Raw genomic sequence first — 57,671 nt, 5'->3', positions numbered from 1 at the left:
CTCGAGCACCAGGTGCTTCTGCGTCGCCAGCGCCCGCTCCATCTCGATCGCGTCGTGGACGAGCGCGCCCGCCGCGTGCCTCCGCTTCTCCACCGACAGCCGACCCGCCTCGATGGCGGCGACGTCGAGCAGATCACCGATGATCCGGAGCATCCGCTGCGCAGCGAGGAGAATGACCTCGGCCTTCCTCCTGTCGTGCGCTCCTTCCTCGTCGGCCGGCAATGTCCGCATGAGGAGAGCCGCGGCCGTCAAGATGGCGCTCAACGGATTCTTGAGATCGTGAGAGACGATGGCGAGGAAATCGTCCCGCGTGCGAATGGCGCGCTGCGCGTGCTGGTACAGGCGCGCATTCTCCACGGCCGTGGCGGCCCGGCGCGCCACCTCCTCGGCCACCACCAGATCGGCGGCGGAGTAGCGGCGGCTCGGCTCCGCCGTCACGAACGTGAGCGTGCCGATCGTCCGCCCGCGGGCCACGAGCGGCACCACCATCACCGCTCCCGAGCCTCCTGCGCGGAGGGACCCTCGATGGCCCGGATCGTGGGCGGCGGCCCCCACGGCAGACTCGGTGATTTCAGGGATGAGGAGCGGCTCGCCGGTCCGCATCACCTTCGCCTGCGGGGTCTCCCTGCCCGGTCGTTGGGCGAAATCCTCCATCCGCTCGGTCAGCCGTTGCTTCGCGGGATCGGCAGACGTCGGCGCGAGGCGCTCGACACGGCCGTTCTCGTCGACCAGGTCGACGAAGTAGAGATCGGCCAGGGCGTGCACCGACAGGCGCGCCACCGAGGAGACCGTCTCCGCGTAGTCGAGCGAGGAGGCGAGGACCGCGCTGACCTCCGCGAACAATCGCTGCACCTGCTCGGCTCGCTTCACCTCCATGATATCCCGGAAGACGAGCACCGCCCCCGAGATCTGCCCTGCTCGCTGCAGAGGGGCGAACGTGCAGCTGACGTGCAAGGCCGCTCGGTCCCGGCGTGAAACCACGTCCTCGTCGCTCCGGACCGGCTCGCCCGTGTGGATCGCCCGCAGCGCGGGGTGATCCTCGTCAGGTACGGACGTCCCATCCGCGCGTCGAAACCGGACGACCTCCTGGACGCGCCGCCTCACGACCTCCTCCGTCGTCCAGCCGAGCAAGCGCTCGGCCGCGGGGTTGAAGAAGGTGATCCGCCCTTCGCGATCCATCGCGATCACGCCCTCGCCGATGCTGCCGGTCACCGCCCGCGTGAACTCGAGCTGCTCACGGACCCTCGCCTCGACCTCCTTCGCGGGGGTGACGTCCATCGAGACACCTTGAAGCCGAGGCGCGCCGGCGCTGTCCTTCACCAGGTGCATGCCGGTGTGGAGCCAGAGCACGCGGCCGTCCGCCGTCCGACAGCGGTGGTCGCAGCGCTGGTCCCGCTCGGCGGCCAGCGTCCTCCGGAGCGCCTGCTCGAGCTCGCCGCGATCGTCCGGCTCGGCGCAACGGCTCCAGAAGTCGGGCTCCGCGAGCCACCGCGCGCGCGGATAGCCGAGGAGCTCCTCGGCCCGCGCGCTCACGTAGAGGACCTGGAGCGTGCGCGCGTCGGCCTCCCAGACGAACGCTCGATCGAGGTTGTCCACCAGCGCCTCGTAGCGCTGCCGCAGCGCCTCGGCGAGGGCCCGCTGCTCGTCGGCTTCGGCCTGCCTCCGCTGGGCCGCTGCTCGCGCCGCCTCCGCGGCCGCCTGCTTGGCGTCGATGATCGCCTGGCGATCGAGCGCGATCGCGAGCTGGTTGACCACCGCGTTCATGAACACGAGATCCGGCTCCTCCAGACGGGCGGCGCCCTCGATCTGGAGAACGCCGAAGATCGGCCCGCGGTCGATGACGAGAGGGAGGACGAGGAAGCTCCCGCGCTCCTCTGCCTCGGCCCGCGGAGCCCCGGCAGGCTGTCCGGAGGGCGCGTTCGTCGCGGCCGGCTCGCCGTCCAGATCGGCCGGCCGCGCGGCCTCCGAGCCGGTGAGGTAAGCGTACGAGGTCGCGGCATGGGACCTGGCTGCCTGGAGTCGATCGGCGCCGACACCTTCGGCGCTCCAGACGATGGTCTTGACCCCGGGGCGACCCGGGACCTCCAGGAGGACGAGCGCGGTGCGGAGGGGGAGCGCCCGCGCGAGGGTCGCGAGGACCGACGGCACGGTCCGCTCGGCGCCCTCGAAGCGCGTGAGCTGCTTGCTGATCTCGTAGAGGTACAGGACGCGAGGGTACGCGCGCTCGAGGCCTCCGGCGGCCGGAGCCTCGCCGCCGCGCCGCGCCGGCTCCTGCTCCCCGCGCGCGTCGTCGCTCCTCGCCTCTTCCCGGTGTGCTCTCGGCGGCTCCTTCGTCCGGCGGCCAGCGCTCATCCCCGCCCCCTATTTCTTCGCTCGCCTCCGGCGCTCGATGTTGTTCGCCGCCAGAGGGGCACCCAGGTCAGCGCGCCGCCCGATCCGGGCGCCACCCTTCCCCACGGTGAAGTGGTAGGCGCCGAAATCGTGCTCGCTGCCGCGCGTCTTCACGACCATGAGGGTCGGCCTGATCTCGCCCGGCAGGAGCGTGTACCGGAGCACGACGAGGTTGTCGGCCACCGGAGAGAACCTGCGGTCGGTGACGGTCTCGCTGGAGTACATCGCGCTCGATTCGAGCGTGAGCAGGGTGGTCACGCCGAGCGCCTTGAACCGCGTGATCAGCGCGTAGAGGAGCTGCCGCAGCTCGTCCTCCGCGATGCCCTCGGCCGCGAGGTGGCTCACGCTGTCGAGGACGAATCGACGCGTCTTCTGCGTGCGGATCTTGTCGGTCAGGAGCGAGAGGAGCTGGCTCGGGCGGACGCGCTCCCGCGAGAGATAGATGACCTCGGCGAGCCCCTTCTCGATCGCCTCTTGGAGCGGCAGCCCCAGCGCCTCCGCGGTCCTGATGATCTGCGCGGGCCCCTCCTCGAGGGCGACGTAGAGCCCCGGCTCTTCGCGGCGGCAGCCTTCGAGGAGGAACTGCATCGACAGGGTGCTCTTCCCGATGCCCGCGCTCCCGGAGAGGAGCGTGACGCTGCGCTCGAGCAGCCCTCCGCCGAGCAGCCCGTCGAGCCCGGGCACGCCGGAGGGCAGGCGCCGCGCCGTGTCCAGGGGGGGCGGCGGCTCGCCGAACGCCGCCTCCGCGTTGTAACGGGGATAGACGATGAGCCCGCCCGGGCCGATGTGGACGCTGTGCCGGCCCCTGAGGTGGGCGGTGTTCCTGAGCTTGTAGATCTCGATGTAGCGCTGGCGCTCGAGCCCTTCCTCCGTCGAGGAGAGGAGGATGACCCCGTCGACCACGGTCTCCTCGACGCCGAAGCGGCTGATCTGGTTGGTGCCGTAGGGGATGTCGGTGGCGAGGAAGCCGACCGCCTGCGCGTTGTGGATGACGCTGGCGAGCTGGAAGACCTTCTCTCGGTCTACCTGCGGGTCCCTGACCTTGTGCAGGAAGACCGAGACCGAATCGACGACCACGCGCCGCGCCTTCATGCCGAGGATCCGCTCGCTGAGCATGAGCAGGTGCCCCTCCACCAGGATGTCGGGCTGCGGGATGAAGACGATCTCGACCATCCCGCGCTCGATCTCGGCGTCGAGGTCCCAGCCGAGGCCACGGGCGGTGGCGCGCAGCCGCGCCTCGCTCTCCTCGAAGGAGAAGAAGATCCCCTTCTCGCCGGCCTTCGCGCCGCGGTAGATGAACTCGAGCGAGAGCACCGTCTTGCCGGTCCCCGCCACGCCGGCGATGAGGAGGGTGGAGCCACGCGGGATCCCGTCTCCGAGGAGCTCGTCGAGCCTCGAGATGCCCGTCCTCAGGCGCGGCTCCTTGCCCTCGACGGCCGCCCGGTGGATGGTGAGGCGGGGCGCGAACACGTCGATGCCGGCCCGCGTGATGGCGAACGAGTGCTCCTCGCGGCTGTGGTCGGTGCCGCGCATCTTGACGATCTGGATGACCCGCCGCTGCTCGCCGGACTCCTGGCGCTGGTTGATCATGATCAGCCCGTCGACGATCGAGAACAGGGGGTTGGTCTCGATGTCGCTCTGCCCGAACTCTCCGAGGAAGAAGGTGGTGGTCTCCCACGCCATGAGGTGGATCGCGAGCTCGTAGCCGAACTTCCGGAGCTCTTCCTTGGACTTGGCGAGGTCGTCGAAGACCTTGAAGCTGTCGATGACGACCACGGATGGCTTGACCTTCTTGACGTGATCCATGACGAGCCTGGAGGCGCCGTCGAGGCCCTTCGTCCGGAGGATGGCGCCGAGGTCGACGAACTGGATTCCCCCGTCGATCTTCCCGGCGTCGAAGAAGTCGAACTGATTCAGGTAGCGCAGCGTCTTCGCGGTCGGCTCCGAGAGCGTGCTGAAGTAGAGGACCCGGGTCCTGGCCGAGGCGTTGTGGAAGCAGATCTGCTGGGTGAGGATCGTCTTGCCCGCGCCCGGCGGGCCGGCGACGACGACGATCGAGCCCTTCGGCAGCCCCCCCCCGAACAGCGCATCCAGGTTTCGCACCCCCGTCTCGATGCGCGCGATGGCCGTCTTCTTCGTCATGGCTCCACTTCCTCGCCGTCCTCGCCCTCGGAGATCCCGGGCGCGCTCTCCGACGCTCTCTCGATCCCGCCCGCCTCCTCCTGCGCGACCTTCGAGAGCTCCGCGTGGAGCGCCGGCGTGAGGATCTCCGCCGTCAGGTTTCCGAGGACCGTGAGGAACTCCACCAGGATGAACCGGAGCCCCTCCTCGATCTGGTCGCGACGCACGCCCCCGGCGCGCTCCTGGAGCTCCACGCAGCAGATCCCGGCCGACTCCATCCTGAGCGACGAGAGGACCGGGGATCGCTCGGAGGCATAGTAGAGAACGCGATCCACGATGGCGCCGAGCGTGACCTCCCCGAGGGTGACGTGGGCGCGCCACCACAGGGCGTTGAACGCTCGTTCGAAGAGCTGGATGAGGCGGTCGAGCGGCGCGCCCCGAGCTGCCCGCTCCATCCAGGCGTCCACGCAGGCGCTGTGCTCGTTCGCGTCACGCATGGGCGCTACGTCGCCTCGACGGTCGCCGGGCGCCGGAGGGGTACGCTCATGCCGGGGCCGCATCGCGCGCTCGAGGAGGTCGTCGCGCGCGGGCAGCGTCGCCATGGCGCTCGCGCTTCAGGTCGGACGGTCGCGGCGTCCGCGCTCGGGACGCTCGCCCGATCCGTCGATGGTGCGAGTTGTGCCGACCCTTCAGCTCGGCGCGGTCGCGGGCTCGAGTCCGCGCTCGATCGCCGGGCGACTCCCCGCCGAGCGCGTGGAGCGCGTCGTCCGCGGTGCGCTGCGCCGCACACAACGAGATGCCCGCCGACCTCCGCGCGGCGCGGAGATCGTCGACCAGCTCCCGCACGCGATGGATGTCCTGCGCGCTTCCGGCGGAGGCGCGGAGCGCGATGATGGATTCGAGCCCCTCGAGGACGTGACGGACGACGCGGCGCGCGGAGGTCGCCGCGTCAGCCGCCTCGCGCAGCATCGCCCGCGCATCCTGTGCAATTCTCTCGAGGTCTCGCATCTCGGTCATCTCGTGCGGTTCGCGGGGGTGAGGGCCGCTCGGTCCATCGCGATGCCGCTGCGGGAGGGCTCGGGGAGCGCCTGTTCGCGCTCCACGCCCGCTCGCGGCTCGACCTTGCGCGGCCTGACACCACGGGGTTCAGGCTGGCACAGCGGCCGCCCCACGTCTCTCGTTATCGCCCGGTGGCGGCGCCTCGTCCCGATTCGGGCACGGGAGACGGTCGAGCGCTGCATGGAACTCCTCTTCTTCTTGCCCCGTCCTCTGGGACGAGGGGCGCTGCCGCGGCGGTCGAGCGCGAGGTTGGCCCCCGAGGAGCGCGGCGGGCTGGCCTTGCTGACCGTTCGACGGCGGCGTTGATGAGCAGCCGCACCTGGGCGGCCGCCTGTGCGCTTGGCGCGTCGCGCGGAGCGGCACGTCCAATGAAGGCGCCAGCGACACCGGCAATGAGCGCGAACACAATGCAGCCACGAATTGCAATCGCGCCTCTCGCCACGATGCGCACAGCCTGGGGGCGCAGGCTGGCAAATCGCATCATGTCGATTCGGCCACTCCTGGGGAATGATGCCCATATCGACGGAGTCACCCAGCGCGTCGGATCTGGCGCAGGGCATACCTGTATTCCCTCAGCCTCCAGATCCGCCCCCCGCGGCGCGCGTGGAAACAGCGTTCGCTCTCACAACAGAGCAAGCCCGCCAGCGTATGTCTTCCGATGCGGCGAGACTCGTCTCAAGTAGAGCGCGATGTCAACAAGTAACCATGAAGTTTAATTCTGTCCGTGCGCCAGCAGGGCGGCCCGGCCAGGGCATCGAACGCAGCACCGAGGTGGGATGACAAAGCGGCCGACTGCGGCAAGGACACGCCGAGCCAGGGAGGAGGCAGGGCGGCCGCCCTCCCGGGATCACTCGAATGCGCCCAGCATGGCGTACGCCAGCGCTGCAAAACCCACACCGGACGCGAAGCTCGCTTCGCGGCGTCCCCCCGAGCTCCCCATCTCATCCGTGCAATCTGGACAGACGCGGCACTTCGTGCGAACTCTTGATGAAGAACATGTCGGTCACGTGTCGCAGCCATGTTCGCGTCCTTTCTGCTGGCGAGGTCCACTGGCAAGAGTGGACCCCCTCCCGGAACGGCGGCGCGGACCAGCGCCCCGTGGTCCTGGTACACGGCCTGTCCGACAGCTGTCGGACCTGGAACCGCCTCGCCCCCGCGCTCGCGGCGGCAGGGCGCCGGGTCGTCGCGCTCGACCTGCCCGGCCATGGCGACTCGGCTCGGCCCGACGCGCCCTATACGGTCGCGTGGTATGCGGGCGTGGTCGCTGAATGGATCCGTGCCCTCCGGCTCGGCGATTTCGATCTGGTGGGGCACTCGTTCGGCGGCAGCATTGCAATGTGCGTGGCCACCGAGCGGCCAGGGCGCATCCACCGCGTCGGGCTGGTCGCCGCGGGCGGCATCGGGACGGAGGTCGCGCTGCCGCTGCGCCTCGCCGCCGTGACCGGGCTGATCGAGCTGGCCGCGCCGGTGCTCATGGGCGTCGGCACGCACGCGGGGGTGCTGGTGCTCGGCGGCGATTTCAACGCGGAAGAGCGCAGGCACCTCGCCCGGATGAACGCGCGGCCCGGCACGGCGCGCGCCCTGTCGCGCACGCTCCGCCACGCGATCGATCTGCGCGGCCAGCGCCATCACCTCATGGACATCGCTCATCGGCTCCCCGAGATACCGCCGCTCGCCGTCTACTGGGGCGAGCGCGATCAGGTGATCCCGGCGCGCCACGCGGCGGACATCGACCGCTACATCGAAGGCGCGGCCGTGCGGCGCTTCGCCAGGGCGGGGCACTACCCGCACCGGGAAGCGGTGAGCGATCTCGCCCCCGATCTCCTCCGGTTCCTCGACGAGCCGCGGCCCGCGCCGCGCCTGCGCACCGGGGCGCGCGCCCCGCGCGCATCCGCCGCGGCGGCTCGCGCGCCGCAGGCCAGCCCCCGGTGGCAGCCCTGGCCGGACGCCGCGGTCAGGCGCTGGGCGCGGAGCTCGCTGTCTCCGCTGATGCGGCAGACACCGCAGCGGGACACCGGCGACTCGGCATCTCCCGCCGACCTCGGGAGCCGGCCGCCGCCCGTTCCCTGTTAACCAAGACTCGCTCCGCGTTATCCGACATCCGAACGTGGTCGTGGTCGTGAACGTGGTCGTGGTCGTTCACGGCTTACCGTTGACGACCACGACCACGACCACGTTCACGACCACGACCACGTTCACGTTGGTGACCGATGGTGGCGCGCGCTTCGTGCCCTGGGCGCGATTGTCGGCCGCGCGCCCCCTTCCCTGTTGACGCCGCGTCCCCCGGTGCGGTTCTCTCGGGCGCCGGTGCAACTCGAATGTGAGACCTGCGGCGCCTCGCTGCGCGTCGAAGCGGACCAGCGTACCGCGGTGTGCCCCTACTGCGCCTCGCCGTCGGTGGTGGAGCGGCCGCCCTCCCATGATCGGCCGTCGCCGCACTTCGTCGTGGGGTTCACCACGACCCGGGAGAGCGCGCAGGGCGCGGTCAAGGCGTGGCTGGGAAAGCGGAGCTTCTTCGTGCAGTCCAGCGTCAAGACGGCGACGATCGACGCGATCCGCGGCGTCTACACGCCCGCCTACCTGTACTCGGCGATGGCGCAGACGCGCTACGCGGCGCAGATCGGCGAGGACTACCAGGAAACCGAGACGTACACGACGACCGACGACAAGGGGAACAGCGTCACCCGGACGCGCGTCGTCACGAGAACCGAGCACCGGCACCTCGAAGGCCAGCACGCGACCTACGTCATGGACGTGCTCGTCGTGGCGTCTCGCGCCGTCCCGAACGCCGAGCTCGAGGCGATCGAGCCGTTCGACCTCCGCACGATGCGGCGCTACACGCCCGCGGTGCTCAGCGGCTGGATCGCCGAGGAGCCGACGATGACCCAGGCCGAGTGCTACGGCCTCGCGCGGCGGGAGGCGCTGGAGAAGATCGGCCGCGACCTCTCGGGCTTCATGCCCGGAGACAGCCACCACGGCCTGACGCACGAGACGCGCCTCGACCGCGAGACGCTCGAGCTGCTCTATGTGCCGCTCTGGGTGCTCGCCCTGCGGCACGACCCGCAGAAGCCGCCCTTCCGCGTCCTCATCAACGGCCAGACCGGCGCGATCCACGGCAAGGCCCCCCTCTCCTGGATCAAGATCGCCCTCGCCGTCGTGCTCGTGATCGCGCTGATCGCGGCGCCGTTCCTCCTCGCCGCGGCGCGCGACCGGGGCCGCGATCCGGCCGAACGGCGCGGCGCCGCGCGGCCGCCCGCCCCCGCCGCCGCCCCCGCGCCGACCGAGCGCGTCCGCCCCGGGAGCAGCCCCACACCGACCGGAGGGACGCGATGAGCGCGAGCATGGACGTCGCCTCGGCCACCACGAGCGCCACGGGGCCGTGCTGCGCGCGCTGCCAGGGGCCGCTGGAGCCGGGGGACCTGCGCTGCGCCGTCTGCGGCCTCGCCGCGCCGCAGGGCCGCGCCCCGGCCCCGCAGGCGGTGCAGGTGCTGCGGTGCACCGAGTGCGGCGCCGCGGTCTCGTACTCGGCCGAGGCGCAGGCGCCGAAGTGCCGCTTCTGCGGCGCCGTCACGCGGATCGAGCAGCCGGTCGACCCGATCGATCAGGCCGACTGGCTGCTCCCGTTCGGGGTGCCCCCCGATCAGGCCGATCAGGCGCTGCGGCGGTGGATGTCGACGCTCGGCTTCTTCCGGCCGTCGGATCTCTCGCGCGCGGCGACCGTGGAGGGGCTGCGCCCGATCTGGTGGGCGGGCTGGCTCGTCAGCGCGGACGCCGTGGTGAGCTGGACGGCGGACTCGAACGCCGGCGCCCGGCTGAGCAGCTGGGCCCCGCACGCCGGACAGACGCAGCTGCCGTTCCGCAACCTGCTCCTGTCCGCCTCCCGCGGGCTCTCGCTCGACGAGGCCCGGGAGCTCGCGCCGTACTTCCGGCTCGACCGGGCGGTGCCTGCCGCGCACCGGACAGAGCAGCAGCTCGGCCCGCCCGACGCGGTGCTGGAGCAGTTCGACGCGCAGCGCTCGGCGGCGCGCAAGATCGTCAGCGAGCGGATCGCCGCCAGCGCGGAGGACGCCCTGACGCGAGGCGTGATCCCGGGGTCCACGTTCCGCAACGTGCACGTGGCGGTGCTCCTGCACGCGCTCGAGACGCGCCGGCTGGCGCTGCCGTCGTACGTGCTCGCCTACCGCTACAAGGGGCGCAGCTACCGCGCCGTCGTTCACGGTCAGGACGCGAGCCACGTCACAGGCACGGCGCCCATCGCGTGGGGCAAGGTGGCGCTGGTGGTCGCCGGCGCGCTCGCGCTCCTCGTGCTCGTGATCGGGGCGCTCGTGCTCGCCCGCGCAGCGTAGCTTCGCCCGCCCTCGGTCCTCTCCCCTCCCCGCTCCCCCAGCTCCAGCGCTGCGCGGGCGCAGCGGGCCGCGCCAGCCGCTGTGGCGGAATGCCTCGAACGCACGCTCGGTGCGGCACGGCAGAGCCATGATCCGCGCCCTCCACCCCGCGCCCGGCCATGGTCCGGATCTCGCACTGAGGCCCGAGCTCGATGGAGGAAACCATGGAAACTGGATCGCGGGAGAAGCTGCTGGAGATCCTCAAGAAGTTCCGGACTGCCATGCTCGTCACGCACGCCAGCCAGGGGGCGCTGCGGGCGCGTCCGATGGCGCTCATGAAGGTCGACAGCGACACCGGGGACGTCTGGTTCATGACGAGCATCGACTCGGGCAAGGTCGATGAGATCGAGTCGCAGCCGGAGGTGAATGTGACCCTCCAGGAGGGGCGCCGCTTCCTGTCGCTGTCGGGCCGCGCCTCGATCGTGCGGAGTCGGACGAAGATCGAGGCGCTGTGGTCGGAGGAGGCGAAGGTGTTCTTCCCGCAGGGCAAGGACGATCCCTCCCTCGCGCTCATCCACGTGAGCCCGCGCGAGGGCGAGTACTGGGACAACGAAGGCGCGGCCGGGCTCAGGTTCCTCGTCGAGGCGGTCAAGGCGTACGTCACCGGGACGACGCCGAAGACCGACGCCGCCCAGCACGGCTCGGTGCCGCTGAACGGCGGGCAAGTCGGCGATGCCCGGGTGTCGGCGCGATAGCGATCCACGCCGTCGCGCCGCGGCTCGGGGCGGGACGGAGCGTGGCGCATCCCTTGCTCTTACTCGAGGAGGCTGCGCCGCGCTCCGCTCCACCGGAGCGGAGGTGACGCGAGAGCCCGTCAGCAGCGAGGTTGGGCATGGGGATCTTCACGATGTCTCGTCGAGCTCAGATGATCGTGGTCGCGGCGGCGGCGGTCGTCGTCATCGTGGGGCTGCGCTACGCGGAGCCGTTCCTCGTGCCGGTGCTGTTCGGCGTCGCGCTCGCGGCGATCTCGTCGCCCATCGCGACCTGGGTGACCCGCCGCGGGCTGCCCGCGGCCCTAGGGGCGCTGGCCGCGCTCGTGGTCGATCTGGCGATCCTGGTCTTCGTCGGGGCGGTGGTCACCATCGCCGGGGTGGAGCTGGAGGAGAAGGTGCCGGTCTACCTGGTCCGGATGTCCTCGATGACCGAAGCGCTCGCCGTGACGCTCACGGAGCGCGGCTTCCCGGTGAACCCGGAGTTCCTCTCGCGCACGCTGCACACGGCGTCCCTGGTCCCCCTCCTCGGCGGGGCCGCGGTCACGGTCGCCAGCGCGGCGTCGAGCCTCGGGGTGGTGCTCCTCGTCGTGTTCTTCGCGCTCTGCGAGGGCGCCGGCGCGGGCGCGAAGGTGCGGCGGCTGCTCTCGACCCCTGCGCGCGGCCTCGAGCACGTCGATCGCATCGTGCGGGAGGTGAAGAAATATCTCGTGGTGAAGACGCTGACGAGCCTGCTCGTCGCCGTCCTCGCCTATGTGCTCCTGGTCCTCCTGGGCGTGGACCTGGCGCTCCTCCTGGCGTCGAGCCTGTTCGTCCTGCACTTCATCCCCAACATCGGCGCGGCGGTCGCGACGATCCCGGCCGTGCTCGCCGCGCTGGCCAGCCAGGGCCCCGGCACCGCGGCCCTCGTGGCCATCGGGTACCTGCTGATCAACCTGCTGGTGGGCAACGTGCTCGAGCCGCGCGTGCTGGGGCGGACCCTGGGCCTGTCGCCGCTCGCCGTCCTGATCGGCATGCTCTTCTGGGGCTGGCTCTGGGGGCCGGCGGGTGCGCTGCTGTCGGTGCCCATCATGATGGTCGCGAAGATCACGCTGGAGAACGTGGAGGGGCTGTCTTGGATCGCGCGCATCATGGAGCCCGCGCCCGAGGAGCCCGAAGCGGCGCCCGTCAGCGGCGAGCCGGCGCCGAGCTCACTGCTGCGACCGAGCGTCGCGGGAGCGCGGAGATCCGGGTAGCGATAGGCGATCTCGTGCACCAGGTCTTCTCCCGAAGATCTGCCCATGTCCACGAGCCTCATCTCGAGCACGAAGCCGCATCAGCGATCGGAGAGCGAGCAGGCGCTGCCCGCGAGCGCCGATTTCCGCGCCATTTTCGAGGGGATCCCGGGAAATTACGTCGTGTTCCGTCCGGATTTCACGGTCGTTGCCGTGAGCGATGCCTATCTCCGGGCTGCGAACATCCGGCGCGAGGAGTTCCTGGGTCGCCACATCTTCGATGTCTTCCCGGACAATCCGGACGATCCGCACGCGACCGGCACGAGGAACCTGCGCGCCTCGATCGAGCGAGTGATCCAGATGCGCGCTCCGGACAGCATGGCCGTGCAGAAATACGACATCCCGCGCCCTGAAGAGGAGGGAGGCGGCTTCGAGGAACGGTACTGGAGCGCCTTGAACTCGCCCCTCCTGGGGCCGGATGGCACGGTCGCGTACATCATCCACCGCGTCGAGGACGTGACCGAGTTCGTCCAGCTGAAGCAGCGCGGGCTCGAGCAGTCCCGGCGCACGGAGGAGCTGAAGACGCGGGCGGAGCGGGTCGAGGCCGAGGTCTTCCTCCGGGCGCAGGAGATCCAGCGCGCGAACGAGCAGCTCCGCATGGCGAACGAGCAGCTCAGCCGGCTCGACGAGCTCAAGACCAGGTTCTTCTCGAACGTGAGCCACGAGTTCCGGACGCCGCTCACGCTCATGCTCTGCCCGATCGACGAGCTCCTGACCAGCGCGCCCGGCGGCCTCACGGACAGGCAGCGCGAGCTCGTCGAGCTCGCGCGCCGCAATGCGCGGCGGCTCCTCAAGCTCGTGAACACCCTGCTCGACTTCGCCCGGATCGAGGCCGCCCGGATGCAGGTCTCCTACGAGGCGCTCGACCTCTCGGCGCTGACCGCCGAGGTGGCGAGCGCGTTCCGCGCGGCCGCGGAGCGGGCGGGGCTCCGGCTCGTCGTGGACTGCCCGCCGCTCCCGGAGCGCGTCTACGTCGATCGCGAGATGTGGGAGAAGATCGTCCTCAACCTGGTCTCGAACGCGTTCAAGTTCACGTTCGAGGGCGAGATCGCGATCGCGCTCCGGTGGGGCGGCGACCACGTGCTCCTCGAGGTCCGCGATACGGGGACGGGGATCCCCGCCGACGAGCTCCCCCGGATCTTCGAGCGCTTCCACCGGATCCAGGGGGCGCGCGGGCGGAGCCACGAGGGCTCCGGCATCGGCCTCGCGCTCGTGCGGGAGCTTGTCCGGTTCCACATGGGCGACGTCCAGGCGACGAGCGAGGTCGGTCGTGGCAGCACGTTCACCGTCCGCATCCCCGCCGGATCCGCGCACGTGCCTGCGGAGCGCATCGGCGCCGAGCGGGAGCTCGGCATGACGGCCGTGACGGTCCAGGCGTTCGTGGAGGAAGCGTCGCAGTGGGTCTCCGGGCCCGCGCCGTCGGCGGAGCTGCCGCTCGGGTCACCGGCAAGCGCGGGAGACGAGCGCCCGGCGGAGGGCCCGGCCGGCCACGTCCTGCTCGTCGAGGACAACCCGGACATGCGGAGCTACCTCCGGGACGTCCTTGCGACGCGGTGGACCGTCGAGGCCGTCGAGAACGGCGAGGCGGCGCTCTGCGCCGCGCGCGCGCGCGCGCCCGATCTCGTGCTCACCGACGTCATGATGCCCGGGCTCGACGGGTTCGGCCTCCTCCAGGCGCTGCGCGCCGATCCGACGACACGGCTCGTCCCCGTGGTGCTCCTCTCGGCCCGATCCGGGGAAGCGTCGCGCGTGCACGGCGCCGAGGCGGGCGCGGACGATTACCTCGTGAAGCCGTTCTCGGTCCGCGAGCTGCTCGCGCGGGTCGGCGGTCGCATCGAGATCGCCAGGCTGCGCCGCCAGGTCGCCGAGGACGTCGAGCGCCTCCGCGAGAGCGAGCAGCGCTTCCGCTCCCTCGCCGACTGCGCCCCCATGATGATCTGGATGTGCGGGCCCTCCGGAGGGTGCGAGTACGTCAACACGACGTGGCTGCGCTTCACGGGGCGCTCCCTCGACGAGGAGCTGGGGGACGGCTGGCTCGACGCGGTCCACGCGGAAGAGCGCCCGCTCGTCGCGAGCGCGTGCGCCGAATCGATCGAGACGCGCGAGCCGTTCACGCTGGAGTGCCAGATGCTCCGCCGGGACGGCGAGAGCCGGTGGGTCGTGACGCAGGGCGCCCCGCGCTTCGGCGCCGCCGGAGCGTTCCTCGGGTTCGTCGGCTCGTCCCTGGACATCACCGAGCGCAAGCGCAGCGAGGACGCGCTGGCCGACGCGGATCGCCGGAAGGACGAGTTCCTGGCCATGCTCGGGCACGAGCTGCGCAACCCCATGGCGCCGATCTGCGTGGCCGTGGAGCTCCTCCGGCGGCGGAGCCGCGGCGGGCCGCCGGACCAGCACGTCGAGGTGATCGCGCGGCAAACGAGGACCTTGATGCGCCTCGTGGACGATCTGCTCGACGTGTCACGCATCACCCGGAGGAAGATCGAGCTCCGCAAGGAGCGGGTCGACGTCAAGGCCGCCGTGACGCGCGCCGTGGAGTCGACACGCGAGCAGATCGAGGCGCGGCGGCACCAGATCCGGCTCACGCTGCCGACGGCCGCCGTCCACGTCCTCGGGGACGCCGTCCGCCTCGAGCAGATCCTCGTCAATCTGCTCACCAACGCGTGCAAGTACACCGACCTCGGGGGCCACATCGCGGTGACGGTCGAGCAGCGCGGCGATCAGGTGGAGCTGCGCGTCCGCGACGACGGGATCGGTATCGCCAGGGAGATGCTGCCCCATGTCTTCGACCTGTTCCATCAGGCGGAGCGCAGCCTCGATCGGGCGCCCGGCGGCCTCGGTATCGGGCTGACCATCGTCCGCGATCTGGTCGCCCTCCACGGCGGGAGCATCGAAGCGACGAGCCCGGGGCTCGGGCAAGGCAGCGAGTTCATCGTGCGCCTGCCCGTCGCGGCGGACGAGCGCGAGCCCGCGGCGGCGGACGAGCGTGTGCCCGCGGCGGCGGGCGAGCGCCTACCTGCCGCGGCCGTCGGGGCGACGTCCGCGCCCTCGAAGAACGCAGAGCAGCCGTCTCCGGCGGCGAGGAAGCTCCGCGTCCTCATCGTCGAAGACAACGTGGACGCGGCGAGCACCCTCGCCGACGCCTTGCTGGCCCTCGGGCAAGAGGTGTGGATTGCCGGCGACGGCCCGAGCGCGTTGAAGGCCGCGGCGGAGCATCGGCCCGATCTCGTGCTCCTCGACATCGGGCTTCCAGGAATGGACGGCTACGAGGTGGCGCGGCGCCTGAGGGAGGCTGAGCTGTGCTCGGGCGCGCTCATCGCGCTCACGGGGTACGGGCAGGCGTCGGACCGCCGCCGCGCCGAGGCGGCAGGGTTCGACGCCCACTTCGTCAAGCCGATGTCGCTGGATGCGCTCGCCGGGGTCGTCGACGCTGCCGCGGCGTCCGGAGCCCGTCAGGGCGCCGCGGACGGCGCCGGCGCGAGCCCCAAGACGCGCTCGTGACGGGCGCTCACGTGACAACCCATGCACGAGGCGACCCGGCCGGCGGAGCGATGATCACGATGCCCTTGGGCGGGTGCTTACGCGCGGGGCCCCAGGCCCACCCCGCGGGGCAAACACCCACCACCGTGACCTGCCGAGATCTCCATGGAGAAGGGGCCTCGCGCAGCAGGGCCTGTGGCCGGAGGCGGGCCTCCTGCGCGCGCTGTCGCTAACCGTTGGACAAGTCCGCTGACGAAATGGTCTCCAGCCCGTGCAGAGCCTCCTTCAGCTTGGCAGCCGCCGTGGCATTGATCTCTTCAAGGACGCCAATCCCCTCGCGCACGAGCGCCAAGCCGTGCTCGGCTTGCCCTTGTACGGCTTCCACTATGCCAAGCATCATAAGTGATATCGCTCGGGTATTCTTGACTCCGAGCTCTTCACTGATCTTCAGAGACTCGCGCCATAGTTCTCGCGCTTCTACAAAGTTGCCCTCAAGGCACAAGATGTTGCCGAGCTCGCGAAGCACCGCCAATCGGCACGTCGCGCTTCCCATTTTCTCGCTGAGCTTCAGCGATTCATCCAGCAGCTCCCGCGCCTCGGAATGGTTGCCCTGTCGAATCGCGAGCGTCGCGAGCCGATGCAACGAGGCGAATCGAACGATCAGATCCCCGAATTTGTCGCCGAGCGCGAGCGACTCGCGAGCCAGCTCTTGCGCTTTCGCGTGGTTACCCATGCGGTCCTCGATGAACGACAGCTCGAGCAGCGAGACGGCCCGTCCCACCTGATCTCCGAGCTCCTCGATGAGCTGCAACGATTCTCTTGCCAGCTCTTGCGCTTTCGCGTTGTCGCCAAGGCCCCCCTCGATACTTGATAGCTGTTGCAAGGATGCCGCACGGCCACCCTGGTTTCCAAGCTTCTCGAAGAGCCCCAGTGCGCCTTGCACGAAGCGACGCGCGGTGGCCAGATCGCCTTGGAGGATATAGACCTGCGCGACTTCGTTGAGGAGTACAGCGCCCATGGTGGCATCGTTGGTCGCTTCGCAGAGCTTCAGCGCCGCGTCGAAACGCGCGAGCGCTTGGGTGAGCTCTCCGCGTACCACCAGCAGCACCCCATCCACGTGCACGCGTCGGGCATCGTGGACTCGGGCGTCTGGGTGCTTCATGTCATATTGTGCGAGCAAGTCGGCCGCTTGGTCGACATGGCCGGAGACAGCGGCCTCGTGCGCGAGCGACAGCAGATCCTTCGGTATCCTCGTCGTATCTGCGCCGAGATGGTGCGGTGCGACGAACGACGCAGTCGGTGAGAGGATCGCTTGATCCAAGATCGGATTCATCGCCTCCCCTGGCTCCTCGGGGAGCCAGAGCCCGGCGAAGTCGCAGAAGTCGGGCGCATCCCGCTGCAGCGCCAGCGCCGCCGCGGGGTGGACCACGACGACCCAGGGCAGCGCGAACCGTCGCGCGAGCTCGTCCCGGTGCACGTTGAGCGCGGCGCAGATCCTGGCGGCATCGTCCGACTCCTCGAGATGCGTGAGCATGAGCACCGAGGTCTCCTCAGGAGATGGGCACGCCTCCTCGAGAAAGGTGCGGATCGGCCGAGCACCGACGGAAGTGAGCCTCGCGACGCACAGCTTCGGCACCGCCGCGCTCGTCGCTGCGGCGAGCGCCTCGCGCTGCACAGGCCGCCTGACCTCCACGACGGTGAGCATGAAACCTCCTCCGACAGACCAGTCGAGAAAGCGCCGGTAGGCGGCCCCGCGCTCCGGTCCGAGGATGCGCTCCAAGTCGCCGGACTCTTCGGGCGCCGCTTCACCGCTCGGCGCGGCGGGCCGCTCTGCTGCGCTAGCGGCGGAGGATGTCGTCCCGCGCATTCACGAACTCCGGGATCTCGGCCACGAGCGGGTGGACGTCGTACCAGCCATCGCCGTTGTACTTGAACGCGAGCCGGTGGAAGAGCACGTCCATGCACGCTTTGTCAGGGAAAATCTGCTTGTCTCGGGCGAGCTTTACAAGCGCGTCGAGCCAGCCATTCGCGTTGATGAGATCGCGCATCCGCTGCCTCCGCAGCGCCACTGCCCGCTCGACGTCCGCCCTGGCGATGACCGCGCCGTTCGCCATGTACGCAGACTGGCTGACGAGATCGAGCAGCTCCCGCACCGCCCCACCGCTGGCTGCGATCAGGCGGTCGCGAGCCTCCTGCTCCGGGATCACCGTGTCGAGATCCATCCGGAGCGAGAGAGCCTGTTCCATCAGATCCCGGCCGGGACCTTCGAAGGCGTCGTACTCCTGGTCCTGCCGTCGCAAGCGCACCGTGTAGAGCACGTGGCAGCTGTACAGCGTGTCGAGCTGGGCCGACTTCGGCTGGAGCAGGAGGCTGATCGGCGGCGTCAGCAGGAGGTTCGTGCGGAGCTCACGCATCCTGTCCGCGCCCTGCACGAGGAGCCGATCGATGACCTCGGGCTCATAGCGGTCCAGATTGTCAATGATCACCAGGAGATCGCGCTCACCGAGGAGCCCGCGCGCTGCGTCGAGCAGCTCGTTCACACTCTGCAGCAGGGTGCCGGGATACTTGCGCAGCACCTGCTTGACCTCCGTACGATATTCGCTTTCCTGCTTGAACAGCGCCTTCAGGGAGCCGAAGAGGCTGCCGATGAACGGCAGCTCCGCCTTGAGCTCCACCCCAGCCGCAGCTTCGGCGTTGTAGTTCTGCGCCCACTTGGTCGTGCGGACGACCTCATCGAACCATCCCGTCACGCGCTTAAGCAGGTCCGCCGGCAGCGGTGTCCCCCGCTCGCGCATTCTCTGCTCGACCGCCAGCGCCATGTTGAGCAGCAGATCCTCCGCCTCGATACGAAACGGATCCATCTCGACGGTCGCCTCGATGTACACCGGCTCGTACTCGTTGCTCAACCGTTCGGTCAGCCGGAGGATCTCGGTGCTCTTGCCCGCTCCACGGTGACTCACGAAGGTGGCGTGAACAAACTGGCCTTCGGGTCGCCATGTGAGCTCTTTTTCCAGCGCCACCATGGACTGATCGCCGCGCGCCAACGAGAAGTCCTGCCAGCGTGGATCGTCGTTCGGAAGCGGCACGTCCGGGTCGCTGTTGCGCACGAGATCCCGGAGCGTCTTCGCTGGAGAAAGAAGGGAGACAGCACCGCGGGCGAAGGGAGCAAGAAGGGAGGCAGGACTGCGGACGAGGTTCGACATAGGTGCCAGGGCTCCGGGCGCCAGCGTAGTCCAAGATGCCGGCGGAGGCACAAGAGCGGCAGAGCGCCGCCCCCGAGCCCGTCAGGGCGCCGCGGACGGCGCCGGCGCGAGCCCGAAGACGCGCTCGTGACGGGCGCTCACGTGGCAACCCATGCACGAGGCGACCCGGCCGGCGGAGGTCACCTGGCCCGCGGTCGTGACCGTGCCGTAGACCCAGCCCGCGTCGGTGCCGGGGGTGTCCGGCGCGACCTTGAGCACCACGTAGGCGCCGGCGAGGCGCGACGCGCGGTAGACGCGATCGCCGTCGCGCAGGATCGGATCGAAGTGATCCGCGGCGTCCGGCGGGGTGGCGCCGGCGCCCGGGAGGGCGGCCGCCGCGCCGTCGTCCACCAGCTCTGGGACAAAGCTCTCCTTGACCAGGACCTGCCCGACCGGCTGGGCGACGGGCGCCTGTCCGTCGACGAGCGGATAGCGATCGCGGTGCTTGGCGAACACCGAGTAGAGCTTGCGGGCGTGGCCGCCGTCCTCGGCGGCGCTCATGCGGACGCGGCCGGGCAGCGGCATCCGGCACAGCCAGGGCGCCCAGCGGAGCTCGTCGTCGACGCGCCCCCAGGGCTTGTAGTCGCGAAAGGCGGCGGCGATGAGCGGGGCGAGGCGGGGGTCGATCTCGGCCTCGGCGGTGCCCGTCTCGGGCGGCGAGCCCGGCGCATTCGCCGAGGAGGAGGAGACGGGGGCCGGCGGGGGCGTTGCGCTCCCGGCGTCGTCCGGGGTGATGGGCTCGTCCAGGGCGTGGCTGCACCCGGGCGCGAGCGCGAGGAGCAGGAGCAGGGTGAGGCGCATGGAGCGGATCGTACGATCGGAGCGCCGGAAAGGTCTGCCAGGCAGCACGGTTGCGCGCGCCGCGCGATCGCCGGGGGTGCTGGCGTTCGCGCACGCGCCGCAGCGCGGCCCGCCGGCGGCCGAGGTCACGGCACGGACGGAGCAGGCCCGGCCGGCGGCGGCGCGGCGCGGGTCGGCTGGCAACGGGGACAGAAGTAGGTCGACCGCATCATCGTCCCCTGCCGGCGCATCTCGATCGCGGCGCCGCAGTCGTAGCAGGCGTACCCCTCGCGGCCGTACACGCTGACTGGCCTCCTGCGGTCTCCGCCGGCGCGCGTCGTGCGAGTGGTCATGTAATGTGCGGTCGGCCCACGGTACGCGCTGGCTGCGTTTCGCGGCTCGACGTTGGCTTGAAGGAGGCGGCGGCCGACGTCGAGCATCGCGGAGAGCTCCTCGTCGGAGTACACCCGGACCGGGGCGAAGGGGTCGAGCCGCGTCCGGAAGAGGAGCTCGCTCTTGTAGATGTTGCCGATGCCGGCGACGACGCGCTGGTCCATGACGGCGACGCCGAGCGGCACCTCGTCGAGGGCGCGCAGGCGGCGGAGCGCCTCGGTGGCGTCGAAGGCGTCGCCGAGCAGATCCGGACCGAGGCCGCCGAGGAGGCGATCGCCGCGCAAGGCGCTCGCGCGGAGCAGGCGCGCGACGGGCGCGCGGAAGCAGACGGCGACGTAGCCCGGGACCGCGAGGATGGCCGACGCCGTCGCCTCGGACCGCCTCCAGCGCTCGCCCTCGCGGTAGAGGTGCCAGGCCCCGCTCATGCGCAGGTGTGTGTGGAGCACGGTCCCCTCGTCGAAGAAGATCAGCAGATTCTTGCCGCGCGCCTCCACGCGCTCGACGCGGCGGCCGACGAGCCGACGGCACGGCTGGTCGCTCCGGGGCAGCTCCAGCGCGACGACGGGCGCGCCCGTGAGCGCGGGGCCGAGGGCGGCGGCGATGCGGAAGAGGGTGTCGCCTTCAGGCATGAGCGGTGTCCGGAGGCTCTGGTGCGGACCGGCCGGATCGCAAGGGGCACGAGCGGAAGAGTCAGGCCCTCACCGCATCGCCAGCCTCGTTTCGCGCTCGCCTGAACATGGTTGCTCCCCTCCTCGGTTCGCGGCAGTCGAGCGTCGCGACCATGGAGAACCCCTCGATGTCTCACCCGACCTGGTGCCCCGTCGTCCTGCTGGCAGCGTCGCTCTGCGCGTGCGCCGCGCCTGCGCCCCCGCGCGCGCGCGCGTCGACCGAGCGTCCGATCGCCGTGACCGTGGCGCCCGCGGCGCCGCCCGTCGCTCCGGACGAGCCGCCCGACGCAGCCTCGCCGCCGGAGGTCGAGATCCGAGGCCACCAGATCCTCCTGGACGGCCGGCTCGTCGGCGACGCGAAGAGCATCGCCGAGCTCGGCCGGTTGACCAAGGTCGATGAGCTGTTCGTGCAGCTGGAGGCGCGCCGCGCCCGCGAGAGCGACCGCGGCGCGCCCGCGCAGGGCGAGATCGCCGTCGTGGCGGACGAAGCGGTCGCCTGGATCGTCATCGAGAGCGTCTCCCGCACGGCGGCCTTCGCGGGCTACCCCGTGGCGCTGCTGCGCACCGGCGTGGGCGGGCTCCGTTTCCGCGCGCCCGTGCCCGGATCTCCCGGTGAAGACGCCTCGGAGCCGCCGTGGCTCGAGATCGCCGTCGATGTCCGCGAACGTGACGTGGAGGTGAGCCTCTTCGAGCTGACCGTCGCTCCGCCGAGCGCCTCGGAGGGCGGCGGCTTCGTCCGGACGCTCGTGAAGCGCGAGGTCGTGGGCCCGCAGCGGGAGCGCGCCTCCGCCGCGCTCGCGGAGCTCGCCGAAGCCGCGTGCGCGAAGGCGCCGCGGACCTGCCTCGACCGCATCGGTCTGCGCGCCGTGCCAGGAGCGAGCCTCGCGGACGTCAAGGAGGTCGTGTCGACCACCCTCGCCCGCGCGCGGCAATGGAAGGAGCGACCGCCCGGCTCGAAGCCGGAGATCCTCATGCTCGGAGCCCTCCCCCGCGAAGGCCGGTTCACCGGCCCGAAAGGAGCGCCGCCCTCGTTTCGCGCGCTATCGATGGAAGTCTCGGGCCGGCTGCCACCCACGGAGATCCAGCAGGCCGTGCGCGCGCGGTTCGGTGGGCTGCGCAAATGCTACGAAGACGGGCTGCGCCGCGATCCCAACCTCGCTGGCCGGATCGCTGTGCGCTTCGTCATCGGCAGGGACGGCAAGGTGGCCGCCGTCACCGAGGGCGCTCTGCCGCCGGCCAGCTCCCCGCCGTCGGCCGCGAGCGCGCCCATGCCGGATCGCGCGGTCGTGAGCTGTGTCCTGCGCGAGTTCGAGAAGTTCACGTTTCCGGCGCCCGCGGGCGGCGTCGTCACGGTGGTGTATCCCCTCATGTTCTCGCCAGGCTCGTGACGCCGGCGCGATAGCGCAAGCGGCCGTCTCGCGCGGCGCGCGGACGGCTCCGCCGCGCTCAGGCCTTTCGATCCGCGCGCGCGCTGATCACATACCCCTTCCGCGCCAGCGCGTGCCGGAACCCGGCTTGCAAGTCCCGGTGCGTCGCGAGCTTGCCGAACTCGATGCCGAGCTCGATCACGGTGCGGGCGATGCTGGGCGAGGCGCCGACGACGCTGCACTCGGCCCCGAGGAGCCCCGCGGCGCGCGTGGCCTGGAGCAGGTGGTGGGCCACCGCGCTGTCGACCGACGTGACGCCGGTGATATCGATGATGACGAACTCGGCGTGGTGCCGCTCGACCGCGGCGACGAGCGACTCCACGAGCTGGGCGCCGCGCGAGCTGTCCATCTGGCCCACGAGCGGGACGACGAGGATGCCCGGGTGGATGGGGATGCTCGGCGTCGAGAGCTCCTGGATGAGCTCGATCAGCCGCCGCTGGGTCTCCAGGAGGATCGACTCCTGGCGCTGCGCGTCCTCGATCCTCTTGCGCTCGGTGACGTCCTCGATGAGCCCGAGGAGATAACGGCCCTTGCCCTTGGCGTCCTCCATGGGGATGAACCGGGCGCGGCCGATGCGGTCCCCAAAGCGCTTCGAGGGGACGCGGAGCTCCGGGACCTCGACCGGCACGCCCCCCGCGAGGACGCCGCGGCTCTCGGCGTCGATCTTCGCGGCCAGCGCCTGCGGCAACAAGTCGCTGGCGCGCAAGCCGATCAGCTCTCCTGGCGCGTGGCCATGGAACTCCTCGAAATTCCTGTTCACCCGCACATAGCGGAGCTCCGCCGCATCCTTGACGAAGAGCATGAGCGGGAGGTGCTCGACGATGCCGTCGAGGAGGAGGCGCGCGCTCTCGAGCGACGCCTCCGTCGCCCTGCGCTCGGTGACGTCGTCGTAGACCACGGCGACGCACTGATCTCCCACGGGGAAGGACCACGTCGTCATGACGCGCGTGCCCACTTCCTGGGGGAGGACCACCTCGCTCTCGTCGGTCTCGCCGGTGCGGATCAGCTCCGCCAGGCGCTGAGGAATGCCGATCTGCCGGAGGCTGGGGACGCTCTCGTCCATCGTCCGGCCGAGCATCGCCGCGGTGGGCCTGCTGGCGATCCGCTCGGCGGCGCGGTTCATGTAGACGTACCGGAGCGACCGGTCATCCTCCGGGGCATCGAGGGCGAGAAAGGTGCAGCCGAGGTGCATGGACTCGACCACCTGCGCGCACCGGCGCTGGTGCTCCCGGACCCAGCGCTCCCCCCCATCGACGAGGCGGAGCAACGCGCCGCGGCCGCCGCCGATCGTGCAGGCGAGCCCGCGAAGCATCCACCGCGGCGCGCCGCGGCCCTCGTCCGGGAGGTCGATCTCGGCTCGATCGACCTCGCCCGAGAGGATCGCCTGGATCCGGGCGACGTCGGCGGCCGCGGGCGCCAGCGACAGGAGCACGCGATCGCCCTCCGGCGACAGCGGCAGGCTCGGCGCCCCGAGCCCCCCGAGGAGACGATCGAGCTGCTCGTTCTTGCACAGGACGGCGCCCCGCGCGTCGATGACGAGCGCTGGGTCGTCCAGGGCCTCGATCAGGAGACGTGGATCGATGTGAAGCGTCTCTGCGCGATCTTCGGCTGTCGTGTGCACGCACCCACCCCGTGAGCCCGATGCGAGGGCCGATCGCGGCCCCGCTGCTGAACCGTCACAACCGGGCGCATCATCGCTCCGTTCTCGGGCTTCTGCACCCTCCGGGTGAGCACATCCGCCGAAAGAGGGGGACGGCGTCGCGCCGGAGGCGCTCTCCGGCGCCGGAGCGAGCCCGAGCGGCGCCGGGGCCGCGCGCGGGAACCGTCAGCTCGCCGTCACACTGGCGCGGTTCTCCTGATGCGGCTGCGGCGCCATCCGCCGGATACAGTAGCTCAGGGCAGCCCGCAGATCGCGTTGCGTCGAGATCGTCGAGAGATCGAGCCCCAGCGCGACCATCGTCTGCGCGACGTTCGGCTTGATGCCGGCGACGATGCCTTCGGCGCCGAGCAGGCGGATCGCCGCCACGAGCTCGATGAGATGGCTCGCCACCTTCGTGTCCACCATGTCGACCCCGGTCAGATCGAGGATCGCGAAATGGGCTTGTTTCTCCATGATGCGCGCGAGCAGCGTATCCATCACCTCGGCCGTCCGCACGCTGTCGACCACGCCGATCATGGGGAGCGTCAGCACCCCGTTCCATACCTCGATGATCGGCGTGGAGAGGTTGCGAATCACCTCCTGCTGCTTCTCGATCTGAGAGAGCCTGGCCCGCAGCTCGTCCTGCGTGCGCTTCACCGCGGTGACGTCGAGCGAGAACCCGAGCACCGCGTCGACCTCGTCGCGCCTGTTGCGCACGGGGACGGCCCAGCTCTCCCAGTGGACGCCGTGCGCTGTGGTGTGATCATGGGCCATCGTGCCGGCGATCGCCGCCCGCAAGGTGGCGCGCTCTCTCTCGGGATAGAGATCGAGCAGGTTCTTCCCGAGGAGCTCGCCCCTCGCGAGCCCGGCGGCATCGAGCCCCTTGCCGTCGTGGTAGATGATGGTCCCCTCGGTGTCGATCGCCCAGATGACGACCTGGAGGTTGTCTGCCAGCCCGTCGAGGAGCCGCTCCTTGAGGCTCGGCTCTGCCCGGCTGCTCTCGCGGTTGGCGTCGACCTGCCGCAGCGACCCGTGGATCGTGCCCCCTTCGGGCGCCCGGCGCGCGTTGCACGTCAGGCGCCGGTACGCCCCCTGGGCGTCCATCAGGCGCACATCGACCTGCACCTGCTTTGTCTGCTCCTTCAACCGGATCCACGCAGCGGCGAAGTCGGCGCGATCCTCCGCATGGACGAGCGCCGTGAGCGAATTGCCATGCGCTATCCCGGCCCCCAGCGCCTGACGGAGCGCGCCGCTCGAGTGCAGCACATCCCCATCGATTCCCGCGATGAAGAGCATCTCTGGACAGGATGCAAGAAATGTATGCAGCAGCCCCGAAGCGGCGTCCATTTCGTTCGCCATCGTCTCCCTCCCATATGTCCCCCCTCAACAAGATGGCTTGTATCAGAAGCGCATCGCGGTTGGGAAGCCGAGCTCGCAACGTGATGATGTTGGTGCGATGGACAACGGATCGCGTCCAGCGTTGAGGCCGGCGCCTGCGGGTCGGTCATGCGCCCCAGCAATTGAGATCCATCTCGGAGCGCTGCGTCTCCAGGGTGGACCGGGGCATCCGATCACGAGACGCCGTGCGGCCGGGAGCACCGGAGTCGCATCTCCGGGGCTGCGGATGAGCTCTCGTGGATTGCTGCGGTCAGCGGCGCGGCCGCACCTTGAACCAGAGCTCGAGGTCCACGCGGCCGTCCTTCGGCTCGTCCGTGACGTAGTGCTCGTGGGAGGTGAAGTCGTCGGGCGCGAGGCTGCTCTCCCTGAACCAGCACGAATAGATGCTGCGATACGCCTCTGGGATCCCGGACACCTCGCCGGCATAGCGGAAGACGGCGTAGCGGCCCTCGCTCATCCGGCCGCGGAAGAGCGGGGGCGGCAGCGGGACGGCCTCAGGACAGGGCACGCAGGCGTGGTATCGGCACAGCTCGGGGGCCGTGATCTGCGGGCTGTCGTGCGGTATACCCCAGGCATCCACGGCGTCTTCGCAGAGCCCGAGCTGCCGGGCGGCAGCGATGAGGTCCGACCAGAGGCGCTCGAGGGCCGAGACGTCGTACCCGCCCGGGCTGGCGAGGCATGCGAAGTCGAGCCCGCTCGTGGTCTCGAAGCGGACCCGCGCGCTCCACGCCGCCGCCTCGAGGCGCCGCTCGTCGACCCCGCGCTCGGGCGGGAGCGTATAGAGCTCTTCCGGCCGAAAGTCCTTTCCGTAGAGCGACGTCAGCTTCCCGATCGCGACGGGGAGGCCGCGCTCCGGGCTCCGCACCTGCGACGGGCTGCAGCCGAAGTGCGCCGCAAACGCCTTCGAGAAGTTCGAGGCGGACGAGTACCCGGACGAGAGCGCCACATCCATGATGCTGCGGTCCGGCTCGTACGCGAGCCGCAGCGCCGACTGCTCGAGCCGCCTCCGGGTGATGAACCGCCCGATCGGCTCGCCGACCGCCGCGTGGAAGACCCGGTGGAAATGGAACTCGCTGAGGCGCGCCGCGCGCGCGACGTCCGCGACCGTGATGGGCCTCTCGAGGTTCGCGGCGATGAAGCGGAGCGCGCGCTCGATCTCGGGCCGGTGGGCGGACTCCGTCACGACGACCTCCGCGAGGCGGCCTCAGCGAGGGCGAGCGGCGTGCCCGGAGCGCGCGGGCCTTCGAATCGCATGTCCGCATTCTAGAGCGGCTCCGGCCGGAGAGGCGCTCTCCGGCGCGCCGAGATCGGGGCGACCTACCGGTTCACCCCCGGCGCGGCTACGCTGGCCGCTCCAGACAAGCCCGGGCTGCGCTGCCGATGAACCCCACCCTCGATCTCCTCGACCTCGATGCATCCTACGCTTACACGAGCGCTGTCCGGCTCCTCAGCCTGGACAGGGCAGCGCCTTTCTGGCCCGATCTAGGGCTCCGCATCGATGACGTCGAGGCGGTGAAGACGGCCGCGCGCCGCTGCGTCCGGGCGGAGATCGCGATCGAGGCGCTGGACGACGAGGAGCGGGACTACGAGGGCATGATCGCGGTGCACATCGCGGCGTTCCTCGCCGACGTCGAGCGCTCCCAGGGCACGGCGGCTGCGGCGCAGATCCGCGCGTGGATCGAGGAGCGCTACTTCGTCCTCGACCGGCTGCCGGACTGGCGGACCATGTGGCAGGTGCTCGTCGTGTGGCTATCGCGCCGCAAGGAGCACCGCGTCGCGCGGTTCGGCCTGCCGCTCGACAAGATCGCCAAGCTCTTCCAGATCGCCCGAGCGTGGGCGGAGACCGAGGACACGCTGGATCGGCGCATCGCCGAGGCGGAGGCGCTCCCGCTGGAAGGATGGGACGCCGAGGCCTACGCGGCGTACCGAGGCGACGACTCCGACCTGAGCCCCCTCACCGCGCTATCGCAGCACCTGTCCGCGCTCGAGTTCGAGCGCACCTGGGGCGCGATCCGGCGGCTGCTCGGCCCGGCGGAGATGGACGCGCTCGAGCGCTGGGGTCAGGCCGAGGTGCTGGCCCACATGGAAACGATCTCGCCCCACTCGGCGTGGATCCCGCCAGAGGGCCGCAGCCTGTCGTGAGCGCGACGCTCGCCGCGGGAGCGCCTCCGTCCCGTGCGCCGGGCGGTGCGTTTCCCGAACAGACCCGAAGAGCTCCCCGCAATTCTGGGTATGAGCACCCACGTTTCTTCCGCCGACGCCTCCCGCGCCGCTACCTGGAATTCCGTTCACACCGCAGCGCTTGAGACGCTCCCGCGCTCGCTCCGGCTCCTGGGAGTCGCCGCGTCCGACATCGACGATCTGGTCCAGGACGTCCTGCTTGCGGCGTACGAGAGCCTGGATCGGTTCGATCCCGACTACCCCGCCTCCGCCTCGCCGCCGCCTCCGCGCGAGGCCGACTCGGCCGGCGATCCACCGCAGCGGGATGGCCGGCGCCCGCGCGGCAGCGCGGAAGCCCGATGGCTCTTCGGGATCGCGTGGCGGAAGGTCAGCCATCACCTGGAACGCGCCTACCGCCGCCGCGAGGTGCCGGACGGCTTGCACCCCGCGCCGCGCGGCCAGGCCGTCGATCCCGCGCCGAGCAGCGAGCAGCGCGTCGTGGAGCGAGAGCGGCTGGAGCTCGCGATCGACGTGCTGAGCGCGATCGCCCCCGAGCGGCGGGTCCTGCTCGTCCTGCACGAGGCCTGCGAGGTGCCGATCGTCGAGATCGCGCGCGAGCTCGGCATCAACTACAACACGGCCGCGAACCGGCTGCGCCTGGCCCGTGAGGACTACCGCGCCGCCGTCGCGCGGCTCCGCCCGGACCAGAGAGAGGCGCTGCGCGCGTGCTGGCTCCCGTTCCCGCTGGCGTCGGAGTTCCTGGCGCGCGACGGCGGCGCGAGCACCACGGCGCTGGCCGCACCGCTGCCGGCGCCTGCTCCGCCTGCGACACCCGGACCGCTGGCACCCCCGCCGACAGCGCCTGCGCCGCCGGCTCCGCCGGCATCCCCGCCGCGTTTGCCTGCCACCTCGACGCTGCCACGTAGGCCAGGACGGATTGCCGTCGCCCTCGGGTCGGCTGCGGCGGGCGTCGCCGGAACGGTCGCCGTGCTGCTCGCCCTCGCGCCGCCGCCGGCCCTCTGGGCTCGCCGCTTCGGGCCGGTGCTGCCCGAGCTGCTGCCCGCGGGCGGCGCCTGCCTCGCAGCGACCCCGCCGCAGCAGGCGCCCGAGCCGGGGCCCGTCGCCCCCGCGCCCGAGGCGCCGCACCGCCCGTGCCCTGCTGCTCCGCGGGCGGCGCCGCGGGCCAGCGAGGCCAGCGAGCGCGATGACACGTTCGTGGAGGAGCTGCGGCTGCTCACCGCGGCGCGAGAGCGCCTCACCGCCGGTGATGCGGCCGGGGCGCTCCGGCAGATCGCCGTGCACGAGCAGCGGTTCCCCGGGGGCCAGCTGAAGAACGTGCGGGAGCGGCTTCGCACGGTCGCCCTGGCGCGCGTCGCCGCCCCGGAGCAGGGCGCGCCGGGGAGCGAGCCGTCGCGATGAGCGGGCCCTGCGGCAGACCGAGGTTCGGCGCGCGTCTGGCCCGGTGCGCCATCGGTCCGCGCGGGGGCGCGGGGTGGCTGGCGCGCGCCGCCGGCGCGGCGGCCACGGCGGCGATGGTCCTGCTCTGTGTCGCGGAGGGGCACGCCGCGCCGGATCTGGATCAGGCTGCGATGCGGCTGGAGGTCGTACGAGGCCCCGGCGCCGAGGGCTGCGCCGACGGGGCGCTCCTGCGCGCGGAGGTGGCGCGAGGGCTCGGCGGCGATCCGTTCGAGGACGACGCGCCGCGGGTGCTCACGGTCAGCATCGCGCGGGAGGGGCCGGAGCTCACGGCCTCGATGGCCCTGCGCGAGAGCGAGGGCGCGGGCGAGACAGCCTGGGCCGAGGGCTTCAGCACCCGGCGCGGCTGCGCGGAGCTGCTCTCCGGCGTGGCCCTCGCGATCGTGGCGCAGATCCTGACCGCGCCGGAGCGGGCGTCACCGCCCTCCGAGCCCTCGCCGCCGCCTGCACCGCCGCTTCCGCAGGTGCGCCGAACCGCGTCGAAGCCACCGCTGCATGAGGCGATGCCAGCGCCGACAGGACGCTGGCGGCTGGAGGCGGGGCTCGGGGCGACCCTCGGCCTGGGGATCACGCCGGGGGCTGCGGCGGGCATGACCCTATCCATCGGCGTTCGCCGGCCCGACTGGTCGGTCGCCGTGGAAGGGCGAGGGCTCGTGTCCCTGGCGCAGGAGGTGAAAGACATGAGCATCAGCACCAGGGCCTTCACGGCGGCTGGTGTGGGCTGCCTGCACGGCCACCACCTCTTCGGCTGCGGGGTCGCGACCCTTGGCTTCATCCGGTTCGTCCCCCGGCATCCGTGGGACATGACGGTACGCGACGACCATCTGTTCAGCGTTGGAGCGCGGCTTGGCAGCGCCTGGGCCCTCTCGGACAGGTGGAGCGCGCATGGATACGCGGAGGCCAGCGCGATCGTGGACGACGCGGTGCTCCGACGCGGGGGCCAGCGGCGCGAGACCGCTGGATTCACCACGTGGTCCTCACCTCCGGTCGGCGTGGCGCTCGGACTCGGTGTCACGGCGACGTACTGAGGGACCTCGCGGAGGCCGGCTCTTCTCGCCAACGACGTGAGAATCTTCAAAAGGGAACCATAATGCTCAGTGCAATCGAATCTCTCGTGACAGCTGCCCGTTGTGAGCGCGGGCCATCTCTATGTATCTTGTCCGGCATGCGAACCCGCTTCCTCCTGCTCGTAGGATCCCTCTTCTTTCCTGGCTGTTCTGGAGAAGATCCGACCGTCTACGGTCCCTGTCAGCCTCAGGAGTACGGCAACCCAGGTTGCCCATGGCCCGAGGAAGGCGGCGGCGGGGCTGGTGGCGATGGTGGGGGCGGCGGCGGAACCGGTGGAGCCGGCGGGACGGGCGGCGGCGACGAGACAGCCTGCGCCGGCGATTGCGTCCCACCGGCGCCGCTCGGCTGGTTCGGCCCGGCGCTCCTCTGGTTCGGCCCGCGGGACCAGGTGCCGGACTGCCCAGCCGCCGCGCCGAACATCGGCTACGAGGGGTTCGCCGATCTCGCGCCCGCACCGCTCGCCTGCGCGGCCTGCTTGTGCGATCCGCCTGACGCGGCCACCGCCTCGTGTCAGCTCCCGCTGGGCTGGTCGGCGCACACGGCGACGACGTGCGCTGGCGACCCCGGCACCGTCGAGACCGCCTTCGCCGCGCCTGACGGCTGGGACGGCGCCTGCACCGCCGCGAACGCGATCCCCGCGGGCCAGGACTGCGGCGGGAATCCGTGCGTGAAGTCGGTCTCCATCAAGGCGCCGGTAGTGACGGTGACCGGCGCATGCACACCCAGGGTGGACGAGCCGCCGCCGCCGGCGCTCCTCGATCCGTGGCAGACCCGGGCGCTCGCCTGCGTGCCCGGCGCCTACACGGAGTGCCTGGGCGACCGGAGCACCTGCATGCCCTCGCCGGACCAGCCCGGGGTCCCGCCGCCCGGCGGCTTCCTGACGTGCATCTTCCACGAGGGCGACGTGACGTGCGAGGAGCCCTATCTGGACAGGCACGTCTTCTACGGCGGCGCCGAGGACACGCGCGCCTGCTCCGAGTGCGGCTGCGGGGAGCCGGAGGGCGCGTCGTGCAACATCAAGACCTCCGTCTACAGCGACGGCGCGTGCGGGGAGCTGCTTGCGTCCAACGTCGTGAGCTCGACGACGCCGTTCTGCGGGGTCACACCGCCCGGCGTCGCCCTCGGCAGCAAGTCGGCGGAGGTCGTGGCCGTGGACCCCGGCGGCTGCGCCCCGAGCGGCGGCGAGCCGATCGGCGAGTTGCTGCCGGCCGAGCCGTCGACCTTCTGCTGCCAGGCATAAGCCCGCAAGAAGAACAGGCGATCATCGCCTCGCGCTCGGCAACAGTTCCACCCGATCCGCGAGCTCTCCGCGCTCCTCGTTGCGGAGGGCCGCGACCAGGGCGCCATGATCGACCCCGCGAGCATGCCGCGTCCATTGGCCCGAAGCCGCTACCTGGCGGCGTAGGCCCGGACGTCCGAAAGGCGGCTGCGCGCCAGGGAATGGGCGCGCTGCCAGCGAGCGTTCGCGGCATGGACCGCGCGAACCGATTGGCCCCCGTCGATCCCCTGAAAGCGAAGCGATATTGTACGCGACCGGCCGCGCGAGTCATCGCTTGCTCCCGACGTCCTGGACATCGCGTGCGTATCTTGGCGAGCTCGGCGCGCTCGCTCGCGACGCCCGGCCGCGGCCATGTCCACGGATTCATCGAAGAACGATAGCCTTTCCTGTATCCTCCTGCCTGCTTCTTGAGACAAACGCGAGCCACCACCAGATACCCCTGAGAGCAAGAGCCTATGACCGCAGCACGTCGTTCAAGGACAATCCGTCCCAGCCTCGCCCAGATCATTTCCGCCACCGTACTATCCCAACCCGGATGCACGATCTTCGACGAAACACCAAAGCCGACGTGCATGGATCCATCCCCCGAGTGCCAAGCACTGTGTGCACCAGAAGACCAATCCCCTCAGCTAATTTACTGCTTTAGGACAACACCGCTACAGAACCAATTCGTAAACACGGTAAATTCGAAGAATTGCAACCAATGGCGCGAATTACTACAACCCGTCAGCGGCATCAGCCTAATCATTACCCCTGAAAAAGTTGGGATAACGCCAACCAAGAAGGACCCCTGCTACTACTAGCCTGTACCACACTGGAGACCCATTCGCCCTACCAGCTGACCTTCAAACAACGATCGCTATCGCCACCCCGCAACATTCGACACATGGGAACATTACCGAAGCCGACAACATGGATTGGATTAGGCATTATTGCGGTCGCCGCCTTGGCGGCGGCATACAATCTGGGAAGGACCTCGGCAGAGAGCGGCAGCCGCCCTCAACGGCACCAGCATGCCGCCAGCGAGGACGATCCCGATCTTCGATCAGCTCTGAGCGTCGCCCAGAAGAGGTTGGCCAGCTGCGAAAAGACCCTCCAGCGTCACGACCAGCTTCTTCAGAAGAGAGAGGAAACGCTCCACACCGACGAGGACAACCCCACACCTTCACCTGAGCCAGCGCTACCGGAGCGATGCATCGTCGCGTCGCAGGTGAAGCACCTGCATCTCCTGGCCGCGAACTGCGGGAGCATTCGGAGACATTTTGACGCATACAAGACAATACTGGGCAGCAGCACGATCGACTGTGAAATCGTCTTGGACATTCTATCCATGGCCCAAGGACAGTCCGCCCTCTGTGACGCCATCATAAGAATCAGCGAGGGCGCCACCTACCAAGATGCCATGAGCGACCCGCTCGCCATTGCCGCGGCGGAAGACGCCTATGCGACCAGGAGCGAACACGGCGACCTCGGCTACATTGAAAAGCTGGTAAAGAACCCAGATTGCATAGCCCGCATGCGGCCCCAATGAATCGAGCCCATGTCACGCCGTCGCTCATCTCGCGGGAGCCATCGCCCCGCTGGTCGGACAGGCCAGGGTCGCCATTCTCACGCACGCACCAGGACTTTAACCCGTAACGATCGATACATGGGAACGTCACCGAAACCTACAACATGGATTGGATTTGGGGCCATCGCGGTCGCGGCGCTGGCGGCGGCATACAATGTAGGAAAAATCTCTGCTGAGAGCAACGAACAGCCTCAAGCACGCCAGCACGCCGCCGGCGAGAGCAACCCCGATCTTCGGTCGACCCTGAGCGTCACCCGGAAGCGGTTGGCCAGCTGTGAGACGGCCCTCCAGCGTCGCGATCACCATGCTCAGAAGAGAGAGGGACATCTCCACGTCAACGAAGGCAAACGCGCACCCTCACCCGTGCCAGAGCTCTCGGAGCAATGCAGAATCGAATCGCAAGCGAGCGAGCTAGAGGTGCTAGCCATGGACTGCAGGATCTTCAGTGGACTGTTCGGTGCGTACAAAGCCATACTCGGCAGCGACACGATCGACTGCGAAACCATATTGAGCATTCGAGATCTGGCTCGAGACCAGTATTCAACTTGCTCCGACGTAATAAGATCTTTCGAGGACGCGTCACGGCCGGATGTTACGAGCGATCGTCGCGGCATCCACGTAATGGAAAGCGCTTACATGTTCAAGAGCTACTACGGCGACATCGACATCGATGAACTGGTGAAGAACCCAGCGTGCGTAGACCGCATGCAGGCCGAATGACGCGAACACATTTCACGCCGCCGTTCGTGTCGCGGGCGCCGTCGACTAGCCGTTCGAGCAGGCAAGGGCAGCCCTTGTTTCGCGCTCTGTTAGGGTTTGGAGTGTTCACCCTCGCCGCTCTGGCATCGGCGAAAGAGCCACGGCCCCCAGAGAAATTCCATTGGGACGGCCTCCATGTCAACGGTGTCGTTCATACAAAGCTCCCCCATCTCGTGAGACTCGGAGTCACTTACGGCGGCGGAACAGCTCCGGGGGCTGTCCATACCGTCATGGTGAGCTTCGGGCAGACCGCGAGCCCCACCCAGGAGCTCAACATCGGGTACTTCATCGGCGTTGGAGTGGGCAAGGAGAACATGTCGACGATAGAAGACAAGAAGCTGGGGATCCACGCCACGTACGAGGCCGGACCGTTCAGGGCGAGCGCGGCCACGAGCTTTCAACTCTACCAATTGATCGGAGCCGTTCTTCCCATGTTCACCACGACCATGAGGCCGCAGGCGACCCTCGTCCGGACCACGCACGTCGACCTGTTCCTCGGCGGAGACGTCTATTCCCGCAACCTGAACGTCCAGCTCGGCCTCACGTGCGGATTACGGTTCCGAGACATAAGAATCTTCGAACGAAGCATCGCTGGGCTCTTGTCGATATCGGAGATGAACGCTTGGACCAGCGTTCCACCGCATGGAACCCTCTGGATGGCCTACGTCGAATCGCGCCTCGGGATCGTCGTCGATCTGGAGCCCGACAAGGGAGACAAGGGAGAAGAGCGCGACCGGATCCGTGAGTATGGGCAGCTCTGATCGGTCGCGCCCGGGACGCCGCCCGCCTTGTCGCTCGCGCTCAGGCGGGTTGCGGTGCGGTGCTCAGGGCGCCTCGCCCTCACCCTCTCCATCTCCGATCGCGTCGTCCGCGATCGCCTCCGGCTCCTCCTCCAGCGCCTCCTCGACGGCTTGCGCCGGGGAGGCCCGCGAGAGCAGGCGCGGCGTGACCGACTCGAAATCGTCGCCGTGGAAGTAATAACCCACCTTCCGGAGCGCCGGGTGCCGCCGCAGGAGCAGCGTCCACAGCCGATCTCTCGTGTCCTCGGCCGCGCTCTTGTCCTTCTTCTTGACCTCTACCCGGGCTCCCGCCGGGGTCAGGTTCTCGAGCAGCCACTCGCTCGTCCGCCGGAGGTTCTCGATCTCCTCCCTCGTGAACGGGTGGAGCCCCTTGAGCGCGCCCGCGTGCTGCGTGAACAGCGCCGCGAGCTCCATGCCATCCTGCGCTATATCGTATTTCCCCGAGCCCGCCCGGATCTGCGCGACACGCTCCTTGTCGAGGAGGCCGCGGCGGGCGAAGAGCTCCGCCTGGGTCAGGAGATCCTCGCGCGGCCCGCCGATCTCCTTCAGCGCCTTCTCGATCTCCTTCGGGCCCACCGCCCGGGGCAGCGCCTCGCGCGCGGCGAACAGGAGCGCCCGCGCGAGGTCCGGCAGCTCCAGGAGCTCGTCGACCGCGATCCTGGGCAGGTGCTCGCGCACGGCCTTCACCTGCTCCTTCGTGCCGAGCGCCGCCGCGACGCCGCGCTTCACGTTGACCAGCGCGAGGCGCGGATCGGCGCGCTCACTCCCGGGTGCGGCCCGGCAGGCCCTGGTGCATGGCCGTCCCTGTCGTGTGGCTCTCGGCTCACCGTCGTGCGTACGGCGACCTACCCGCTCACCCCCGGCGTCGCTAGGCTGGCCGCTCCAGACCACCCCGAGCTGCGCTGCCGATGAACCCCACCCTCGATCTCGCTAACCTCGATGTATTCTACGCTTACAGGACCGCTATCCGGCTCCTCAGCCTGGACAGGGTAACGCCCTTCTGGCCCGATCTCGGGCTCCGGCTCGACGGCGTCGAGGAGGTGAAGACGGCCGCACGTCGCTGCTTCCGGGCGGAGATCGAGCTCGAGGCGCTGGAGGACGATGAGCGGGACTTTGACGGCATGATGGCGGTGCACATCGCGGCGTTCCTCACCGACGTGGATCGCACCCAGGGCACGGCGGCCGCGGCGCAGCTTCGCGCGTGGATCGAGGAGCGCGTGTTCTTCCTCGGACTGGAGCCGGAGTGGCAGATGATGTGGCACGTGCTCGTCGCGTGGCTACCGCGCCGCAAGGAGGACCGCGTCGCGAGCTTCGGCCTGCCGCTCGGCAAGGTCGCCAAGCTCTTCGAGATCGCCCGAGCGTGGGCGGAGACCGCGGACGCGCTGGATCGGCGCATCGCCGAGGCGGACGCGCTCCCGCTCGAAGGATGGGACGCCGAGGCCTACGCGGCGTACCGCCGCGACGACCCCGACCTGAGCGCCCTCGCCGGGCTGTCGCAGCGCCTGGCCGCGCCCGCGTTCGAGCGCACCTGGGGTGCGATTCGGCGGCTGCTCGGCCCGGCGGAGATGGACGCGCTCGAGCGCTGGGGTCAGGCGGAGGTCCTGGCCCACATGGAAACGATCTCGCACCACTCGGCGCGGATCCCGCCAGAGAGCCGTAGCCTGTCATGAGCACGACGCTCACCACGCCGCGAGGGACGATCTAGGCGCCCCCCTCGGCAGGTGGTCCGGGCGCGGAGGTCACGGAGCGCGGCTGCGGTGTCTAGCTAGGCCGGCGCGACGCCGCGCTCGTCCGCCTCCGGCGGGCTCAGCGGGAGCTCCACCACGAACGTCGCGCCGGCGCCCGGCTTGCTCTGCACCCGGATGGATCCGCCGTGCGACGCCACGATCGAGCGCGCGATGTAGAGCCCGAGCCCGATGCCGCCGAAGTTGCGCACCGACACCGCGCGCTCGAAGCGCTCGAAGATCCTGCCCTGATCGGCCTCGGCGATCCCGATCCCCTCATCCCGGATCACGAGCAACGCGCGATCCGCCTGCCGCCGCACGCCGATGAAAATAGGCCCGCCTGCGCCGTACTTCATCGCGTTCGACAGGAGGTTGATGACGACCTGCTCCAGGCGATCCGGATCCCAGTCCCCGACCACGGGCGCTCCCAGATCCAGCTGCGTCGGGCAGCGGGCGTCCGCGAGCTGGGAGCGCATCCGCTCGACGACCTCACCCACCAGCGCCGCCAGATCGACCGGCGCCCGCGTGAGCGTCAGCCGCCCGGCGTTCATCCTCGTGACGTCGAGCAGCTCGTCGACCAGGCGCCCGAGCCGCGACGTCTGGCGGCCGAGGATACGGAACATCGCCTCGATCCGCGCCGGGGGAACGCCTGCGAGCGAGCCGCGGCGCAGCAGGCGCTCGGCCGCCTGCACCTGCATCTGCATCGAAGTCAGCGGGGTCTTGAGCTCGTGAGACGCGACGACGAGGAACTCGTCCCGCCGCTCGATCGCCTCCTGGGCCTCGGTGTACAGGCGGGTATTGTCGAGCACGAGCGCCGCGCGGCGCCCCAGCTCCTCGGCCAGCCGCAGGTCGGCGGGGCCGTAGCGGCGCTCGGGCGCGGTCGCCAGCAGGGTCATGACGCCGAAGTAACGGTCACGCGCGAGCAGCGGAACCCGCAGCAACGCGTGGACGCCGAGCCGCTCCCAGGGTGGCCTGACCCGCGGGTCGAGCGAACGCACCTGCTGCACCAGCGGCGCGGCGCGGCCATCGACCCCCTCGGATCCGGCCGGCGGCGCTTCTGCAAGAGCGCGCAACGCGTCCTTCAGCGCTTCCAGCTGCTCGCCGGGCACCCCTGCGACAACCGTCGGGCCCGGTGTCCTGTCCGCCGAGAGCACCTCGACGACACACTGATCCGAGAGCTCGGGCACCGGGAGCTGCGCCACGCTCTCGAAGGTCGCGCTGTACCCCAGCGTCATCAGCTTGCGGCTCGCCTCGGCCAGGAAGCGCTCGGCCTGCTCCGCCCGCTTGCGCTCGGTGATGTCGGTGGAGATGCCGCAGAGCACGCCGGGCATGACCCCCTCGCCGAGAGGGAATTTGATCGACAGGAACGTGTGCAGCCCGTCCTCCAGCGGCACCATCTCCTCCCACTCCATCGGCGCCCCCGCCTCGAGCACCTTCCGCTCGTGCTCGCGGACCACCTCGGCGAAGGGAGCAGGGAAGAGGTCGGCGTCGGTCCTCCCGAGGAGCTGCGCGCTCGGCATGCCCAGGAGGGCGCCCACCTGCCGGTTGGCGAGCAGGAATCGGCCCTCTCGATCCTTGACGTAGACGCTCGCCGCCGAGTTGTCGACGATGGCCTGGAGCATCTCCTGATTGGCCTTGAGCGCCTGCTCCGCCCGACGCCGCTCGGCGTTCTCCTGCTCCACCTCGGCATAGAGCGTCGCGTTCTCCAGCGAGAACGCCGACTGCGAGGCGAGCAGCTCGACGACGCTGAGCCGCCCGGGGGTGAACGCCCCGGTGGCGAGGTTGTTTTCCAGGTAGAGCAGGCCGATGAGCCGGCCCTGGCGCACGATCGGCAGGCACAGCACCGATCTCGGGCGCTTGCGCCGGAAATACTCATCCTCCATGAAGGGGTGCCGGCCGGCGGCGTCGTCGAGCAGCACGCGCTCGTGGCTCCGGCGAACATAGTTGAGGACCGACTGCGGCAACGCCGCCGAAGGCGCCTCGCCCGCATCCAGCAGCCGTACCTCGCCCCCTGGCGTCTCGATCGCCGCGAGCCACAGCTGCTCCTCCCGGACCAGGAGGACACAGCCCTCCTCGGCGCCCGCGTGCTCGACCACGATGCGAAGCAGCATCTCGAGCAGCCGCGAGAGCTTGAGCTCGCCAGAGATGCTCTGCGCGGCCTTCACCACCGACAGGACGTCGAACTGCTCGGCCCGTACGGCGAAGGTGACGGTGGGGGCGATCGGCTTGCGCTCGACGAGGTGAGGGTAGCGCTGATCGAGCTGCTCCACCTTGGCGCGGGCGCCCCAGCGGAAGTAGCCGGCGCGGGCGCTTCGCAGGTAGCTGTCGGCGGGCGTCGAGAGGCCGCGCGCGCGGTAGAACTCCGCGGCGAGCTCGCAGGCGATGGCCTCATGCTGGACGAAGCCGCCCTCGCGCGCCGCCGCGATGGCCTGCTCGTAGAGCCGGCTGGCCTCCGGCTCGCGCCCCAGGAGCCGGGCGATCTCGGCGCGGACCAGGGCGTGCTTGTGGAGGAAGTTGTCGGGGCCGCTCCTGGCCCACGCGCCGAGCTGCCGCTCGCACTCGAGGAGCCCCTCGGGGAGCACCCACAGCGGGGATGGCTGCGCCTCGTGCGCGCCGTGCGGCGCGTTGAAGAGGGCCGCGAGCGCGAGCGCGCGATAATAGAAGCTCTCGGCGATGAGCGCGTGCGGCCGGACCCCGGGGGGGTGCTCGGCAATCGCGCGGGTCGCCGCCGCGAGCGCCTCTCGGGGAGAGCCGAGCACGAAGAGCGCCTGCGCCTTCAAGCCGTAATAGAAGTCGCGAGCGGCCTCCAGATGCCCAGCCTCCTCCAGCTGCGCCTCGAAGCCCGGCGGATCCAGCTCGGACCCGTCCCGCATCAAGGAGCGGACCGGCCTCCCGCGCAGCGTCTGGATCATGGCGTGGCCGCCGAGGAGGGCGTTGTGCGGGAACGCGTAACCGACCCTGCGCACGAAGTCGAGGCGCTCTTTGACCTCGTGGAGCACGTCCTCCAGCGGCTCGCCAGAGAGCAGCGGGAACAGCGCGGCCCAGATGCAGATGAGGCACGCGTTGTTCAGATTACCGGACTCGACCGCGGCGCTGAAGCCGTCGCGCGTGTATGGATACGTCTCTCTGTAGTGGCGTGTCCAGAAGACGACATAGTGTCCGAAGAGGATGACCACCACCGATTTCGTGGTGAGGAGGCCGCTCCGGTCCGCCAGGTCGTGGCCGAGCCGGCCGAACAGGTAAGCCTCCTGATATCGCCCGAACCTCGAGCTGATCACCATCGCGAAGGCGGCGTACGCGAAAGCGGAGTGCTCGGTGTTGCCGTGGCGCAGGCAGAGCTTGACCATGCGCATGACGACGAGGTTGTACAGGTTCGGGTCCACGAAGAACGCAGGGAGGGACACGCTCTGCAGCACGCCCATCGTGATCTTGATCTCCGGGTGCGTCATGGGGGGCAGATGGATCAGGTCCTCGATGGCCCGATCGCCCAGGGCCTGCCAGACGCGCTCGGTCTCCTTCTCGATCTGTGCGTCGGTGGGGTGGAGCGGCAGATCAACGTCGCACGCGCGGAGGCACGAGAGCCCGATCTCCACCGCGCGGCAGTATTGCCCGCGGGTGACATTCAGCGCGGAGACGAGCTCGACGACGGCGGCCGTCTCGTGCCGGGTCCTCGCGCGATCCATGAGCTCTTCCAGGCGCCGCTCGGCTTCCTCGAAGCTGCCGGTGATGTACGCGATGTGCGCGCGCTCGAAGGTCAGGCCGTAGGTCAGCTCGTGACCTGTCTCCCACGAGGCCGGCGCGAGCAGGGAAAGGCCAGCCGCGAAGAGCGCGGCGGCGGATTGGAAGGCCGCGGCCGCCTTGGCCTTCCTGCCGGCGCGGAGGTTCAGCGCGGCGACCTCATCCCGCTCCGCCTGGGAACGCAGAAGCGCGGCGCCGCGGTTGAGGTGGCCGACGACGTCGAAGAGCGCGTCGTCGCGCTCCTCGGCGCGTTGTGCCGAGAGGAGCAGCTGCCCGATCCGGAGGTGCATCTCGGCGAGCTGTCCCGCCGGGATGAGCGAGTAGGCGGCTTGCTGCACCCGGTCATGGAGGAATCGATAGGCGCCGTCCCGGCGGAGGAGCAGCCCCTCCCGCACGGCCTCCTCGAGCGCGTCGCGGAGCTCCGCCGCCGGACGGCCCGCGATCACCGCGAGCGTGTCGAGCTCCAGGCTGCTGCCGAGGCACGCGGCGAGCATGAGCGCGTCCCGCGTCGGGCCGGAGAGCCGCTTCAGCTTGCCCGCCATCAGCTCGACGACGTTGTCGGTGAACTCCTTGTCCCGGATCGCGGCGATGTCCCACCGCCACCTGCCCTCCTCCGCGTCGAAGGTGATGAGCCCCTCCTGATGCAGGGCGATCAGGAACTGGAGCACGAAGAACGGGTTGCCGCCGGTCTTCTCGTACACCAGCCGCGAGAGCGGCTCGGCCTGCTCCGCGGGCGCGTGCGGCGCGTGGACCGTCTCGGCGACGAGCGCCCCGACATGGGTGGCCGAGAGCGGCTCGAGGACGAGCTCGGAGACAGCGGCGCCGCGCTTCCGCGCCTCGGCCAGCGTGAGCCGCAGCGGGTGCGCGGGGCCGACCTCGTTGTCGCGGTACGCGCCGATCAGCAGGAGGTGCTCGGACCCGGCGTAGGTGGCGAGCTGCTCGAGCAACTGGAGGCTTCCCGCGTCGGCCCACTGGAGATCGTCGACGAAGAGCGCCACGGGGTGGTCCTTCTGCGCGCATGCCGAGACGAAGCGCTGGAGCGTCGCGTGGAGCCGGCTCTGGGCCTCGGCGGGCGGCAGCTCGGGCACGGGCGGCTGAGGGCCGAGGAGCAGCCCGAGCTCGGGGAGCACGTCAGCGAGCAGCCCGCCGCTTTCACCGAGGGCCTCCCGGAAACGCTGTCTCCAGCCCTCGACCTGCTCCTCGCTCGCGCAGAGGATCTCCTGAAAAAGCGCCCGGAACGCCTGATGGAAGGCGCTGTAGGGGACGTCCCGCGCGGCTTGCTCGAACTTGCCGGACAGGAAGAAGCCGCGCTCCCTCACCACCGGCCGGTGCAGCTCGGCGACGAGCGACGATTTGCCGATGCCCGAGTAGCCCGACACGAGCACGAGCTCTGGCCGGCCGCTCGCGACCACGCGCTCGAACACGGCGAGCAGCGCCGTAACCTCGCGCTCTCGCCCGTACAGCCGCTGCGGGACCTGGAACCGGTCGGAGAGATCGCGCCCCCCGAGCGCGAAGGGGGGAACGGAGCCGCTCGTCCGCCATCTGGCGAAGCACTCGTCCAGGTCGTGCCGCAGGCCCGCCGCGCTCTGATAACGCTCCTCGGCGGCCTTGGAGAGCAGCTTGAGCACCACCGCGGAGAGCTGCGGGGGAATCGAGGGGACGAGCGCGTGCGGCGGCTGCGGCGCCTGGGCGATGTGGCAATAGACCCACGCGACGGGATCGTCGGCCTGGAACGGTAGAGTGCCCGTCAGCATCTCGTAGAAGACGACGCCCAGGGAGTAGAGATCGGTCCGCTGGTCGATCCAGCGGTTCATTCGGCCTGTCTGTTCCGGGGCCATGTAGGCCAGGGTCCCCTCGATGAGCCCGATGTGCTCGAGGTGCTGGAGCTCGCGGGGTATCCGGGACGCAATCCCCAGGTCGGTGATCTTCACCTCGCCTGTGGCGGGGTTGAGGAGCAGGTTCTGAGGCTTGATGTCCTTGTGGACGACGCCGTGCCGATGCAGCCCGGCGAGCGCCTCGACCAGGCGGATGGCGAGGGGGAAGAAGCGCTCGAGCGGCGTCGGCCCATCCTGGAGCCGATCGAGCGACACGCCGCCGAAATCCTCCAGGACCAGCGCCGGCTGTTCGCCGAGCATCGCGAGCCCATAGGGCTTGACGATGGCCGTGGTGTCGAGCGCCCGAGCGATCTCGTATTCGTGGCGAAGCCGCTCGGGGGCGCGAGGGCTCGCGTGATCGCGCCGGAGGACCTTGAGCACCACGGGATGGCCATCGTCCTCGCGTACACCCCGGTAGAGAACGGTGTCTGAGCCCTCGTAGATGGCCTCGATGATGGCGTAACGGGACGAAGACCCGTGATCGGACGAGTCGGGATTGGTGCCCACTTGAGCCCTGATGCGGGTGATGTGCGACACATGCTGCCATGGTCGGCGCGCGTCGCCAGCGCTTTGAGCGGGCGACGCGCCGGACATCCTCCGTCCTAAGCGAACGCCGCTACGGCTCGAAGCGGGGCTCGGGGCGCCCCTGGGCCTGGGATCACACCGGGAACCGTGGCCGGGATGACGCTGGCCGTGGCCGTTCGCCGGTCCGGACGGTCGATCGCGGTGGAGGGGCGCGGGCTCGTCTCCTGGCGCAGGAGGTGGAGGGCACGCTCGTCGGCGCCACGTCGTTCACGGCGGCTACGGTGGCCTGCCATCACCACCACCTCCTGTTCGGCTGCGGAGTCGCCACGATCGGTGCTGTCCGATTCACGCCCCGCAATCCGTGGACCAGGTCGCATCGATCCTCGTCAGCTCCATGGCGCCGTTCTGCGGGTCACGCCGCCCGGCGTCGCGCTCGGCAGCAAGTCCGCAGAGGTCGTGGCCGTGGATCCCGGCAGCTGCGCCCCGAGCGGCGGCGAGCCGCTCGGCGAGCTGCTGCCGGCCCGGACGTCCGAGGGGTGGCTGCACGCCAGTGTCTGGGTGCGCTGCCAACGAGCATTCGCGACGTGAACCGCACGCATCGATCGGCCCCGCGTCTATCCCCCTTCACGCCCGGATTACGATTCATGGACATAGGAGTATTTGATCGAAGCATGGATGGACTCTTGTCGATAACGGAGACAAGTACTTGGACCAGCGTCCCCGCACGCTCCTTGCGGCGCACGTCCGGGATCGCGTCCTCTGGCGACGCGGGGGTGGACGAACGGCGCGCGGCGGTCGACGCTCCAGCGAACGAAGGCGGCGGAGGGCGCTTCAGGGTCGCTCGGAGATGCGCCTGGCTGGTAGGGTTGCTTCGGCCTGCCGCTCGGCAAGATCGCCAAGCTCTTCGAGATCGCCGAGCGTGGGCGGAGACCGCGGACGCGCCGGATCGGCGCATCGCCGAGACGGACGCGCTCCCGCTGGAAGGATGGGACGCCGAGGCCTACGCGGCGTAGCGCGGCGACGACCCCGACCGGAGCCCCCTCGCCGGGCTGTCGCTGCGCCTGGCCGCGCTCGCGTTCGAGCGCACCTGGGGTGCGATTCAGCGGCTGCTCAGCCCGGCGGAGATGGACGCGCTCGAGCGCTGGGGTCAGGCGGAGGTCCTGACCCACATGGATTCGATCTCGCACCACTCGGCACGGATCCCGCCAGAGAGCCGCAGCCTGTCATGAGCACGACGCTCACCACGCCGCGAGGGACGATCTAGGCGCCCCCCTCGGCAGGTGGTCCGGGCGCGGAGGTCAAGGAGCGCGGCTGCGGTGTCCAGCTAGGCCGGCGCGACGCCGCGCTCGTCCGACTCCGGTGGGCTCAGCGGGAGCTCCACCACGAACGTCGCGCCGGCGCCCAGCTTGCTCTGCACCCGGATGGAGCCGCCGTGCGACGCCACGATCGCGCGTGCGATGTAGAGCCCGAGGCCGAGGCCGCCGAAGTTGCGCACCGACACCGCGCGCTCGAAGCGCTCGAAGATCCTGCCCTGATCGGCCTCCGCGATCCCGATCCCCTCATCCCGGACCACGAGCAGCGCGCGCTCGGCCTGCCGTCGCACGCCGACAAAGATAGGCCTGCCTGCGCCGTACTTCATCGCGTTCGACAGGAGGTTGATGACGACCTGCTCCAGGCGATCCGGATCCCAGTGCCCGACCACGGGCGCTCCCAGATCCAGCTGCGTCCGGCAGCGGGACGCCGCGAGCTGCGGGCGCATCCGCTCGACGACCTCGCCCGCCAACGCCGCCAGATCGACCGGCGCCCGCGCGAGCGAAAGCCGCCCGGCGTGCAGCCTCGTGACGTCGAGCAACTCGTCCACGAGGCGCCCGAGCCGCGACGTCTGGCGGTCGAGGATCCGAAGCATCGCCTCGATCCGCTCCGGGGGGACGTCCGCGAGCGAACGGCGGCGCAGAAGTCGCTCGATGGCCTGCGCCTGCATCTGCAGCGAGGTCAGCGGGGTCTTGAGCTCGTGAGACGCGACGACGAGGAACTCGTCCCGCCGCTCGATCGCCTCCTGGGCCTCGGTGTACAGGCGGGCATTGTCGAGCACGAGCGCCGCGCGGCGCCCCAGCTCCTCGGCCAGCCGCAGGTCGGCGGGGCCGTAGCGGCGCTCGGGCGCGGTCGCCAGCAGGGTCATGACGCCGAAGTACCGGTCGCGCGCGAGCAGCGGAACCCGCAGGAACGCGTGGACGCCGAGCCGCTCCCAGGGTGGCCTGACCCGCGGGTCGAGCGAATGCACCTGCTGCACCAGCGGCGTGGCGCGGCCATCGACCCCCTCGGATCCGGCCGGCGGCGCTTCTGCCAGAGCGCGCAGCGCGTCCTTCAGCGCTTCCAGCTGCTCGCCGGGTACCCCCACGACGGCCGTCGGGCCCGGCGTCCTGTCCTCCGAAAGCACCTCGACGACGCACTGGTCCGAGAGCTCGGGCACCGGGAGCTGCGCCACGCTCTCGCAGGTCGCGCCGTAGCCCAGCGTCATCAGCTTGCGGCTCGCCTCGGCCAGGAAGCGCTCGGCCTGCTCGGCGCGCTTGCGCTCGGTGATGTCGGTGGAGATGCCGCAGAGCACGCCGGGCATGACCCCCTCGCCGAGAGGGAATTTGACCGACAGGAAGGTGTGCGGTCCGTCGTCCAGCAGTATCTCCTCTTCGCATTCCATCGGCCCGCCCGAAGCGAGCACCTTCCGGTCGTTGTCCTGGAGCGTCTCGGCGACCGCAGGAGGGAAGAGCTCGGCGTCGGTCTTTCCGAGAAGCTCATGGCTCGACAGGCCCACGGCGCTGCCCGTATGCCGGTTGGCGAGCAGATACCGGCCCTCGCGATTCTTGAGGTAGATGGAGGCCGCAGAGTTGTCGACGATGGCGTGCAGCGTCGCCTGGCTCTCCCGGAGCTCCCGCTCCGCCCGCCGCCGCTCGGCGTTCTCCTGCTCCACCTCGGCATAGAGCATCGCGTTCTCCAGCGAGATCGCCGACTGCGAGGCGAGCAGCTCGATGACGCTGAGCCGGCCGGGGGTGAAGGCGCCGGAGACGAGGTTGTTCTCCAGGTAGAGCAGGCCGAGCAGCCGGGCCTCGCGCAGGATCGGGAGGCACAGCACCGATCTCGGGCGCTTGCGCCGGAAATACTCGTCCTCCATGAAGGGGTGCCGGGCGGCGGCGTCGTCGAGCAGCACGCGCTCGCGGCTCCGGCGAACGTAGTTGAGGATGGACCGCGGCAGCGCGGCCGCCGCGGCCTCGCCTGCATCGAGCAGCCGCGCCTCACCCCCCGGCGTTTCGATCGCCGCGGTCCACAGGCATTCATTCCGGACCAGGACGACGCATCCCTCCTCGGCGCCCGCGTGCTCGACCACGATGCGCAGCAGCGTCTCGAGCAGGCGCGGGAGCTTGAGCTCGCCGGAGATGCTCTGCGAGGCCTTGACCACCGGCAGGACGTCGAACTGCTCGGCCCGCACAGCGAAGGTGACGGTAGGGGCGATCGGCTTGCGCGGGGCGAGGTTGGGGTAGCGCTGGTCGAGCTGCTCGACCTTGGCGTGGGCGCCCCACGTGAAGTAGGCAGCGCGGGCCCTTTGCAAGTAGCTATCGGCGGGCGTCGCGAGGCCGCGCGCGCGGTAGAACCCCGCGGCGAGCTCGCAGGCGATGGCCTCGTGCTGGACGAAGCCGCCCTCCCGCGCCGACGAAATGGCCTGCTCGTAGAGCCGGCTGGCCTCCGGCTCGTGCCCCTGGAGCCGGGCGATCTCGGCGCGGACCAGGGCGTGCTTGTGGAGGAAGTTGTCGGGGCCGCTCCTGGCCCACTCGCCGAGCCGCCGCTCGCACTCGAGGAGCTCCTCGGGGAGCGCCCGCGGCGGGGATGCCTGCGCCTCGTGCGGCGTGTTGAAGAGGGCCGCGAGCGCGAGCGCGAGATAATAGAAGTTCTCGGCGATGAGCACGTACGGCTCGCTGCTGAAGGGGTGCTCGACCATCGCGCGGGTCACCGCCGCGAACGCCTCTCGCGGAGAGCCGAGCACGAAGAGCGCCTGGGCCGTCAAGCTGTAATGGAGGCTGCGAACGCTCTGCAGATCCCCCTCGTCCAGCTGCGCCTCGAAGGCCGGCGGATCCAGATCGGATCCATCGAGCATCGAGAAGCGGACCGACCTCCCTCGCAGTGTCTGGATCATGGCGTGGCCGCCGAGGAGGATGCAGTACGCGTACGCGTAACCGGTCCTGCGCACGAAGCCGAGGCGCTCTTCGACCTCGTGAAGCAGGTCCTCCAGCGGCTCGCCAGAGAGCAGCGGGAACAGCGCGGCATAGATGCAGTGGAAGCACGCCGTGTTCAGCTCACCGGACTCGACCGCGGCGCTGAAGCCGGCGCGCACGTACGGATACGTCTCTCTGTAGTGGCGTGTCCAGAAGATGACCTGGCCGAAGGTGCTGAACACCATCGATTTCGTGGTGAGAAGACTGCTCCTGTCCGCCAGGTCGCAGCCGAGCTTGCCAAACAAGTACGCCTCCTGGTATCGCCCGAACCTCGGGCCGATCAACATCGCGAAGGCGGAGTACGCGAGAGCGGAGTGCTCGGCGTTGCCGTGGCGCAAGCTGAGCTCGACCATGTGCAGGACGACGAGATACTGCAGGTCCAGGTCCACGAAGAACGCAGGGAAGGCCACGCCCCGCAGCACGCCCATCGTGAGCTTGATGTCCGGGTCGGTCATGGTGGGCAGATGGATCAGGTCCTCGATCGCCCGATCGCCCAGGGCCTGCCAGGCGCTCTCGGTCTCCTCGTCAATCTGTGCGCCAGAGGGGTGGGGCGGCAGATCGATGTCGCAGGCGCGGAGCCACGAGAGCCCGATCTCCACCGCGCGTGCACATTGCCCGCGGGTGACGTTCAGCGCGACGACGAGCTCGACGACGGCGGCCGTCTCGCTCCGGGTCCTCGCGCGCTCCATGAGCTCTTGCAGGAGCCGCTCGGCTTCCTCGAAGCCGCCGGTGATGTACGCGACGTGCGCGCGCTCGAAGGTCAGTCGGTAGGTCAGCTCGTGCCGCGCCTCCCACGAGGCCGGCGCGAGCAGCGAAAGGCCCGCGGCGAAGAGCGCGGCGGCGGCCTCGTAGGCCGCGGCGGCCTTGGCCTTCCTGCCGGCGCGGAGGTTCAGCGCGGCGAGCTCGTCCCGCTGCGCCTGGGAATGCAGGAGTGTGGCGCCGCGGTTGAGGTGACCGACGACGTCGAAGATCGCCTCGTCGCGCTCCTCCGCGCGCTGCGCCCTGAGGAGCAGCCGCCCGATCCCCAGGTGCATCTCGGCGAGCCGTCCCTCCGGGATGAGCGAATAGGCGGCTTGCTGCACCCGGTCATGGAGGAAGCGATAGGCGCCGTCCCGGCGGAGCAGCAGCCCCTCCCGCACGGCCTCCTCGAGCGCGTCGCGGAGCTCCGCCGCCGGACGGTCCGCGACGATCGCGAGGGTGTCGAGCTCCACGCTGCTGCCGAGGCACGCAGCGAGCGTGAGCGCTTCCCGCTCCGGGGCCGAGAGCCGCTTCAGCTTGCCCGCCATCAGCTCGACGACGTTGTCGGTGAACCCCTTGTCCCGGATCGCGGCGATGTCCCACCGCCACCTGCCCTGCTCCGCGTCGAAGGTGATGAGCCCCTCCTGGTGCAGCGCGATCAGAAACTGCAGCACGAAGAACGGGTTGCCGCCGGTCTTCTCGCAGACCAGCCGCGAGAGCGGCTCGATCTGCCCTTCGGGCGCGTGCACTGCCTCGGCGACGAGCGCCGCGACGTGGGCGGCGGACAGCGGATCGAGGGCGAGATCGGAGACGGCGGCGCCGCGCTTCCGCGCCTCGGCCAGCGTGAGCCGCAGCGGGTGCGCGGGGCCGACCTCGTTGTCGCGGTACGCGCCGATCAGCAGGAGGTGCTCGGACCCGGTGTAGGTGGCGAGCTGCTCGAGCAGGAGGAGGCTTCCCGCGTCGGCCCACTGCAGATCATCGAGGAAGAGCGCCACGGGGTGCTCCTTCTGGGCGCACGCGGAGACGAAGCGCTGGAGCGTCGCGAGCAGCCGGCTCTGGGCCTCGGCGGGCGGAAGCTCGGGCACGGGCGGCTGCGGGCCGAGGAGCAGATCGAGCTCGGGGAGCATGTTGGCGAGCAGCCTGCCGTTCTGGTCGAGGGCCTCCCGCAGGCGCCGTCTCCAGCGCTCGACCTGCTCCTCGCTCGCGCAGAGGATCTCCTGAAAAAGCGCCCGGAACGCCTGATGGAAAGCGCTGTAGGGGACGTCCCTCGCGGTTTGATCGAACTTGCCGGAGAGGAAGAAGCCCCGTTCCCTCACGATCGGCCGGTGCAGCTCGGCGACGAGCGACGACTTGCCGATGCCCGAGTAGCCCGACACGAGCACGAGCTCTGGCCGGCCCTGCGCCACCACCCGCTCGAACACGGCGAGCAGCGCTTCCACCTCGCGCTCGCGCCCGTACAGCCGCTGCGGCACCTGGAACCGGTCCGAGAGATCGCGTTTCCCAAGCGCGAAGGGCGGAATGGCGCCGCTCGCCCGCCACCTTGCGAAGCACTCGTCCAGGTCGTGCCGCAGGCCGGCCGCGCTCTGGTAACGCTCCTCGGCGGCCTTGGAGAGCAGCTTGAGCACGGCCTCCGACAGGAGCGGGGGAATCGAAGGGACGAGCGCGCTCGGCGGGGGAGGCTTCTGCGCGATATGGCAATAGACCCACGCGACGGGATCGCTGGCCTGGAACGGCAGGGCGCCCGTCAGCATCTCGTAGAAGACGACGCCCAGGGAGTAGAGATCGGTCCGTTCGTCGATCCAGCGGTTCATCCGGCCCGTCTGCTCCGGGGCCATGTAGGCCAGGGTCCCCTCGATGAGCCCGGCGTGCTCGAGGTGCTGGAGCTCGCGGGGTATCCGGGACGCAATCCCCAGGTCGGTGATCTTCACCTCGCCGGTGGTGGGGTTGAGGAGCAGGTTCTGAGGCTTGATGTCCTTGTGGACGACGCCGTGTCGATGCAGCCCGGCGAGCGCCTCCGCCAGGCGGATGGCGAGGGGGAAGAAGCGCTCGAGCGGCATCGGCCCTTTCTGGAGCCGATCGAGCGACACGCCGCCGAAATCCTCCAGGACCAGCGCCGGCTGATCGCCGAGCATCTCGAGCCCATAGGGCTTGACGATGGCCGTGGTCTCGGGCGCCCGGGCAACCTCGTACTCGTGACGCAGCCGCTCGCGGGCACGGGGGCTCGCGTGATCGCGCCGGAGGACCTTGAGCACCACCGGACGGCCGTCGGCCTCGCGCACACCCCGGTAGAGAAGGGTGTCTGAACCCTCGCAGAGGACCTCGATGATGGCGTAACGGGATGACGCCCCGTGATCGGAGAAGATGGGAATGGGGTTCACAGGAGCTGTACGACGGGTAATGTGCGACGCATGCTGCCATGGCCGGCGCGCATCGCCATCGCTTTGAGCGGGCGAGGCGCCGGGCATCGTCCGTCCTCCTCCGCGAAACGCCAGCGCGCCGAGGGCCCCATGACTGCGGCAGTCACGCCGAGTTCGTCCGCTCCTGCGCTGCTAGGCGCGCGCTGTCGGCTGGAAGCGGGCGAGAAGGGAAAGGGGCACCTCGGGCAGCGGCGGAGGCACGGCCTCGCCGAGCGCGAGGAGACTCAGCGTCTTCTCGGTGAAGCGCCCCGCGAACTGGCGCCGTCGCGCGGTCAGCCACGCGTTGACGGAGGCGGCGCTCTCTTCGCGCGCTGCCTGGATGTCGGCGAGCTCGTCGGCATCGAGCGGCGTCGCGGCGATGAAGTCCTGGACCGTCTTGACCGCATGAAGCGCGCGGCCTGGCTTGAGCTGAACCTTCAGCTTCTTTCGAGCCAGGATCGCTCGTGGTGAGGAAAGCCGGTGGCGCTCAGGTCGCGGTTACGACGGTGATCTCGCCGGTCGTGTACAGGGCGGAAGTGTCCCAGGCGAGCCCTGGGGCGAGCGGCAAGGCGATATTCACGGCAGCGAACGTCCCCGTGAGATCACCGCTCCAACCGAGCAGAACGATGGTGTCCCCGGCCTGAAACGACACAGACCCGTCGGCCGGCAGGACCACCAGCGCACCGTCGAGATCGACATCCCCATCCACCTGGAGGAGCGGCAAGGCGCTCGAGCCTGCGACCGTGATGCTGAGGGCGGCGCCCGGCCCCTGGCTGTAGCTGCCGGCAATGCCGGTCGACGTGTGAACCTCCCCGACGGAGAGCTCGCCGGCCTGCATGTTGGCGAGATCGCCCGCGAAGCTGCCGATTTCGAGGCGCCCGCCGGCGAAGTCGAAGTCGCCCTCCGCGATCTCCATTGCGCCCGCGATGAGGTCGCCGTCCGCTAGACGCACGGAGGGCCCCAGGTAGGGATAGGGATAGCCGCCAGCCGTCGGTGCAGTCCGGAGGAGGCCGCCGATGCTCACGAAGGCGTCCTTGTCGACGAGGAGCGACGGAGATTGATTGCCTATGGCGAAGATGGTGACGTCGCCGCTATTGAGCCACGATGCATAGACATCGTTTGCCTTGACGAAGCCCCCGCCGAGCTCAGAGCGTATCTCGGTGTCTTCCGTCACGAGGGTCCCATAAGCCCCGACGGTGAGCGTGCCATATCCACGGTTCGCCCCCACGCGCAGGAGCCCCTGGTTGGTCCACGTGCCGCCCCAGCCGCTCACGCTCGCGTGGCTGTTCATGAAGTCATCGCCGTCGATTCGTGCGCCCACCGTGAAGAGCTGGCCGCGGTGAATGTTCAGCAAACCACGGCTCCTCACGCCCAGAACGAACTGCCCCGTGCTCACCCACTTCGTCGCGGAACCCGTGATGGCGACCTCACCCTCGCAGATCGAGCAGCCGTGGGTTCCGCCGATATAGACGTTATGTGAAAAGAAGCTCGCTGCTTGCTTGAGCTCGACGTAGCCTTGCCCAGCTCTGCCGATGTAGGTGTTCGTTCTGCTCGTCAGGGTGGCGTCGTACCCCTCGACGAACACACGACCATAACCCAGCGAGCCTCTGAAGCCCACCACGAGATCATCGGTGATCACCTCGGCACCGTTCCGGATGACGACCCAACCCTCGGTATAGTTTCTGCCGAGCTCAAGGGATCCGTTATTGATCCATGTCGAGCCATACCCGTCGACCTGGACGATGCCGAAATCGGCGCTCCCTCCATCCACGGACGCGCCAGGGCTGATCAACGCCCCACCATTGGTCACCTCGACCGTCCCAGATCTCACGACGAGCCGGTTCAGCCCCAGGTCCCAAGGGTCGGATGGATTCTGAGGCGATACGTCTCCCCGAGTGGTCACGTCTGCATTGGCTGGTTCTGCCACGCTCACCGACGCAGCGACAAACAACGCCGAGAGAGCACATCGAACTTGGTGGCTCATTACCCCGATCCCTCCACAAGAATATTCAGTGCCAATGGGAGCCCACCATCGCCCTGACGCCTCCGCAACGCCGGAGCACCAAGCGAACGTGGTCTCCCATAATGGGATGCATGTGCGAATCGGTTCATTCATCGCAATGCCTTTTGTTGCGCCACCGCGGCCTGGACTCGGGCTCGACCGCCCAGGCGGAAAAATTAATCTACACAACCACGCGATTCTCATTGCCAGCCGTCGCGGCGGCGGACCTCCCGGCCGTAGCCGCCGGTACTCGACGACGTACTGGAGCGCGACGCCGGGTGGCGCGGCGGCACTCTGCGCGGCCGAGGCGGAGCTCTTGGCGGCGCTCGGAGGAGCGGCTTAGGCGATGGCGACCGTCGCCGAACAGGTCACCGTCGGCTCGCAGCGCGACGCCGCGGCTTCGCCGGCCCCGGCGCCTCTCCGCCGCTCTCCTGCACCGATGCTTCAGCGGCGATATGCGAGAGCCGGATCCTCCAGCGCGTCGCCTCCCGTCGCAGAGGCCTTCCGGCTCTCGCGACCGGAGAGCGCGCGCGGGCTCCGACGCCTCGCTGGATCACCGGCGCACCAGCGCCTCGCTCCCCGCCAGCGTGCCGCCCAGGGTCCCCCATCGCCCCGCGAGCTGCCGGCCCGCGATCGCATAGCTGACCACGCCGACCTGCTGGCTCGGCGACCAGCCCACGACGAGCTGATCGCCCGAGCGGATGCCCACCCCCTTCAGCGCGCCGGTGCTCAGCGCCCACGTGACGGCGTACGTCTCGCCCGTGGGCACGATGACGACCGTGCCCTTGCGAGCGCCGTCGACGATCCGGTAGCTGCCGACCAGCCCTTCAGGGCCCTCCAGCTCCTCGGAGATCACCTGGCCGGGCCGGTCCGTGGCGATCCACTGCCCGCGGAGGCGGCCGCCGTCGATGCGGTAGGCGGCCGCGCCGTAGGGCCCGCCGCTCGCCCATCCCACGGCGAGCGTCTGCCCCTGCACGAACGCGATCCCCTCGTAGCCCGCGCCCTTCGTGATGATCCAGGCGATGCGGTACGTGTCACCGCTCGGGGAGAGGAGGACGTTGCCCGAGTAGCTGCCCTGCCCGCCCGGGTTGCGCGACGATACGATGTCGTACGTGCCGGCCAGATCGACGTCGCTGCTCGCCGCGGCGCTCGATGGTCTGGCCGGCGGCGTCGGAGCCCCGCCCGCGGGCGCATCGCCGCTGCCGTGCAGCGGCGCCGGCGGCGCGCTGTCGGCGGCGCGTTCCGCCGCGCGGAACCGCTGGAAGGCCATGAAGCCGAAGGCCATGAGCGCGGCGGCGGCGACCAGCCCGCCGCCGGCGATCGCGAGCAGCAGGCCCCAGGGGGCCCTGCGCGGGGGCAACGCCGGCACCGGGACGAGCGTGCCGCCGGCCATGCCGCCGACGTCGGTGCGGTAGACCCCCGGCTGGGTCGGCGCGGTGGTCGGCCCGGAAGGGCCGGAATACACCGGCGGTGTGGGCATGGATGGCACGGCCGGCAGCGGCGCGGACCTGTGGGCAGCCGCGGCGAGCACGGGATCGAGCGCCGCCATGGCCTGCGCCGCGTCGGCGAAGCGAGCGCGGACGTCGCGGGCGAGGCACCGGGCGAACCAGGCGTCGAAGCCGGGGGGGATCAGGTGCGCGCAGCCGAGCTGCGCGGCGCGGGCGGACGGCGGATCCAGCGGGCCGAAGAGCACCTCGCGCATGAGCGACATGACCGAGGCGCTCGGCCCGCGGCTCGGCTCGACCCAGTAGACGCGCGCGGTGAGCAGGTAGAACGCGAGCAGCCCGAGCGCCCAGACGTCCGACGCCGGGACGACCTGCGCGGCGAGCTCGGTCTGCTCGGGCGCCATCCAGAGCGGCGTCCCGACCGACGCGGTGATCGACGTCGTCGCCCGCGCCTCGGCCACGATCTTCGCGACGCCGAAGTCGAGCACCTTCACCTTGAAGCGGACGTTCTGCTGCCGCGGCCGCGCGATGAAGATGTTCTCGGGCTTGAGATCGCGGTGGACGACCCCCGCGCGGTGCGCCGCGCCGAGCGCGTGGCACAGCTGCCCCATCAGCTCGCGCACCTCGTCGGGCGGCAGCGCGCCGCGCTGCGCCATCACGGCCGAAAGGTCGGCCCCGTCGAGCAGCTCCATGGCCAGCCAAGGCGTCTGCGTCGCGGGATCGACCCCCGCGGCGACGACCTCGACGACGTGATCGCTCTCGATCCGCGCCCCTACCCTCGCCTCCTGCTCGAAGCGCTCGCGGAAGCGCGGGTCCTGCGCGAGCTGCGCGTGCATCAGCTTCACCGCGCGCGGCTTGCCCGTCGAGAGCTGCTCGGCGACGAACACGGCGCCCATGCCCCCCTGGCTCAGGGGGCGGACGACGCGGAAATCGCCCCCGAGGACGGCGCCGGGGGCGAGCGGTGCGGCTGTCGTGGGGTCGGCCATGACGAACGGGAACCCTCCAGGCAACATCGCGTGACGCGGGATGCGCGACGCGCTCCGGTAGCGTACCCAAAGACGCGCGATCCAGGGGCTCCGCGGAGCGCCCGCGCGGCAGCACACGCCATCGCCGGCGTCGGGCCTCCCCCCGGGCGCGGGGCGGCCGGCGCTCAGCCCCCGCCGCCCTCGATCCGCACCAGGATCTGGTTCGTCGCGCTCAGGCGGACGGGATAGGTCTTGAGCCCCTCCCCGCCGCTCAGGGCCTCTCCGGTCTCCAGGTTGAACTTCTGGGCGTGCAGCGGGCAGATGAGCGTGCAGCCGCCGAGCAGCCCGTCGACCAGCGGGCCGCCGCGGTGCGGGCAGCTCGCCTGCGTGGCGAACACGCGGCCATCCCGCGCGACGAACACCGCGATGCGCTCCGATCCGACCTCGAACGCGCGCCCCTCGCCCGGCGGGATCGCCGAGAGGGGGCCCAGGGTGATCTCCATGTCGCGCCCCCTCATTGCACGATCGGCAGGACCGATCGGAACTGGTTCGCCGTCTTCGGTGAGTTCGCCTCTCGCCACGGATCGCGGTACGCCTCGACCGTCTTCCGCATCTCCTCGTCGAGGCGCGCCGCGATGCCCTCGCTGTCGTCCACGACCACCGCGCGGATCTTCTGGATGCCGACGCGCTCCACGAAGCCGTACGTCCTCTCCAGGTACCTGGCGTTCTCGCGGTAATACTGGATGAAGCGGCCCATGAGCCGGAGCACGTCCTCGTGCGCGTCGACCCCACAGAGCACGTCGCCCTTGCGCACGTGGGCGCCGGCCGCGCCACCCACGTAGATCTCCCACTTACCGCCCTCCACCGCCACGGCGCCGACGTCCTTCACCATCGCCTCCGAGCAGTTGCGCGGACAGCCCGCGGTCGCGAGCTTCAGCTTGGCCGGCGTGTCCATGCCCTGGAAGCGGTCCTCGATCTTCAAGGCGAGCGCGATGCTGTCACCGAGCCCATACCGGCAGAAGTCGCTCCCCACACAGCTCTTGCACGTGCGGTACGACTTCCCGTAGGCGAACCCAGAGGGCATGTCGAGATCGCGCCACACGGCCGGCAGGTCCTCCTTCTTCACGCCGAGCAGGTCGATGCGCTGGCCGCCGGTGAGCTTCACGAGCGGCACGCGGTACTTGTCGACGACGTCCGCGATCCGCCGGAGCTGCGCGGCCGACGTGACGCCCCCCGCGATCTGCGGGATCACGCTGAAGGTGCCGTCCTTCTGGATATTCGCGTGAACGCGGTCGTTGATGAAGCGGGCGTCGCGCTCGTCCTCGTAGTCGTGGTGCCATAACGTGCGGAGCAGCGACGCGAGCCCCGGCTTGCTCCCCGGGTCCTCGTTCCCGCCGGCGAGCTCGCGGAACACGGCGGACACCGACCGGAGCCCGCGCTCGCGGATCGCCTGGACCAGCTCGGGCTTGCTCAGCGGGACGCCAGGCACGTAGTAGCTGGCCGCGGGGTCCTGCTCCGCCGCGCCCCCGCACGCCCACGCCACGACCTCCGAGACGAGCTGCTTGCAGGCCCCGCAGCCCATGCCCGCGCGCGTCGCGTCCATGATGGTCCGGAGGGTCCGCTTGCCGGAGCGCACACACGCGACGAGGCCCTCCTTGGTGACGCCGTTGCAGTTGCAAACCTGCATCCCCTGCGGCATCTCCTCGATCGTCGCCTGCGCCGAGGGCGCCCCGATGTCGAACAGCAGCGACAGCCGCTCTTCCGGGAGCGGCGTGCTCTTGTCGAACGCCTGCATCAGGTACGCTGCCTTGCTGACGTCGCCAAGGAGGATGCCGCCGAGCAGCCTGCCGTCGCGGATGATGAGCTTCTTGTACGTGCCCTTCTTCGGCTCGAGGAACTGCACGATCTCGTCGCGGTCGTCGGCGGGCTCGGTGATGCCCATCGAGGCGAGCTGGATGCCCATGACCTTGAGCTTCGTGGAGACCTTCGAGCCGGCGTAGGAGGCCTTCTCGTTGCGCTTCGTGATGTGATCGGCCAGCACCTTGCCCTGCTCCCAGAGCGGCGCCACGAGCCCGTAGACCTGCCCCCGGTGCTGGCAGCACTCGCCGACGGCGTAGATCCTCGGGTCGTCGGGCGAGCGCAGGTGGTTGTCCACCACGATCCCGCGCTCGACGGTCAGGCCGGCGCGCAGGGCGATCTCCACGTTCGGCCGGATGCCCGCGGAGATCACCACGAGATCGCAGGCGAGCGCCTCGTCGTCGGCGAAGCGGAGCCCCGTCACGTGATCCTCTCCGAGCACCTCCTTCGTGCTCTTGTTGAGGTGCACCGTCACGCCGAGCTGCTCGAGCGTGGTCCTCAGGATGCCGCCCGCCGTGGCGTCGAGCTGCTGCCCCATCAGGTGACCGCTGATGTGGACCACGTGGACGTCGAGACCGAAGTTCTGCAGCCCGCGCGCCGCCTCGAGCCCGAGGAGCCCGCCGCCGATGACCGCGGCGCTCCGCTTGCCCTTCGCGTACTGGGCGATCTTGTTGCAGTCATCCAGGCTGCGGAACACGAACACACCGGGCTTCTCCTTGCCGCCCTCGAGCCGCAACCCCTGGATCGGCGGGATGTACGCCGAGCTGCCCGTCGCGAGGATCAGGTTGTCATACGGCGCCACGACCCCGTGATCGCCCGTCACCTGGCGCGAGTGCCGGTGGATGGCCCGCGCGCGCACGCCCGCGTGGAGCTGGATGCCGTTCTCGCGGTACCAGGTCAGGGGGTTCAGGAAGATCTCGCTCGGGTCCTGGGAGCCGTTCAGCACCTCCGAGAGCAGGATGCGGTTGTAATTGCCATAAGGCTCGTCGCCGAAGATGGTGATCTCGAACTGGTCGGCCCCGCCCCGCGCGAGGATCTCCTCGACCGTGCGGACGCCGGCCATCCCGTTGCCGATCAACACGAGCTTTCGCTTCTTCTGCATGGCTCAGATCTCCGCCAGGCCGATGTCGATCGTCGCGAGCCCGCGCGCGCCTTCGGGCGCGCCCACGCACAGCTCGATCACGCTCTCCGGGTGGATGTCCTCGACGATCACGAGGGGCACGTGGATCGCCGCCTTGGCGCCGATCGGGAAATAGCGCATCGGGTGGCCGTCGCGCTTGAGGAGCAGGTAGATGAGCTCCGACGTGGAGTTGCCCGCGCGCAGGTAGATGAGCTGAGCGCGCTTGTCCCGCGGGACGGTGTACCCGACCGCCGGACGAAGGGGCACCGGCTGCTCCAGGCCCTGCCCCTCGAACGAGTAGACACCCTGTATGAACCTCGGTGTTTCCAATGTGGCCTCCCGGGCGGATCATCGGACCCTCGGACGGGCGCGCGCGCCGTACGCCGCCCGGCGCGCGCCGCTCTGGCGCCGCATGAAGGTCATACAGCGAGGACAGTTTCGAGGGTTCGTTGCCCGGCGGCGCGATCCCGTGTAGGTCGAGTTTCCAAGGTGTTTCGAACGTCAACGTCCTCTTCCCCCCGCCCGGCCGGCGCCGCGGAGCTCGTCGTCGTCGGGGCCGGCTCGGCGGGCGCCGTGATCGCGGCGCGCGTCACGGAGCGCGCGGATCGCGAGGTCCTGCTGCTCGAGGCGGGCCCGGACTACCCGGACCCGGAAGGCCTGCCCGCCGATCTGCGGGACGGCACCCGCAACTCGTGGCTCGCGCACGACTGGGGCTATCGCCACCGGCCGACGCCCGGGCAGATCATGTTCCTCTTCCCGCGCGGCAAGGTGGTCGGCGGCTCGTCGGCCGTGAACACGTGCATCGCGGTCCGCGGCCAGCCTTACGACTACGACGAGTGGGCGGCGCTCGGCCTGCCCGAGTGGGGCTTCGACGCCTGCCTGCCCTATTTCAAGCGCCTCGAGGACGATCTCGACTTCGGCGAGCCCTGGCACGGCAAGGGCGGTCCGG

Annotated in this window: 35 protein-coding genes (2 of these 35 running past the window's edge); 17 read left to right on the top strand and 18 right to left on the bottom strand. The window is 70.1% G+C overall.

The features are described from left to right. The 3 genes in view from WMF12_RS18710 to WMF12_RS18700 are tightly spaced (at most 9 nt apart) and all read right to left on the bottom strand, a layout consistent with a single transcriptional unit that may run on beyond the window. Window positions 1-2,352: the 5' portion of a sensor histidine kinase gene (locus tag WMF12_RS18710; protein ID WP_437872935.1), read on the bottom strand. Its footprint begins 399 nt before the window's first position; 2,352 of the gene's 2,751 nt are visible here — the first part of the coding sequence; the start codon lies at window positions 2,350-2,352; its stop codon lies beyond the left edge, outside the window. Window positions 2,353-2,361: 9 nt separating this feature from the next. After that, entirely contained in the window at window positions 2,362-4,533 is a 2,172-nt protein-coding gene (locus WMF12_RS18705; RefSeq protein WP_437872934.1) for an ATPase domain-containing protein, read from the bottom strand. Next, complete coding sequence (locus tag WMF12_RS18700; protein WP_437872933.1) at window positions 4,530-5,009, bottom strand: hypothetical protein; 480 nt, start codon at window positions 5,007-5,009, stop codon at window positions 4,530-4,532. The genes WMF12_RS18705 and WMF12_RS18700 overlap by 4 nt, the downstream gene beginning before the upstream one ends. A gap of 1,549 nt (window positions 5,010-6,558) precedes the next feature. Here WMF12_RS18700 and WMF12_RS18695 point away from each other — a divergent pair. From WMF12_RS18695 to WMF12_RS18670, 6 genes are all read left to right on the top strand, one after another. Next, window positions 6,559-7,644, top strand: coding sequence for an alpha/beta fold hydrolase (locus tag WMF12_RS18695; protein WP_437872932.1), 1,086 nt, complete (start codon window positions 6,559-6,561; stop codon window positions 7,642-7,644). Between the two features lie 195 nt (window positions 7,645-7,839). Continuing rightward, window positions 7,840-8,904, top strand: a complete 1,065-nt coding sequence (locus tag WMF12_RS18690) for a hypothetical protein (RefSeq protein ID WP_437872931.1) — start codon at window positions 7,840-7,842, stop codon at window positions 8,902-8,904. Then, window positions 8,901-9,917, top strand: a complete 1,017-nt coding sequence (locus WMF12_RS18685) for a zinc ribbon domain-containing protein (RefSeq protein WP_437872930.1) — start codon at window positions 8,901-8,903, stop codon at window positions 9,915-9,917. Before WMF12_RS18690 ends, WMF12_RS18685 begins: the two co-directional genes overlap by 4 nt. Before the next feature lie 203 nt (window positions 9,918-10,120). Continuing rightward, window positions 10,121-10,651 carry a pyridoxamine 5'-phosphate oxidase family protein gene (locus WMF12_RS18680; RefSeq protein WP_437872927.1) on the top strand — a complete coding sequence of 177 codons (531 nt, stop codon included), beginning with the start codon at window positions 10,121-10,123 and terminating at the stop codon, window positions 10,649-10,651. A gap of 152 nt (window positions 10,652-10,803) precedes the next feature. Beyond that, window positions 10,804-11,901: an AI-2E family transporter gene (locus tag WMF12_RS18675; RefSeq protein ID WP_437872926.1), complete on the top strand. Its 1,098-nt coding sequence runs from the start codon at window positions 10,804-10,806 to the stop codon at window positions 11,899-11,901. A gap of 45 nt (window positions 11,902-11,946) precedes the next feature. Next, window positions 11,947-15,438 (top strand): ATP-binding protein, encoded by a 3,492-nt coding sequence (locus WMF12_RS18670; protein ID WP_437872925.1) that lies wholly within the window; start codon window positions 11,947-11,949, stop codon window positions 15,436-15,438. A 208-nt stretch (window positions 15,439-15,646) separates the two neighbouring features. On the opposite strand, the gene WMF12_RS18665 is transcribed toward WMF12_RS18670, so the two are convergent. The 4 genes from WMF12_RS18665 to WMF12_RS18650 form a co-directional block, all read right to left on the bottom strand. Then, window positions 15,647-17,197, bottom strand: coding sequence for a tetratricopeptide repeat protein (locus WMF12_RS18665; protein WP_437872921.1), 1,551 nt, complete (start codon window positions 17,195-17,197; stop codon window positions 15,647-15,649). Between the two features lie 58 nt (window positions 17,198-17,255). Next, window positions 17,256-18,620 carry a hypothetical protein gene (locus WMF12_RS18660; RefSeq protein WP_437872918.1) on the bottom strand — a complete coding sequence of 455 codons (1,365 nt, stop codon included), beginning with the start codon at window positions 18,618-18,620 and terminating at the stop codon, window positions 17,256-17,258. A gap of 81 nt (window positions 18,621-18,701) precedes the next feature. Beyond that, window positions 18,702-19,460 (bottom strand): hypothetical protein, encoded by a 759-nt coding sequence (locus WMF12_RS18655; RefSeq protein ID WP_437872917.1) that lies wholly within the window; start codon window positions 19,458-19,460, stop codon window positions 18,702-18,704. 125 nt (window positions 19,461-19,585) lie between these two features. Then, a complete protein-coding gene (locus WMF12_RS18650; RefSeq protein ID WP_437872916.1) occupies window positions 19,586-20,461 on the bottom strand; it encodes a DNA-formamidopyrimidine glycosylase family protein in 876 nt (291 codons plus the stop codon). 167 nt (window positions 20,462-20,628) lie between these two features. Between WMF12_RS18650 and WMF12_RS18645 the strand changes: the two genes are divergently transcribed. Further along, window positions 20,629-21,888 (top strand): AgmX/PglI C-terminal domain-containing protein, encoded by a 1,260-nt coding sequence (locus WMF12_RS18645; protein WP_437872914.1) that lies wholly within the window; start codon window positions 20,629-20,631, stop codon window positions 21,886-21,888. Between the two features lie 58 nt (window positions 21,889-21,946). Here the strand turns inward: WMF12_RS18645 and WMF12_RS18640 are convergent, their stop codons facing one another. The 3 genes from WMF12_RS18640 to WMF12_RS18630 all read right to left on the bottom strand — a co-directional run bounded on the left by WMF12_RS18640 (window position 21,947) and on the right by WMF12_RS18630 (window position 26,147). Then, a complete protein-coding gene (locus tag WMF12_RS18640; protein WP_437872913.1) occupies window positions 21,947-23,548 on the bottom strand; it encodes a PAS domain-containing protein in 1,602 nt (533 codons plus the stop codon). A gap of 204 nt (window positions 23,549-23,752) precedes the next feature. Beyond that, complete coding sequence (locus WMF12_RS18635) at window positions 23,753-24,925, bottom strand: PAS domain-containing protein (RefSeq protein WP_437872911.1); 1,173 nt, start codon at window positions 24,923-24,925, stop codon at window positions 23,753-23,755. Between the two features lie 289 nt (window positions 24,926-25,214). Next, a complete protein-coding gene (locus WMF12_RS18630) occupies window positions 25,215-26,147 on the bottom strand; it encodes an AraC family transcriptional regulator (RefSeq protein WP_437872910.1) in 933 nt (310 codons plus the stop codon). Between the two features lie 197 nt (window positions 26,148-26,344). On the opposite strand from WMF12_RS18630, the gene WMF12_RS18625 reads away from it, so the two are divergent. The 7 genes from WMF12_RS18625 (at window position 26,345) to WMF12_RS18595 (ending at window position 34,037) form a co-directional block, all read left to right on the top strand. After that, a complete protein-coding gene (locus WMF12_RS18625; protein ID WP_437872909.1) occupies window positions 26,345-27,106 on the top strand; it encodes a hypothetical protein in 762 nt (253 codons plus the stop codon). 90 nt (window positions 27,107-27,196) lie between these two features. Further along, window positions 27,197-28,543: an RNA polymerase sigma factor gene (locus tag WMF12_RS18620; RefSeq protein ID WP_437872908.1), complete on the top strand. Its 1,347-nt coding sequence runs from the start codon at window positions 27,197-27,199 to the stop codon at window positions 28,541-28,543. Beyond that, window positions 28,540-29,628 (top strand): hypothetical protein, encoded by a 1,089-nt coding sequence (locus tag WMF12_RS18615; protein ID WP_437872906.1) that lies wholly within the window; start codon window positions 28,540-28,542, stop codon window positions 29,626-29,628. Before WMF12_RS18620 ends, WMF12_RS18615 begins: the two co-directional genes overlap by 4 nt. 137 nt (window positions 29,629-29,765) lie before the next feature. After that, entirely contained in the window at window positions 29,766-30,908 is a 1,143-nt protein-coding gene (locus tag WMF12_RS18610) for a hypothetical protein (protein ID WP_437872905.1), read from the top strand. A gap of 925 nt (window positions 30,909-31,833) precedes the next feature. Continuing rightward, the gene (locus WMF12_RS18605) at window positions 31,834-32,478 is read left to right on the top strand and encodes a hypothetical protein (RefSeq protein ID WP_437872904.1); all 645 of its coding nucleotides are present in this window, start codon (window positions 31,834-31,836) and stop codon (window positions 32,476-32,478) included. Window positions 32,479-32,595: 117 nt separating this feature from the next. Further along, window positions 32,596-33,237, top strand: a complete 642-nt coding sequence (locus WMF12_RS18600; protein ID WP_437872903.1) for a hypothetical protein — start codon at window positions 32,596-32,598, stop codon at window positions 33,235-33,237. A gap of 101 nt (window positions 33,238-33,338) precedes the next feature. Beyond that, window positions 33,339-34,037: a hypothetical protein gene (locus tag WMF12_RS18595; RefSeq protein WP_437872902.1), complete on the top strand. Its 699-nt coding sequence runs from the start codon at window positions 33,339-33,341 to the stop codon at window positions 34,035-34,037. 63 nt (window positions 34,038-34,100) lie between these two features. Here WMF12_RS18595 and WMF12_RS18590 read toward each other — a convergent pair whose 3' ends face one another. Continuing rightward, window positions 34,101-34,805: a hypothetical protein gene (locus WMF12_RS18590; protein WP_437872901.1), complete on the bottom strand. Its 705-nt coding sequence runs from the start codon at window positions 34,803-34,805 to the stop codon at window positions 34,101-34,103. A 179-nt stretch (window positions 34,806-34,984) separates the two neighbouring features. Here WMF12_RS18590 and WMF12_RS18585 point away from each other — a divergent pair, with 179 nt between their 5' ends. After that, on the top strand, window positions 34,985-35,746 hold the full coding sequence (locus tag WMF12_RS18585; protein ID WP_437872900.1) for a hypothetical protein: 762 nt from the start codon (window positions 34,985-34,987) through the stop codon (window positions 35,744-35,746). A gap of 95 nt (window positions 35,747-35,841) precedes the next feature. Here the strand turns inward: WMF12_RS18585 and WMF12_RS18580 are convergent, their stop codons facing one another. Then, the gene (locus tag WMF12_RS18580; RefSeq protein WP_437872899.1) at window positions 35,842-41,919 is read right to left on the bottom strand and encodes an AAA family ATPase; all 6,078 of its coding nucleotides are present in this window, start codon (window positions 41,917-41,919) and stop codon (window positions 35,842-35,844) included. Between the two features lie 1,342 nt (window positions 41,920-43,261). Next, on the bottom strand, window positions 43,262-49,315 hold the full coding sequence (locus WMF12_RS18575; RefSeq protein WP_437872898.1) for an AAA family ATPase: 6,054 nt from the start codon (window positions 49,313-49,315) through the stop codon (window positions 43,262-43,264). Between the two features lie 129 nt (window positions 49,316-49,444). Here WMF12_RS18575 and WMF12_RS18570 point away from each other — a divergent pair, with 129 nt between their 5' ends. Next, on the top strand, window positions 49,445-49,804 hold the full coding sequence (locus WMF12_RS18570) for a hypothetical protein (RefSeq protein ID WP_437872897.1): 360 nt from the start codon (window positions 49,445-49,447) through the stop codon (window positions 49,802-49,804). A 16-nt stretch (window positions 49,805-49,820) separates the two neighbouring features. Here WMF12_RS18570 and WMF12_RS18565 read toward each other — a convergent pair whose 3' ends face one another. From WMF12_RS18565 to WMF12_RS18545, 5 genes are all read right to left on the bottom strand, one after another. Beyond that, on the bottom strand, window positions 49,821-51,317 hold the full coding sequence (locus WMF12_RS18565) for a hypothetical protein (protein WP_437872896.1): 1,497 nt from the start codon (window positions 51,315-51,317) through the stop codon (window positions 49,821-49,823). Window positions 51,318-51,888: 571 nt separating this feature from the next. Then, window positions 51,889-53,766 carry a serine/threonine protein kinase gene (locus WMF12_RS18560; RefSeq protein WP_437872895.1) on the bottom strand — a complete coding sequence of 626 codons (1,878 nt, stop codon included), beginning with the start codon at window positions 53,764-53,766 and terminating at the stop codon, window positions 51,889-51,891. A 164-nt stretch (window positions 53,767-53,930) separates the two neighbouring features. Beyond that, window positions 53,931-54,248, bottom strand: a complete 318-nt coding sequence (locus WMF12_RS18555; RefSeq protein ID WP_437746974.1) for a Rieske (2Fe-2S) protein — start codon at window positions 54,246-54,248, stop codon at window positions 53,931-53,933. Window positions 54,249-54,259: 11 nt separating this feature from the next. Continuing rightward, window positions 54,260-56,704, bottom strand: coding sequence for a nitrite reductase large subunit NirB (nirB, locus tag WMF12_RS18550; RefSeq protein WP_437872894.1), 2,445 nt, complete (start codon window positions 56,702-56,704; stop codon window positions 54,260-54,262). Between the two features lie 3 nt (window positions 56,705-56,707). Then, window positions 56,708-57,052 carry a hypothetical protein gene (locus WMF12_RS18545; RefSeq protein WP_012236117.1) on the bottom strand — a complete coding sequence of 115 codons (345 nt, stop codon included), beginning with the start codon at window positions 57,050-57,052 and terminating at the stop codon, window positions 56,708-56,710. 159 nt (window positions 57,053-57,211) lie between these two features. Between WMF12_RS18545 and WMF12_RS18540 the strand changes: the two genes are divergently transcribed. Then, window positions 57,212-57,671, top strand: the start of a protein-coding gene (locus WMF12_RS18540) for a GMC family oxidoreductase (protein WP_437872893.1). 1,109 nt of this gene lie beyond the right edge of the window; only the first 460 of its 1,569 coding nucleotides appear in the window; the start codon lies at window positions 57,212-57,214; its stop codon lies off the right edge, out of view.

The sequence above is a fragment of the Sorangium sp. So ce363 genome (genome assembly GCF_051520435.1).
GTDB classification, from domain to species: domain Bacteria; phylum Myxococcota_A; class Polyangia; order Polyangiales; family Polyangiaceae; genus Sorangium; species Sorangium cellulosum_B.
This window is presented reverse-complemented; position numbering and strand designations above follow the sequence as displayed.

Coding starts and splice junctions, on each gene's coding strand:
- WMF12_RS18570 (WP_437872897.1), top strand. CDS start 49,445: ATGACTGCGGCAGTCACGCCGAGTTCGTCCGCTCCTGCGCTGCTAGGC.
- nirB (WP_437872894.1), bottom strand. CDS start 56,704: ATGCAGAAGAAGCGAAAGCTCGTGTTGATCGGCAACGGGATGGCCGGC.
- WMF12_RS18555 (WP_437746974.1), bottom strand. CDS start 54,248: ATGGAGATCACCCTGGGCCCCCTCTCGGCGATCCCGCCGGGCGAGGGG.
- WMF12_RS18650 (WP_437872916.1), bottom strand. CDS start 20,461: ATGCCTGAAGGCGACACCCTCTTCCGCATCGCCGCCGCCCTCGGCCCC.
- WMF12_RS18700 (WP_437872933.1), bottom strand. CDS start 5,009: ATGCGTGACGCGAACGAGCACAGCGCCTGCGTGGACGCCTGGATGGAG.
- WMF12_RS18670 (WP_437872925.1), top strand. CDS start 11,947: ATGTCCACGAGCCTCATCTCGAGCACGAAGCCGCATCAGCGATCGGAG.
- WMF12_RS18660 (WP_437872918.1), bottom strand. CDS start 18,620: ATGTCGAACCTCGTCCGCAGTCCTGCCTCCCTTCTTGCTCCCTTCGCC.
- WMF12_RS18605 (WP_437872904.1), top strand. CDS start 31,834: ATGGGAACATTACCGAAGCCGACAACATGGATTGGATTAGGCATTATT.
- WMF12_RS18565 (WP_437872896.1), bottom strand. CDS start 51,317: ATGAGCCACCAAGTTCGATGTGCTCTCTCGGCGTTGTTTGTCGCTGCG.
- WMF12_RS18655 (WP_437872917.1), bottom strand. CDS start 19,460: ATGCGCCTCACCCTGCTCCTGCTCCTCGCGCTCGCGCCCGGGTGCAGC.
- WMF12_RS18635 (WP_437872911.1), bottom strand. CDS start 24,925: ATGGCGAACGAAATGGACGCCGCTTCGGGGCTGCTGCATACATTTCTT.
- WMF12_RS18615 (WP_437872906.1), top strand. CDS start 28,540: ATGAGCGGGCCCTGCGGCAGACCGAGGTTCGGCGCGCGTCTGGCCCGG.
- WMF12_RS18685 (WP_437872930.1), top strand. CDS start 8,901: ATGAGCGCGAGCATGGACGTCGCCTCGGCCACCACGAGCGCCACGGGG.
- WMF12_RS18680 (WP_437872927.1), top strand. CDS start 10,121: ATGGAAACTGGATCGCGGGAGAAGCTGCTGGAGATCCTCAAGAAGTTC.
- WMF12_RS18620 (WP_437872908.1), top strand. CDS start 27,197: ATGAGCACCCACGTTTCTTCCGCCGACGCCTCCCGCGCCGCTACCTGG.
- WMF12_RS18625 (WP_437872909.1), top strand. CDS start 26,345: ATGAACCCCACCCTCGATCTCCTCGACCTCGATGCATCCTACGCTTAC.
- WMF12_RS18600 (WP_437872903.1), top strand. CDS start 32,596: ATGGGAACGTCACCGAAACCTACAACATGGATTGGATTTGGGGCCATC.
- WMF12_RS18645 (WP_437872914.1), top strand. CDS start 20,629: ATGTCTCACCCGACCTGGTGCCCCGTCGTCCTGCTGGCAGCGTCGCTC.
- WMF12_RS18585 (WP_437872900.1), top strand. CDS start 34,985: ATGAACCCCACCCTCGATCTCGCTAACCTCGATGTATTCTACGCTTAC.
- WMF12_RS18705 (WP_437872934.1), bottom strand. CDS start 4,533: ATGACGAAGAAGACGGCCATCGCGCGCATCGAGACGGGGGTGCGAAAC.
- WMF12_RS18695 (WP_437872932.1), top strand. CDS start 6,559: ATGAAGAACATGTCGGTCACGTGTCGCAGCCATGTTCGCGTCCTTTCT.
- WMF12_RS18560 (WP_437872895.1), bottom strand. CDS start 53,766: ATGGCCGACCCCACGACAGCCGCACCGCTCGCCCCCGGCGCCGTCCTC.
- WMF12_RS18675 (WP_437872926.1), top strand. CDS start 10,804: ATGTCTCGTCGAGCTCAGATGATCGTGGTCGCGGCGGCGGCGGTCGTC.
- WMF12_RS18610 (WP_437872905.1), top strand. CDS start 29,766: ATGCGAACCCGCTTCCTCCTGCTCGTAGGATCCCTCTTCTTTCCTGGC.